This window comes from Mycoplasma marinum, assembly GCF_004335975.1.
Classification (GTDB): domain Bacteria; phylum Bacillota_I; class Bacilli_A; order Mycoplasmatales; family Metamycoplasmataceae; genus Mycoplasma_K; species Mycoplasma_K marinum.
Genome location: NZ_PSZO01000007.1, coordinates 1 through 42,463, shown reverse-complemented (window position 1 = coordinate 42,463; position 42,463 = coordinate 1). Strand labels below are relative to the sequence as shown.

The window sequence follows — 42,463 nt, the reverse complement described above, 5'->3', positions numbered from 1 at the left end:
TTTTCGTTATGCTCTTTTTTCATGTTAAGATAAAATTACAACATAGGAAGTAGTGAGATTTCATGAAAACTAAGTTTACACAAAATTTGCTACTCTACCGTCATAGACATAAATCCGAGTCTTGCACATTTATTTCATTATTAATTAATGTCATGAGTCATATTTTTTTGAATTTTTTATAAAAAAACAACCTTATTAGGTTGTATGATTAGCTAATTTCTAAAATAATTTCATAATTCCCTACAATATCTTCTTGGTTAGCAAGTGAATATTGTATTTTTACATTATCTTCATTAATAGTTAATGCAGACATATGTGAGTTTAGCAATAGTATTCCATGTGGTGTTTGATATTGAATTGCAACTGTTTTATTAAGTTCAAGATTAATTGAACTTGGACCAGCAAAGATATTTACAGCAGTTTCTGAAACTTCAATTTTATTCATTACATTCATATTTGGTTCTTTAAATTCATATGTAGTAAATTCTTGATAAGTATCAATTGTTACAGCAGCATCAAAAGAAATTTGTTGTGTTTCTCCTGCTTGAGAAATATTTGAAGTAAATTTAATTTTTTTAGACATTTGATAGTCTCTTTTCAATTAATTCTTTACCGAATAAATAAATAGCTTTTGCAAGTTCCGGACCATGTTCTTGGTAAGTTGTTTCAAGTCTAATAGGCATGAATAATGATTTACCTTTTGCACCTGTAATTTCTTTAGTTGTATTAATTGCAGCTTGAATGCCTTCTATTGAGAATTCATTTTTAGATAGTTCAGATTTAAATGTTGATATAACTTCTGAATTTTCAGCATCCCTAACATCTGTATTTTTATAAATTTTAAGTGCATTAACTAAATCTTGTGTAGTTGCCGCATTTTGTTTATAAGTTTCAGCAAATAGTTCTAATCATTCTTGTTCAAAACCGTTTGTGCTTGTCATTTGTTTCATTTTTTCTACCACAACAGAATTAATTTCTTGTTTGAAGTATTGTTTTGAAAATCAATCCATTTTTTTAACATCAAATTTTGAAGGTGATTTTGAAAGTCTTTCAGGCAAGAATTTTTCAACTAATTGATCATGTGAATTCATTTCAGAAGTATCTTTAGCTGTTCATCCAAGTAGTGCTAGAAAGTTAAAGATGGCTTTTGGATTATAACCTTCATTTTTATAATCTTCAATAAATTGTTTTGTTGATAAGTCACGTTTTGAAAGTTTCTTACCTTCCATATTTGTGATAATTGTTAGATGTCCAAATGTAGGTGCTTCTCAACCCATTAAATCATAAATTGCAAGTTGTTTTGGTGTATTAGTTGTATGCTCTTCACCTCTTAATACGTGAGAGATTTCCATATCATGATCATCAACAACAACCGCGAAGTTATAAGTTGGATAACCGTCTTGTTTTCTAATTACATAATCCCCTATGTCTTTAGTATTAACTGACACTTTACCTCTAACAATATCTTTTCATGAGTATCATTTATCTTTTGGTAAAGCAATTCTAACCGAGTATTCCCCAGCTTTATCTCTTCTTGAAGTTTCTTCATCGTTAAGATTTAGTCATTCTCTATCATATCTAAATGAGAAGTTACCATTTTTTTCTTGTTCTGCTCTTTGTAGATTAAGTTCTTCTGATGAATCATATGCTTTATAAGCATGTCCCTTTTCTAATAATTCATCAATTATTTTATTGTATCTGTCTAATTTTTCTGATTGTCTATATGGCCCATATTCTGATTTTGGATTTCTTGGTGAATCGTCAGGAACAATTCCTAGTCAAGCTAAGTTATCTAGTTGAGATTGTTCTCCGCCTTCAACATTTCTTTTAACATCTGTATCTTCTATTCTCAAAGCGAATTCTCCGTCGAAATGTTTTGCAAATAGGTAAGAAAATAATGCTGTTCTTGCTCCTCCGATATGTAGGAATCCAGTAGGTGATGGTGCGTATCTTGTTCTTATTTTTTTCATAGTTTCAATTTTATCACATAATAGGGTCTGCTAATATGTGAAACAAAAAACAACTTGATAAATAATATTTCATTTCTTAGTGCTATCTATTTCTAATCTTTATTACTTATTATAATTTACATAATTTTGTATAATTAATTTGACATCTTTATATAAGTATCTAATTGGTGATACGTTTCTACTAAAAGCCTTAACTTTTAACTATAAAGAAAGCCAAGATTTGTATCTTACTTTTTTTATTATTAACATGGCATTATGCTTTGTTTTTTATTTTTAGAGATGTTAAAAAATTTGTTTGAAAGGAAAAAAAATGAAAAATATTTCCAATACGGAAAATGGTGATAAAAACTTTATCACAAAATACTTTAAATTTAGCTCCAGGCAAGCTACATTTAAGAAAGAAATCATTGGAGGTTTAGTAACGTTTTTAGCAATGGCATACATTCTTGCAGTTCAACCTTCAATGATGTCAACAGTTAATATTGCTAAGCCGGGATCAATGCCTATTGGTGGAGTATTTTTGGCAACTGTTATTTCCGCTTTTGTGGCAACTATTACTATGGGAATTCTTGCTAATGTTCCAATTTCATTAGCACCAGGAATGGGAGCAAATGCTTTCTTTGTATTTACTGTTTGTTTAATATTAAAAATAGATCCATATGATGCAATGGCAGCAGTTCTTGTATCTGGTTGAATGTATTTTATTATAGCAATCACACCAGCAAGAAAATATATATCAAAGGCAATGCCTAAAAACTTAAAAATCGCAATTGGGGCAGCTATTGGGTTATTTTTAGCTTTTATTGGATTGCAAGATTCAGGGATTGTACAATCAGACGCAATTGCTGCTCCTTGATTGAAAAGTGGCGTAACTTCAGCAACAGCAGTAAAATTAGGTGATTTTAAGAATCCATTAATTATTGTTTCTATAGTTATTTTATTATTAATGTTCATACTTCATTTCTTGAAAATTAAAGGTGGAATTATTATTGCTATGGGTACTGGAGTTGTGATAATGTCTATACTTTGGGCAGCAGGTATAAAAGATTTTGCGCCAGCATTTAAAATGAATAAATATAGTGATGAATTTAAGGGGTTTTCTCAAATTGCGGGTAAAGGGTGAACACATCTTGGGACTATGTTTAAAAATCCTTTATCTTATATAGCTATATTTGTATTTCTGTATACTGACTTCTTTGATACAACGGGTACTCTTTTTGTAATTGGTGAATCTGCAAAAATCAATGAAAGAGAAGGAGAAAAATGAATGACAAAAGCTAATTGAGCTGATGCAATTGGAACAATAACTGGTGCCACAATCGGTGCTTCTACTGTTACTTCATACATAGAATCAACAGCAGGTGTTACTTCAGGAGCTAGAACTGGATTTGCTTCAGTAGTTACAGGTTCATTATTCTTATTGTCAATTGCACTTTGACCAATAATGAATCCACTAATGCCAATTGCAAATTCACATATTCATGCAGCAACTAATACTGTTAATCCAGCAACTATAATGCCTATAACAGCTCCTGCTTTAATCCTTGTTGGATCATTAATGATGATGCAACTTAAAGAGTTTAACTGAAAAGAAATGATTGATGTTCCTGCACTATTTATTACTTTGGTTATTACAATGCTGAGTTATTCAATTACAGCGGGTATTGCAGCAGGTGTTACTATTTTTGTAATTCTTAATTTCTTTGCAGGACTTAAACAATACATAAATGAAAAAAGAGGTAAACCTCAATTTATAGTTGGTGATGAAACCGAAATTGTTTCAAGCGGCATTAAGGAAAAAAATGAAATTGAACAGAACACCTTATATTGAGAAAGGTTAAATATCCCAATGTTGATAATGTTTGTAATGGCGTTGACATACTTTGGAACTACAGTCCTATATCTTTATAAATAAAATTTAAAGCGAATTACTTATTTTAAAATTTAAGTAAGTCACTTTTTAAATCTAAATATTAAAAAGATAAATGAAAAAGCTTTCATACAATTAAATAGAAAAACATGTGATTAAGACAACATTATCAAACTAACTTTGAATGAAGGGTTTAAATATAATTCCTTTAAACAAATATTTGAAGCTTAAAAATGAGTTGATGATAGAAGTTACTCAAAATAACATAAGGACTATAAAATTATTTACACAACCCCAAAAATAGAATATTTTTTAATTTAAGCTTATGATTTAAAGCTTATTTATATCGTAAGAATATTTATATGTTTTGTTTTTAATGTTATTTTTATTGGTAATAAGATTTTAAAAGATTTATTAATCTATAATTAAAATAATAATATAAATATTTAAGGAGATAAAATGAATAAAGTATTAGTTGTAGATTTTGGTTCGCAGTATTGTAAATTAATAGCAAGAAGAGTTAGAGATCTTGGTGTATATTCAGAAATTATTTCACCCTTTTCACCTAATATTATCGAGATTGCTAAAAAGTTTGATGTAATTATTCTTTCTGGGGGACCTTCATCGGTATTTGAAGAAAATTCTTTGAGTATTGATAAAGAGATTTTTGAGATTGGAAAACCTATTTTGGGTACTTGTTATGGAATGCAACTTATTCACCACTTACTTGGTGGTAAAGTTGAAACGTTAAAAGATGGTGAATATGGAAAGGTCTCTTTAACTAAAACTATGGACCATCCAATGTTAAAAAATATTGAACAAGTGTCTAACGTTTGAATGTCGCATTTTGATACTGTAACAGAAGTTGCTCCTGGGTTTAAAGTTATTGCAAAAACTGATTTATGTAATGCAATGACTATAAATGATGAAAAGAAAATTTATACATATCAATTCCACGCTGAAGTTACTCACACAGAATTTGGTAAAGAAATGATAGCTAATTTCTTATTTGAAATCGCTAAACTAAAACCTACATGAAAAGTTGAAAATTTAGTTAAAAATAAGATTGAAGAAATAAAGAAAATCGTGGGTGATAAAAAAGTTATTCTTGGTTTATCTGGAGGAGTAGATTCATCAGTAGTTGCTATGTTATTGCATAAAGCTATTGGTAAACAATTAACTTGTATTTTTGTGAATCATGGTTTGCTTAGAAAAAATGAAGTAGAAGAAGTTCAAAAATTATTTGGTTCAGCTTATGATATGAACTTAGTAACTATTGATGCCAAAGACAAATTTTATAGCGCTTTAAAGAATGTGTCTGATCCAGAAACTAAGCGTAAAATAATAGGTAAATTATTTGTTGATGTTTTTACCGAGGCAAAAGCAACTCATTCTGATGCTTATTTTTTAGCACAAGGAACAATATATCCTGATTTAATTGAATCTTCAGGTATTAATGGAACAGCTAAAGTTATTAAATCTCATCATAATGTTGGGGGATTGCCTGATGAATTGGAATTTAAAATTCTTGAACCTCTAAATGATTTATTCAAGGATGAGGTTAGGAAACTTGGTTTAAAACTTGGACTTCCTAAAAATCTAATAATGAGACATCCTTTCCCAGGCCCTGGTCTTGCAATTAGAATTATTGGTTCAGTTGATGCTGAAAAAGTAAGAATCTTACAAGAGGTAGATAATATATTTATTTCCAACTTAAGGGAAGCAGGATTGTATGATCAAGTTTCACAAGCATTTGCAGTTCTTACACCAATAAAAACAGTTGGTGTACAAGGTGATGAACGTACATATGCCTATACAGCAGCTCTTAGATCAGTGGATACTGTTGATTTTATGACTGCAACATTCTCACAATTACCTTATGAATTTATTGTAAAGGTTTCATCAGAAATTACAAACAAAGTTAAAGATGTTAATAGAGTAGTTTATGATATAACTTCAAAACCACCTTCAACAATAGAATGAGAATAAAATAAATACTACAAATACTTATTTACGAAAGTATTTTTTTATGCTAAAAAATACTATCAAAATTTAATAGTTAGATAACTATATAATTAAATAGAGAAAAGAGGATAATATGTCCAAAATATCTGCTGAAGATAAACTTAAATTAGCCAATAAGAAAATTAAAATTGAAAAAGAAAAAAATGAATATTCTAAAATTAAAAAAACTTTGCCTAAAATTCCTGTTTTTAAATCAATTATATTTTTCTTATCATTTTCATATGTTGCAATAATGACGGTTGTTACAATATATTTCACAACATTTGTATTTAGAGCATTAATTGATAAAAATTATAATAAGTTTATGATGTGGTTTTTAATTAATTTAGGTGTCACAACATCTTTTTTAATTATCAAATATGTATCTGAGTATTTCCTAGAGAAGGAATGTTCAATTTTAAAGACAAAGTTAAGAAGATATATTTTTAAATCATATTCTTGTGAAGAGGGACAAAGAAAAATAAGTGAAGCTCCTGGATCATTTAAATCCATAACAATTGATAGTGTTGACAAATATGTTGATAATACTATTAGACACAAGTACTCCTTAATGCAAAATTTATTAAGGATGTTTATTGGCGGATTTTTGATATTTTATATCTCATGAATTATCGGCCTTGCTGCATTAGGTCTTTGTATTTTTGTTATTTTTTCTATGGGGTTTATATCACCCTTCCTTTCTAAAGGTCAAAAAGAAATAGAGGGTAATATTAATAAATTGGAAGATGAAATATCAAGCAATTTGTCATTGCATTCAGTTTTCTATTTAAATAACTCGAGCAATGTAGTTGTAGGATTTTTAAAAAGAAAATTTGCATGGATTGAAAAGAAAATTGTTAGATTTATTTCAAAAGCAATGCTTTCTCAAACTCCTTCTATAATAATGGGTATTTTCGTAGAATTTGGTTTAATTGTAATTGCATGTATTCTTGTTATAAACGGAAAAATTTCAAAGGAATCATTGGTAGCAATTGGAATGGTAACAACTTTATTTACAGGATCTGTATTTCAATTAACTGAAAATATGCAAGATGTTTTACAATATGCAAAATTATTCCATTTCTTTGTTCCAACAATTGAACAGCCTATTGTTCTCAAATATATTAAAGACATTAATCAAATTAGCATCAAAAATTACAACATAGCCTTTGAGGGTAAAAAATTATTTGAAGATAATATTAATTTGCAACTATTTAAGGGAAAAAAATATGTGATAGTTGGTGATTCTGGTTCTGGTAAAAGTACTTTAATAAATTCAATTTTGGGTAAACAAAATACATATGAGGGAACAATTGAAATAAGTAACAATAATTCAAAAGAACTTTCATCCAAAACTATAATAAACAATATAGGAATATTAAATTCAGAACCATATGTTTTTAATGCAACTTTATTTGAAAATATTGCATTATTTGATAAAAGTGCCAACATTGAAGATATCAAAAACATTTTAAAAGCAATTAAATTTAACGACTTAGAATTGGATAAGAAAATTGATATTACTTCTATTTCAGAAGGGCAAAAACAAAAAATTAATTTTGCAAGAATAGTATTGAAAAACCCTGGTTGGATTATTTCTGATGAAGGTTTTTCAAATATTGATAGAGTTTCAAGAGGGTATATAATGGATTATCTATCAAAAGTTTATGATGGGGGTTTGATAAATATTACTCACCACTTAAGTAAAAAAGAAGAGGTGATTTATGATTCAAAAATCTCACTATAAAAAAAGGGTTACGATTAAGTTGCTAAAGGAAATGCCAACAATCTCATTTTTTGCTATTTTGGCAAACATATTTTCTGCTGTTGCAATGGGTATAACTCCATATTTTGTTTCCAAAACTGTAAATTATGCGATTAATAATAATGCAACTTTAACAGAAAAATGAATAGGGTATACATTTATACTTATGGCTATTATGGTAGTCCTTGTAGTCTTTGAAGCTGTTATTAAAAATATATATAGTATAAGAGTAGAAAGAATTTTACGGAATAATTATTCTGAAAATGTATTTCTAAATAATATCTCTGATTTTAAAAAAATTGGTAAGGGAGCACATTGAGATAATCTAACTGAAACTGCGAATTCAATTTCAGATAACTACTTTGCAAACTACTTATTATTTATAAAATCCATTTCAACTATAATTGCATCCTTTGTTGCGATTGCATTGTTAAACTTCTATATAGCATTAATATTAGCTTTTATTTGTATTTTGTCAAAAATAATTCTTGTTGTTTTTGATAAAAAATTAAGAGTTAAAACGAAAGCTAAAGCAGATATGAGAAAAAAATATAATGAAGATTTAAATGATTTAACATTAGGTATTGAAACACTATTTTGGAATGACAATATAGAAGCTTTGGGTGAAAAAATAGGTGAAGCAAATTCAAATGTTCAAAAAACTAGTATTTCCTTTTTTAAAACAGAACAAATATTTAAATATGTTAATGCTTTGATTGCTGCAATTGTTGAGACAACATTGTTGGTTTCAATTTCAATATTTGTATTTAAAATTAACTACTCAGTTGTAACATTATTTTTAGGTATTTTTATGTCGCTTGAAATTTTTCAAGGTGAACTAAATAATTTGGTTGCATCTTTTGTTGCGGCAAGACAAACAAAACCTCTTAGAGATAACCCAGATTATTGTAAAAATAAACATGCTAAAAAAGAAGTGTTATCACCTTGGTTTGAAAAAGAAATTAAAGTACAAAAACTTGATTTTTCTTATAATGATAAGGAAATATTTAAGGATTTATCTTTCAATATTAATAAGGGTGAAAAGATAGCTATTACAGGTAAAAGTGGTTCTGGTAAAAGTACATTACTAAACTTAATATTAAATCAAATTAAACCCAATGGTGGTTCAATATTAATTGATGGGAATAAAATTGAGACAATTGAGGAACAAAAGTATTTAAGTAATATATCTTATGCAAATAATCACAACTTGATAATCAATGAAACGTTTGATGAAAATATGTCTCTGTTTGGTAACGCTACTTATAAACTTAAGGATCTTAAAGAAAAATTTAACCTTAATTTTATAAAAAATAAAAGTGATAGATTAGATAAAAATGCACTTTCTACAGGGCAACAACAAAGAGTGAATTTAGCTCGAGTTTGAATTAATAAAAAATCTATATTAATTCTTGATGAATGTTTTGGTAATTTGGATAAAAAGAATGCTGATTCAATTCTTAAAAATATACTAGAAGACAAAGACGTAACGATTATTATGATTTCTCACCATTTAACTGTTACCCAGACAAAGATGTTTAATAAAGTTATTGAATTATAAGCAATTAATATATCATGAATAAGTTGACTAATGTGTTGATTTATTTTTTTTATTTAATTATTTATCATTATATTTAGAACATATTTTTAATAAAAATATTTATTTTAAAAAACTAAAAGTTATAATTGAATTATGAAATTAATAGTAGGACTTGGTAATCCAGGTCAAGAATATAAAAATACAAGGCACAATGTTGGTTTTGATGCGGTTGAAGAACTCGCAAGATTACTTGATGTTGAACTTAATAAAGAAAAATTTAATGCTCATTTTGCAAAAGTGGATGATGTTATTATAGCTAAACCTCAAACATTTATGAATCTATCGGGAGACGCAGTTCAATCTATCATGCGTTTTTATAAAATAGAACCAGAAGATTTATTAGTTATTTATGATGATATGGATCATGGAGTTGGCAAGGTTGCAATTAAAACAACTGGTTCAGCAGGGGGACAAAATGGTGTTAAAAGCATTATTGCTAATGCAGGAACTCAAAATTTTGCAAGGATTAAAATAGGTATTGGTAGAGGTAATGATACAGTGAAACATGTATTGGGTAATTTTTCAAAAGAAGATAGAAAATCTATCGATAAGGTTATAGCGCATGCAGCAAAAGCTGCCAAGTTATTTATGAGTAAAGATATTAACACAGTGATGAATAAATATAATATTAAAGGTAAGCAGGTTTAATTATGAAATTATTAGCAATTTCCGGAGGACCAGACTCAATGGTTCTATTACACAAAAATAGAAATAAAAAAGTTGTTGTTGCACATGTCAATTACAATGCAAGACCAGATTCAAATAATGATGAGAATATTGTAAGAGAATTCTGTAAAGAAAATAATATTGAAATCAAAGTTTTATCATTAAAGGGAAAACCAAAAACTAATTTTCAAGCTTGAGCAAGAGAAGTTAGATATGACTTTTTTAAAGAAGTATATGATGAATTTGAGTGCAACGAATTACTAGTGGCTCATCATAAAGATGATTTTCTTGAAACTGCACTTATGCAAAAAGAAAGTGGAAGAGAACCGAAATATTTCGGTATTAAAAAGGTTAATTACCTAAAAGGAATGAAAATTACAAGACCATTTATTGATAAATATTGAAAAAAAGACCTTTTGGAATTATGCAAAATTTGAAATATACCTTATGCTATAGATTCTTCAAATTCTGAACCAGTTTATACAAGGAATAAGTTACGTATTGAATTAAGTAAATTATCATTAAAAGCCAAAAAACAAAGGCTTTCTTGATTTAAGATGTCTAATAAAATTTTAGTTAAAAAGAATAGAAAAGTACAATTTAATTGCTTTTTATGGGCTAAAAATAGTTTTTCAGTAAAATCATTTCGTATTTTACATTTTAAAGAAGAAGTAATATTTGAATTTTTACATGAGTTTGGAACTGATATTAAAGTCACAAAAGATAAAATAAATTCAATAATAGACTTTATAACTTCTAAAAATGGTAAGGCTGAATATAAAATTTCTAGTGATGAATATATTAAAAAAGAGAATGGAATTATATCAATTATTAGTAAAAAATAGCACTCTATATGGTTGAGTGCTATTTTAAATAACTTATATGTGATACAATTAAAAAGATATTAAATAGACTGTTATACATTTACTATATTTATAAATAATAAAAATGTATAATTTAAATATCTATTCCTTAATTTAAAAAGGATTACAAGGAGGGCATAAATGGCCACACAAAATAAAAAGAAAAAGTTTAATTGAACAGGATTTATAGTCATTTTATTAGTTACAGCAGCACTAATAATAGGACTTTATTTCCTATTCTTTAAAAAAGATAAGATAGTTTCAGCATCTAGTTTTGAAACAAAACTTAAAAAAGCTGAAAGTGATACGAAGGATGATCATTATATTAAGGACATTACTTTTGATTCAGCGTATTCAAAAATATATGTAACCGAACACTTAAATGGTGGAAGAGAAGAGAAATATATCGTTCCGGGTGCAACACCTGGGCAAATTGATGATTTTAGACAATCATTCTCTGCAGCAACTGGTGCAAACATACCTAATTCTATAATGAAAGGCCACAAAGGAGCATTTATTGATTCTTCTGGTAAAAATCATAGTGATTCAGGTATTAGTGGTACCGTATATAAAGCTCCTAGTAAATGAGTAAATATAATGATTTCACTATTACCAATGGTATTATTCATCTTTGTGATGATTTGATTGGCTAAAAAATCTGGTGGAGCTGGTGGTGGATCACCATTCTCAGTCGGAAATAATAAAGCTCAAAAAATGGTATCAGATAAAAAATTCTCAGATGTCGCTGGTAATGAAGAAGTTAAAGAAGAGGTTATTGAAGTTGTTGATTTCCTTAAAAATCCTGCTAAATATAAAGCTGCAGGTGCAAAAATTCCTAAAGGTATTTTATTGGGTGGGCCTCCAGGTACAGGTAAGACTTTAATTGCTAAAGCTACTGCCGGAGAAGCTGGTGTTCCATTCTACTTCATTTCTGCATCTAATTTTGTTGAAATGTTTGTTGGTGTTGGTGCTAAGCGTGTTCGTGAAATGTTCCGTGAAGCTCGTAAGAATGCCCCATGTATTATATTTATTGATGAGCTAGATGCTGTTGGTAGATCTCGTGGTGCTGGTATGGGTGGTGGAAATGATGAGCGTGAACAAACACTTAACCAACTTCTTGTTGAAATGGATGGTATGTCAGAAAATAATGGTATTTTAGTTCTTGCAGCTACTAACCGTCCTGATGTTCTAGATCCTGCTTTACAAAGACCTGGACGTTTTGATAGAACTATTACTGTTGGACTTCCAGATATTAAAGAGCGTGAGGCAATTCTTGATGTTCATGCCAAAGGTAAGCGTATAGATCCTGGTGTTGACTTTGGTAATATTGCTAAACGTACTCCTGGTTATTCAGGTGCTCAATTAGAATCGGTTATTAATGAAGCATCACTTTTAGCTGTTCGTGAAAATTCAGGTGTAATAACAGCTGATCAAATTGATGAAGCAATTGATAGAGTTATGGCTGGTCCTGCTAAGAAATCAAGAGTTATTGAAAAAGAAGAATTAACAATGGTTTCTCTACATGAAGCTGGACATGCCGTTATTGGTATTAAGGTTCCAGGTGGTCAAAAAGTTCAAAAAATAACAATAATCCCTCGTGGTCAAGCTGGTGGTTATAACTTAATGACTCCAGAAAAAGAGTCATACTATAATAAAAAATCAGACCTACATGCACAAATCATGTCATTCATGGGTGGGCGTGCAGCTGAAAAAATTATGTATGGTGCAGATCAAGTTTCAAATGGTGCTGCAAATGATATTGAGAAGGCTACAAGAATCGCAAGAATGATGGTTACTCAATGAGGTATGTCAGATCTTGGACCAATTCAATATGAGGCAAATCAAGGTTCGCCATTCTTAGGTAGAGATTACAATAAAAATAAAGACTTTTCAGATGCTGTCGGTCATGAAATTGACCAAGAGGTTAGAAAAATTATTATGGCTGCTCAAATTGAGGCAGAAAAAGTAATTAATAAAAACTTACCACTTCTAAAAGCCATTTCTAAAGCGCTTCTTGAAAAAGAAACAATAGTTGCAGAGGAAATTGAATATATTGTTGAGCATGGTGAATTACCTGCTCCTAAGGATAAAGTTGCTCCTGCAGCTACAAAACATTCTTTAAAAGATCTTATTGCTAAAGTTAAACCTTCAAAAGAAGGGGCAACTCAAGTAGTTAAAGAAAAAGAAGAAGTAGTTAAAGAAGAAAAAACTACTACAACTAAAGAGGATAAATAATTAAATTATATTCACTAAATAATGGTGGATATTTTTTTATGCCAATAAACATTATTGGATACGTTTATAAGGAAATGCATATTTAATGAATTTAAAAGATTAGTAGAGTAGCAAGTTTTATATAAACTTAGTTTCAATAAATTATTACTACTCCCTAAATTGGTACAAAAAATTCTACACTCCTTTTGTGAAATGTAGAATTTTTTTGCACCAATTTAACTTGATGCTGCTTTATTATTACTTGCTTTGTATTGTATATTTTCTTTATTGAGACTTAGATTTATTTCTTCTCTTATTAATAATAATTAGACAAAGTTGCGTTCCTCAAATGATTGCACCAATGAATGATAATATTGTTGGTAACAATTGAGTTGATATTGTAAATGATGAATTGATTGTGTGGTGGAATGTACCTCAATATATAGTTCAACTAATATTAACTGTTGTACCAAGAATAAAAAGTAAAATTGATAATCCAGTTGTATCTTTTGATTTTAGTGTTTTTATAATTTGAGGTAAGAATGCAAATGTAGTTAATGAACCACCAAGTGCTGAAAATATTAACATCCCAGTATTATTTCTTGTGATTCCTTTTCCTTGCATAATAGCAAAGAAAATAATTGCTAAAGCTCAAACTAAAGATATTAATATTGTTATTGATAGGCGGTACTTATTATTGCTATATTTCAATAAGAAAATAATGACTAACGAGAATGTTGTAAGTGCAAAAATATTTGCAATACCCACCGGTAATCCTGGGTTTCCAATTAAACCTGCATAGAACACCCATAAAGTAAGTCCCAATCAGAATGCAAACATTGATAAAAAGTTTACTCCTGATATTTTTTTAGTTTTGACTGTGTAATAGAGTTGGGGTAACCCTAACAGTATTGTTAAAATGGCAGCAATCCAACCAAGGGTTGTAACGAATTCGAACATTTTTTCTCCTTTTAATGTGATTTATAATGTATCCTAATTAATTTTAGATTAAAAAAAGACAAAATAAAAATATATTATTTTATCTTTCTGTATATTACTACATCAAAATCTCCGTGTACAACTACTCCTTCTTTTGAATAATTGACCGGTTTAAGGTTGAGGTAGACGTTACCCGTATAATTTCCTCATACATATGAGATTATTCATTCATCTGCTTGTTCTGCATATTTTTCATATACACTTTTACCACCAGCAATAAAAAGAATTTCTTCAGAATTTCTATATTTATCAAATAATTTATTTAATTCTTCATCATTATGGATTGTTTGATCTGCTTTTTCAACATCATTGCTTGAAAGTACATAATGTTTTCTTCCTGGGAGTTTATTGGGCAATCCTTGAAAAGTTTTTCTTCCAAATAATAATGAGTGTCCCATTGTTGTTTCTTTAAAATGCTTAAATTCTTTTGGTAAGTGTCATGGCATTTTATCATCTTTACCAATTAACCTCTCGCCTGTCATTGCTACTATTAGTTTAATCATAATATTCTCCTTTATGTATATTTTCTAAATTATAAATAAAAAAAGATGCATAATACATCTTAATCTTATTTGAGAATTAGTATTCTCCTTCTTTTGCTTTTTCACCTGAAATAAGTTTAACACCTGAAGATGTACCTATACGTGAAGCACCAATTGAAATCATTTCATCTAAATCTGCAGGAGTTTTAACACCACCAGCTGCTTTAATTAAAATTTTATCTCCAACTACTTTTTTCATTAGTTTAACATCTGCTGGAGTTGCTCCATGATATGAAAATCCTGTTGATGTTTTAACAAAATCTGCACCTGATGCAACAACAATTTCTGTTGCTTTTATTTTTTCTTCTTCTGTAAGAAGAGCAGTTTCAATAATAACCTTAAGAACATGTGAACCACAAGTTTTTTTAATGTCTTTTATTTCATTTAAAACGTAATCAAATTGCCCATCCTTTAATCTACCAATATTAATAACCATATCAATTTCATTGGCACCATGATCAATAGCTAATTTAGTTTCGAATACTTTCGCTTGTGTTGCCATAGCTCCAAGTGGGAACCCGACTACTGATGTAATCCCTACTTCAGACCCTTCAAGTTTCTTTTTTGCATATTTAACTCATGATGAGTTAACACATATAGTTTTAAAACCATATTCTTTTGCTTCTTCAATAATTTTATCGATATGTTTGCTTGTACCTTCGGCTTTAAGGTAAGTATGATCGATGTATTTTGCTTTATCCATTTTATCTCCTATGATAATTTACCCAAAATTATTGGGTTTTTAATTATATCATTATTTATTTTATATGATTTTTCAACTTGTGCAAGAATTTCTTTATTAATTTCAATATTTGATGAAATTGTAAATAATGTATCTCCTACGTTAATTTTTTCATTTGTTTTTTTATTTATATAAATACCTGCTGTATTATCAATAATATCTTCTTTTGTTGCTCTACCTGCTCCAATCTTCATTGCTGCAAGTCCAAGATCAATAGCTGAAGTAATCTCCATAAAACCACTCTCTTTTGCTTTTATCTCTAATGTAATTTCTGATTTTAAGAAATCTTTTGACTTTAATGAATTTATATCTCCACCTTGGGCTTCAATCATTTCGTAAAGTTTATTTAAAGCAGAACCATTTTCAATTACTTCTTTAACTAATTTTTTGGCTTCATCTTCATTTTTATTTGAAGCTTGTTGGATTATAGTAGCAGCAGATGAGAAGATTAGTTCTTCAAAATCTTTTGGACCATTACCCTTAAGTGTTTCAACAGCTTCTATTACTTCATTTCTATTACCAATTGCTCTACCAAGTGGTCTATCCATACTTGTAATTTCTACTTTTACATTTTTGTTTAAAAGTTTACCAATTGAAATCATTGTTTTACCCAATTTTTCAGCATCTTCATACGTCTTCATGAATGCACCGTTACCAACTTTAACATCCAATAAAATTGAATCAGCACCAGTTGCTAATTTTTTAGACATAATTGAAGCTGCAATTAAAGGAATTGATTCCACTGTTGCTGTTACATCTCTTAAGGCGTATAGTTTTTTATCTGCTGGAACAATGTTCCCTGATTGAGAAATAATTGCCAATCCATGTTTTTGTACAATTTTAATAAAATTTTCAATTGTTTGTTCAACTTGAAATCCTGGAATAGATTCTAGTTTATCAATTGTTCCACCCGTATGACCAAGACCTCTACCTGACATTTTTGCAACAGGAATTCCTAGTGCAGCAATAATAGGGCAAAGTGCGATTGAGGTTTTATCACCTATTCCTCCAGTTGAATGTTTATCAGCCTTAACTCCATTAATCGAAGTAAGATCGATAATATCTCCTGAGTTCATCATTATTAGTGTAAGATCAGCAACCTCTTGATCTGTCATTCCATTTAACACTACGGCCATTGCAAATGAAGCCATTTGATAGTCCTTAACTTCATCATTAACATAACCATTTATTAAGAAAGCTATTTCATCCCTTGTTAGTTCTTTATTAAGTCTCTTTTTATCTATTATGTCTACTGCTCTCATTATAAGATACCCAAAGCAACTTTCATCATGTCAGCAAACGCTGTTTGACGTTCTTCAGCTGATGTTTCTTCTTTAGTTATAAGGTTATCAGATATTGTTAATAAACATGCTGCTTTTTTACCTGTTTTTTCCGCATTTATAAATAATGCAGCTGATTCCATTTCAACACAATCTGCTCCAGTTATTGAGATTGTATCTTCTAATGAACGTGAACCATAAAATACATCTGAAGAGTGAATTCTTGCTTCATGTAATTTAATATCCAAGTTTTTAGCTGATGCTTTAATTTTGTTATTAAGTTCTTGTGCTGGTTCAAGAATATGTTTTGATTCTTCAAGAACAATTCTTGAAAATGCATCTGAATCTGTATATGCTGATGTCGCAAGAACAACATCATATAACTTAAGGTCAGCTTTATATGAACCTGCTGAACCTATTCTAATAATATTATCTACTCCATAAAATTCAAATAGTTCGTATGAATAGATACCGATTGATGGTTGTCCCATTCCAGAACCACAAATTGAAACTTCTTTACCTTCAAATTTACCTGTGAACATAAGCATGTTTCTAATTGTATTTACTTGTTTTACATCTGTTAAAAAATTATCCGCAATGTACTTTGCTCTTAGTGGATCTCCGGGCATTAGTACTGTTTTGGCTATTTCGCCTTTTTTTGCATTGATATGTGGTGTCATTTTTACCTCCTAGTAGTGTTTATAACAATTACATTTTATCACATTGCAAGTTATATTTAATTACTTATGTTAGAGAAATATAACATCGCGAGATGTTTTGAACGGTAAGGTTAGGGAAACATAACACATATGTATTTTTGAATAAAATATAATTTTAATGTATGACAATAATAAATTTAAAGGGGAATACAAAAAATGACAAAAAGTAAAAAAATTACGTTGGGTGTTGTTGCTTCATTAGCAACTATAGCAGCACCAATAGCATTGGCAGTATCATGTGGAAGTAGTGAAAGTGAAGGGGGACCATTCTTTGTTTCTGATGGTGGTTCTATTACAGATAAATCATTTAATCAACAAGGTGCAGAAGCTGTTGCACAAATACTTGGCAAAAGTAAATTATCAGCATCAGATTTTAATGAGCCTAAAAAATCAGATGCAGCAACAATTGAAGAAGGTTATTCAGCAGCATTGAATTCGGGTAAAAAGATAATTATTGGGACAGGGTTTCACCATGAAGCATCTATTACTAAATGAGTTGGTTCTCAAGGGGATCAACTTAAATTTATAATAGCTGATGTTGATGGAAAAAATCCTAAATTTAAAAAGAATGTTGCAGGAATTTTATATGAAACAAAACAATCAGGATTTCTAGCAGGATATCTTTCAGCTAAATATCTAGTAGAAATTGAAAAAGATACAACACCAACTGTTGGTACATTTGGTGGCGCACCAATTCCAAGTGTTACTGATTTTATGATTGGTTATATAGAAGGTGTTAAACAGTTTAACATTGACAATAAAGCAAATGTTAAATTTGCTTCTCTTGGGAGCGAACAAAAAAATTATACAAACTCAGGATTTGCTTCAGGTGGTGGAACAGCAAAAGCAACTAAGTTAATAAAATCAGGAGCAGACATTATTCTTCCTGTGGCTGGTCCACAAACAGCTGACGTTCTTAGTGTTATAAAAAATGAAGCAGGTAAGTTTGTTATTGGTGTAGATACAGATCAAAAAAGTAAATACCCAAGTCAAAGCGATAAGTTTTTAACTTCAATTACTAAAAATATTAAAGATTCTCTTGTTGCTGTTTACAATAAAGTTTCAGGTAAAAAATCTAATTCTTGAGCAAAAGGTTATGGAGAAACTACAATGGGTAATCTTTCTAATGGATTAACTGGAATTGCAGAACCAGGAATTGCAAAAGCGAAAGATATCTACAACGTAATTAAAAAAGATCAAACTTTAAGAGAAGAAGCAAGCAAAAATACAAAAGATGTAACTTGAGACAAAGCATATGAATATTTAAGTCAAAATATTAGATAAAGGAACAGTTTTATATAAGCAAAATAAGCAATAAGTATTAAATAAATTGCTTTTTTTGCCTTTTTAATTAGGGTATAAATACATTTTTTTGTATAATAATTCAAAGTAATATTCAATTAGACATAAAAGTCAATTGGATTTATTTTCTTAATATAAAGGGGAAAAAATGACAAGGAACAAAAAAGTTGCACTAGGCGTAGTAACAACCTTATTGGTTGCAGCTCCAATCGCGGCAGTTACTTCATGTGGGAATAATTACACAGAAGGTGATGTATTTTTTGTTTCTGATGGTGGTTCTATATATGATAAGTCTTTCAATCAACAAGGAGCAGCTTCGGTTGCTGCTATTCTTAATAAAAAACGTTTAGATACCGGTGATTATTATGTTCCTAAGGGTCATGATTCCGGTTCTTTATATACTGGTTATGAAGTTGCTGCAAACGTTAGCAAGAAAATAGTTGTTGGAACTGGGTTCTTACATCAACCTCCTGTTGAAAATTGAGTTAAGATGCATGGTTCATTTTTGAAATTTATTTTAGCTGATGTTCAAGTTGATAAAAATAATGATGCTTTTAAAGGTAATGTAGCTGGTATAAGTTACAAAACAAAACAATCAGGATTTTTAGCAGGTTATCTTTCAGCACAATATCTTGTGGAAATTAAAAAAGACACAACACCAACTTTGGGTACATTTGGTGGAGGTAATTTTCCGGCTGTAACTGATTTTATGGTTGGTTTTGTTCTGGGTGGAAAATATTATAATGACAAACATCCTGATTTAAAAAATAAAGTTAAATTTGCTACATTTGCAAAAGAAATTGACTATACAAACTCAGGTTTCCAACTTAATAAAGGACAATCAAAAGCAACAAGGCTTGTAGAGGAAGGTGCAGATGTTATTCTTCCGGTTGCAGGTCCACAAACAGCAGATGTTATAGATGTTATTAAAAATAAAACTGGTAAATTTGTTATTGGTGTTGATACCGATCAAAAATTAAAGTTCCCAGGATATGAAAATCTATTTATAACTTCAATTACTAAAAACATTAAAGAATCTGTTATTGCTGTTTACAACAAAGTAACGGGTAAAAAGGCAAAATCATGAACCAAGGGATATGGAGACACTACTTGGGGTACTATCGAAAATAAATTAACGGGTATTGCAAAGCCAGGAATGGTTAATGCAGAAGTAATTTATAATAAAATAATAAACGATGTTAGTTTATTGAAAAGTATTCCAAATAGGGTTAAAGATCAAAATTGGGATGATGCATTAAAAATTATAAAGAGTTTAAAAAGGTAATAGATATTTTATAAAGGGGATAATTATGTACGCAATAGAAATGAAAAATATAACAATGGCATTTGGTAATTTTAAAGCTAATGACAACTTGACATTAAGAGTTAAAAAAGGTGAAGTTCATGCCTTAATTGGTGAAAATGGTGCTGGTAAATCAACTTTGATGTCAGTTTTATTTGGAATGTACAAACAAACTTCTGGAAGTATTTATATTAACGGTTCCCCAGTTAATATTAATTCCCCTCTTATTGCTAATGAATATGGAATTGGAATGATTCACCAACACTTTAAATTGGTTGGTGATTTTACTGTTTTAGAAAATATTGTTTTAAATAGTGAAGAAACTGTTGGAAAAGTATTCGTAACCTATAAAGAATCTAAGAAAAAAGTTGAAGCAATAATTAAGAAATATAAATTAGAAATTGAACTTAATAAAAAAGTTTCTAATTGTACAGTTGCAGAACAACAAAGAATAGAAATAATAAAAATGCTTTATAGAGATTCAGAAATATTAATTTTTGATGAACCGACTGCCGTATTATCACCTCTTCAAATAAAAGAATTTTTAAAAGCTGTTAAAGATTTACAAGCTAAAGGAAAAACTATCATTATAATTTCCCATAAACTAGATGAACTTAAAAAAGTTGCTCAAAGAGGAACGGTAATCAGAAGAGGAAAATTAATTAAAGAAATTGATATAGCGAAAACCACACCTTCTAAATTAGCGGAGTTGATGGTTGGTTCAAAGGTAGCTTCCATAGCAAATTCACAAGAAGTAAAAATTGGGAAACCGATTATTGAAATAAAAAATCTATTTATGACTAAACATCGTAAGAAACAAGTCGTTGGGTTAGAAAATTTTAATTTAGTTTTACATGAGGGAGAAATAGTCGCCATTGCTGGTGTTGAAGGAAACGGACAAACCGAATTAATAGGGGCGATAACAGGTCTTCAAAAAGTTAAAAGTGGTTCAATTAAAGTGCTTGCGAATATTAAAGATAAAAAAACTCAAAAAATTAGACAAGAAATGATTGACATAACTAAAAAGTCAGTTAGAAATAAATACAATTACGGAATGTCTTATATTCCAGAAGATAGACATAAGCACGGAATTATATTAGATATGGATTTAATTGAAAATACTGTTTTACAAGATTTTTGCAAACGACCTTATTCAAAATTTGGGATTTTAAATAGAAAAAATATTTCTAAAGAAGCAAAACAAGTCATCAAAAATTATGATGTGCGTTCTTCTAATGGTCCTGAATCATTAGCAAGATCTCTTTCTGGTGGTAACCAACAAAAATTAATTGTTGGTAGAGAGCTTTCTAAAGAAGCTAAATTTATAGTGGTTGCTCAACCAACTCGTGGATTAGATGTTGGTGCTATTAATAATATTCATAAAAATATATTGAGAGCTAAAATGGAGGGTAAAGCAATTCTGTTGGTTTCTTATGAATTGGATGAAGTTATTTCATTAGCTGATAGAGTTATTGTTGTTAATGCTGGTAAAAATGCTGGAGAATTATCATCAAAAGAAGTTACCAAGCATAAATTAGGAACTCTAATGGCTGGTAAGAAAATAGAAAGGAATAAATAATGAATTTAAAAATTAACGATAAAATTAATTCATTTGGAAAGACTATCCTTTCAAATATAAATGGTGAAAAATCAAAAGGTATATTCCATAAGTTCAAAGCATCTATAATAGCAATATTAATTGGATTTTTAATTGGTGCTATTCCTATATTAGCTGTTGGTGGAAATGTATTCTCTACTTATACAGAATTATTTTTAGCTCCTTTAAAATCTTTCCAAATCAATATGACAGTTACACTTATATCAATTGTTATCTTATTAGGTGTTGGTATTGGTATTTCATTTAAGTCTGGATTATTTAATATTGGTGCCCCAGGACAATTCTTAGTCGCAGGTGCATTTACAACTATGATGGGTATTCAATTGAATATGAGTAAGGGTATTTCAATTCCCTTAATGATTTTAGTTGCAGCACTCGCTGGTGCAATCGTAGCTGCAATTGCAGGTATACTAAAAGCATTCTTTAATGTTCATGAAGTTGTTTCTACTATTTTATTGAATTGAACATTCTTTTACTTCATTAAATGAATCTTTAAAATGAAAAAATTTAAATCACCTACAATGGAGTCATCAAAAAATGTTCATGAGTCCATGCAATTTGATTTAACTTTTAACTCTATGGAGCCGTGAATTATTTTTGCAATCACAATTTTAATAGTGGTAATAATTTGATTTATATTCAGGTTTACAACATTTGGTTTCAAAATGAAAGCAAATGGTATGAGTAAATCCGCAACAAAATATGCAGGTATAAATGTTAAGGTAACTACAATTCTATCAATGGCACTATCAGGTGCTGTAATAGGTGTTGCAGGATTTATTTATTACTCAACATATCAAGGTATGATGCCTGAATTAACAGATCTTCCACCACTTGCATTTGAATCAATCACAGTTGCTTTATTAGCTTTCTCAAGTCCATTAGGTTGTATTTTTGCTGGTACATTCTACGGTCTTGTATATAAAGGTATTCCATTAGCTGCGGTTGTTGGTAATGTGCCAGGAGAAACAATTAATCTTGTTCTTGGTTTAATAATATTTTTCGCAGCACTTGCTCCATTATTTATGAAGTTTAAACCTTATCTATGAATACAAATTAAAATTTATGAATACAAGAGCGAAGAATTAAGTAATAAGAAAATAAAAATGACTAATGCAGTCAAAGAACTTAAAAAAGAAAATAATATTAAGAAGAAACTTATTAAGGAAAAAAATAACGCTCAATCTATCAGATATAAAGAATTGCTTCTTAAATATAAAGGGGATAATAAAAAACTTCAAGAAATTGTTTTTGAAGAGAAACTGGTCAAATATATTAAACGACAGATTCAAAAAGAATGAACAAATGAAATAAATATTATTTCAGTTAAATTTAAGAAAAAAGAAATTGATCTTCTTGAAAAAGATATCTTACTTAAAACAATTAATTTAAAATACAAAAATTTATTTAGTGAACATAAATTAGATGAAGAAAAACATGAAAAAGAAACCTTTAAGTTTGCAATTAGAACTCTAAAAAACAATTATAAATTAGATCTCCAAGACTCTTGAGAAGCTCATAGGGTTAAAATAAAGACTTCTAAACAGGGAGGTAAATAATGATATATGCATCGTTTACAATTATCACTATGATTATTATTTTAGCTTTGGCAGCAGTTGGTGGTTCAATTTCTGAAAGATCTGGAATTATAAATCTTTCAATTGAAGGTTTTATGACAATAGGAGCAATTATTTATGCTCTAATGGCATCAAACCCATCTATAATTTCCAATCGTGCTAATCAGTTCTGAATAATTCCTATTGCAGGGCTTGCTACAGCTGGATTTGCAACGTTATATGCTTTTGTAACAGTTAAGTTAAAAGCTAACCAAACAATAGCCGGTATAGCTTTAAATATATTAGCACTTGCGATTGCAGTATACATCATCCACTCTAACTTAAACCCTGGTGGAGTTCAAGATAAAATACAAATCCAATCTGCTCTTTGAACTTTAGGAGATGGATCACGTACAAATTCCCTTTCATTATTTAATATATCGATAATAATTGGTATACCAGTTATTGTTATGGTTATTATTTTATTGAATAAAACTAAATTTGGGATTAAATTAAAAACATGTGGTGAACAACCAGATGCAGCTACTTCTCTTGGAATGAAAGTAGAGAGAATTCAATTTATTTCTGTAATGATTGCTGGAGGAATATCAGGAATGGCTGGTGCATTATTTATTCAAATGCAAGGATCATACTTTTATGGTTCAACACAAGGAGTTGGATTCTTAGCTGTTGCATTGGTAATATTTGGACAATGAAGACCTTCAATTATATTGCTAGGAGCAATTATATTTGGTGGTTTATATGGAATGGTAAGTGCAAGAGAATTAATACCTGGACTTGATAATATGGATAATCCTGAATTATTAAATACATTACCTTATCTTGCTTCATTGTTTGTTCTGATATTTACACAACGTAACTCAAAAGCACCAAAAGCTCTTGGAATACCTTATGAAAATACTGGTCGATAAACACAATTAATAAATATTTTATTAGTACAATACGTCATGTAATTGTACTTTTTTTACTCATTATTATAGGAGTTTAAATATTTTTTTAAAATAGTTTGCTAATTTATGTATTTTTTTGCTAAAATAAAAGGGCAACATATCGCGGAATAGAGCAGCTGGTAGCTCGTCGGGCTCATAACCCGGAGGCCGTAGGTTCGAGTCCTACTTCCGCAACCAATGGTCCAGTGGTAAAGTGGTTTAATACGCCTCCCTGTCACGGAGGAGATCGCGGGTTCGATCCCCGTCTGGACCGCCATATGGCTTTGTAGCTCAGTCGGTAGAGCAACGGATTGAAGCTCCGTGTGTCGCTGGTTCGATTCCTGCCGAAGCCACCATATCAAGTTTACTTGATCAAAAATATGTCCTAACGGACGCTTTTTTTATCTCTTTTACATTACATTAAAAAAAGCAGACGGAATATCTACCTCTGCAAGTTTATTATTTCATCTGCTTGTTTTTTAAGATTTTCATCAATAAAGTGATTTAATGAAACTTTATATGAATTAAAATCTAAATTAACAAAAACATTATTTTTAATACGTATCTTCTTACGTAAACGTTGTAAGATTGTTTCACCAATGATTGGCATAAAAATAACTCAAAAATGTTTTCTTTTTGTTAGGCAAAGAGTAATTGCAACACTATCAATAAAATTATTTCTTTCAAGATTTAAATCCTTTGTAAGCATTAATGGACAATCAAAAATAAATTTAATTGCAAGTTCTTTGTTTTTCAAATCATAAAGAGGCTTCAAATAATATTTATATCTTGTGTTTCATTCAAGTATTGTTTTTACACCTTCAAAAACACTTATAGTTGTTAAAACTAAACCAGCTATAAATCATGAATCAAATACTTTTGATACTGAATCATGTTTAAAGTAAAGTGCTTGTATTAATGGTAAGGCAACATCTAAGAGAATTGTTATTCATCTAGTTCTTAAAATAGATTTAAGATAAATTCATTTAAGATTAGGTATTGTTTTAAATAGTTCATTCATATCAAACAAATTTTATCATATTTAATATTAATCTTTGAGGTACAAGTGCTAGTTAATAGTGGGTATTAACAGTACTTAATAATATATTAATGATAAAAATCAATCTATAAATATCTTATTTTTATATAAGGGTAATATTTTTTTTGCTCTTTATTAAATATTAGTTGTATTTTTTACTTGTTTATTCACTCTTTTTTAATATAATTTATACACTATGGAAAAATCAATGTACGAATCACTATTATCAATTAAAGAAAAAGCTTTAGAACTTGAAGCGCAATTAAACACACCTGAAGTAGCGGGAGATATAAAAGCATACACTAAGGTAACAAGAGAATTCAAATCAATAGAAGATGTATTTAAGGCATTTTCTAAATATTTAGTTCTTGAACAAACAATAAAAGACTCAAAAGAATTATTGGGGATTGAATCAGATCCTGAGATGATTGAATTTGCAAAAATGGAAATTAAAGATGCTGAAGTGCAATTGCCAGATTTAGAAGAAGAGTTAAAAATACTTCTTTTACCAAAGGATCCCAATGATGATAAAAATGTTATTGTTGAAATTCGTGGGGCTGCTGGTGGAGATGAAGCAAATATTTTTGCTGGAGATTTATTTAGAATGTATTCAAAATGAGCTGATGCAAATTCTATGAAGTGAAAAGTATTAGATTCAAATGCTGCTGATGCTGGAGGGTTCTCACAAGTTACTTTTCAAGTAAGTGGTGAAAAAGCCTATTCAAAGCTTAAATATGAATCTGGTGTTCATCGTGTTCAACGTATTCCTACAACAGAAACTCAAGGTAGAGTACATACTTCAACAGTTACAGTTATGGTTATGCCAGAAGCTGATGCCTCTGTTCCAATTGAAATTAGAGCCATTGACATTAAAGTTGATACTTATCGTTCTTCTGGAGCTGGTGGTCAATCAGTTAATACTACTGACTCTGCTGTTCGTATTACTCACTTAGAAACAGGGATTGTTGTTACTTGTCAAGATGGTCGTTCTCAAATCGAGAATAAAGAACTAGCCTTACAAGTTCTTAAAACAAAACTATTTGATAAACAAGTTAAAGAAATGCAAGAAAAAGAGGGTCAATTTAGAAAACTTGCAGGTTCAGGCGCAAGGTCAGAAAAAATAAGAACTTATAACTATCCTCAAAATCGTGTAACTGATCATCGTGTAGGTTTCAACTCTTCTTCACTAAATAAAATTATTGAAGGTGATTTAAATCAAGTTATTGATGCTCTTCTAGCGGAAGAACAAGCTGAAAAAATTAAAGAGGCAGGGATTTAGTCCCACTTTTTTTAAACTATTCAAAAGGAGGAAAATATGTATAAAATATTTGCGTTTGATATTGATGGAACTTTATTGCCATTTGAACAAAAAAACTTAGATCAAGAAATTGTTTTGATGTTTAAGAGATTAAAAGAACAAGGTAAAACAAATGTTCTTATTACTGGTAGAGATTTTGTAACGATTGGAGATATGATTAACACTCCACACGTGGATTATTTTATTGGTGCAAATGGCGCATTTATTTTTGATTTAAAAACTAAAGAATTAGTTTTTGAAAAATATATTGAACATGGAGATTTAGTTAAACTTCAAGAATTTTGCAAAGAGCATGATTTTAACTATAGTATCACAACAGAAAAAGCTATATATTTTAAAGATAAGACTAAGTGTAAAGATAATTGATTTTGAGATGATTTTTATGAAATTATTAAACCTGTAAATCATGAAGATATGCTCAATGAAAGAATTCATCAAGTTAATATAGATGTTTTGGCAGATATAGAAAAAGCAACATTAGTCAATTATATTGATGACTTGCCAAATATTGATGTTAATACAGTTTGAGAACGAGGATTATTTATTGGTCCAGAGGATATTAATAAAGCTTTTGGACTTAAGGAATTAGGTAAAATAACAGATATTTCAATTGAGCATATGATGGCATTTGGAGATTCTGATAACGACATACCTATGTTGAAAGAAGTTGGTTGCGGAATAGCTATGGGAGATGCAAAAGGTGATATCAAAGCAATAGCAAATGATACATGTGGATCTGTGAAAGACTTTGGAACAATTAAAAAATTGGAAGAGTTACAAATAATATAAAATCACTTAAACATTGAAGTGATTTTTAATATGCATTTTTAGTTTAATAAATAATTATTAGGCAGAGAATTTGGATTTTCCATAAAAAGATTAAGGTGTTAAGTTAAACCCCCTTAAACAACCCTTTAAAAGTCTTTAAAGACATTAGATGAGTTGGATCAAACAATATTTTAAAAGAATGCTCTTTCAAAGGTTTGATTCTCAAAAAATGCATTTATATATAAAAACAACTAGTGTCCAGAAAAAAAGAAATATAACTCTAATTTATATTCCATAAACTTATCTTTTCCTTTGCAATTTTAATTTCTAATTATTGCAAAAACAAAATAAAAAAACTCCTGCAATAACAAGAGTTTTGAAACTTACTTTATCTTTTACTTTATTTTATTCTTCTTGTATTGAACCCTCTGTTTTGGCTTCAAGTTTGGCATTTTCTTTTTCTTGAACTAATCTCATTCATTCATGAGTTATTTCTCAACATTTTCTAGCTTTTGAAACGGCTGCTGGTTCAATAATTCTTTTGAAAGATTCCCCTTTAGGGTTTTCAACATTTCTTATTAATCATTTTCTAAATTGTTTATTAGCTTTAATTTTACTCAATTCTTTAGCTGATAATATATCTATATTTTTATGTATTCCAGAAGAAGTTATATTCCTAATTGCTCCGTGGTATTTTCTTAATAAATCATCTTGTCTTTCTGATCAAGCATTGTATTTTTTAATTTGCTTTGGAGAAAGTGAGTTGCTCAATTTATTTTCTATTAAGAATTTAATCAATCATTGATCGTTAATTTGTAAGATAGATTCTTTATCTAAAGCATTCATAAGCATTATTTTAAAGTCTTTTGGTAATTTTTGTAGAACTCTTAAAATATTTTCAACATCAATAACAAATTTAAATTTCTTTAGATTTTTCGATTCTTTAATTCTATTAGCAATATCCATGTTTTCTAACATCTCTGGTTTTTTGCTAACAATATTATTTATAAGTGTAACATTGTCTTGTCCATATTTATCAATCAGTTCAATTATTAAACTATCTGATAAAAATCTTACAAGTTTATTCTTTTTAGAAACTGAATAAAGAATCATTTCCTTGTAACCAGCTTCAATTATTTGTTCTTCTGTCATAGTTTTTTTATAGAATAGAGGAATTCCATTTCACACAAATAAGTGATATGAAATAAAATTATATCCCTCAACTGATATGGATATAATTCCATTTTCAGCATTATTCTTTCATCCATTGTAAAGAGAATTGGATGCAAAAATTTCTTTTAAGTTTTCAACTGTAACAAGTTCACATCTAAGAGCTTCATTTATAACGTCATTTTCATTGAATTCCCTCAATGCAAATGCAACGCCTTTCATTTGTCTTTCAATCTGTCTATAAGCAGATTTGGGAACATTAAGTTCTGAATTATCAATTATGATTTTTCCATTATATTCAAATGACATCTCAATATTTAAATGGTCTATCTTGGCTATCGAATGTGTTTCAGAAACATTTTTTAATCTTTTAACACCATTAGAATTTGTTAGATATTCAGAAACAAAATTATTTAAATTTTTTGGCATTTCAATTAGTTTATCACCAATATTTACAACTTTTAAATCCTCGTAAACGTCAATTGTAATTGATTCACCTTCAAGTTCAATCATTGCTTCTTCTTCGTAAACTCTTCTGATTAAGTCTTTATTTTTATAAGACTGAAGAGTAGTATTTTTAGTGAAGTCTTTAAACATCATTTTGAATCTTCTTTCAACAAAAGATTCCAAGTCTCCCATAAGACCTACATCGTTTAGTAATTTTTTTAACTGAGTTGCAGGATTTTTCATAACCAATGCAATTACTTCTCGTGCTAGTGGGTCAAGTGTTGTACCAATTTCATATGTATATTTAAAAGTCTTTTGTTCTTTTTTAGTTTTATATAAATGTTTAATCATTATTCACCACCCTTAATGAAAGAATCGTTTTCTTTTGCGTATTCAATCATGTCTGATAAATAAGCTCTTGGTTCACAATCTGGTACTTCATATACAATTTGCGATAATTTTTTATCACTACCAATTACAATAAGTAAATCTCTTGCTCTTGAAATTGCTACATTAAGACGTCTAAAGTCACTAATAAATCCTTGACTTCCTGAATTATCTCCAACAACTGTTGAAAGTATTACAATGTCAGCTTGGTCACCTTGAAATGCATCAACGGTGTTAACTTTAAATGATGAAAATAATTCTCTCATCTTATGTGAATTAATATTTTTTTGTATTTGTTCAGTCTGTGCTCCATAAGTAGTTATAATTGCAACTGAATATTTTTTTGGATCATCCAATGTATCCAATAACTTTTCAAGTGAATCATTAATTATGTCTATTTCTGTTTCGTTATATCTTGAATATGAATTCGACATTTGGAATTCTTTTGAACCAGAAGAAGAAATAAAGGTAAATGGTTTGAATGCTCTTTCCCCTTTATATTTTAAAACTGATTTTGTTTTTCTACCAATTTCTAATTGATTATTATAAAACATAGCATATTGTTTTGCAATAGGTTCAACTGAACGATAATTTATGTTTAGCATAACTGCTCTTTTACGTCTTTTCATATCTAAAAACTTATTTTCAAATATTGAAAGGGAAATATATTTATCTATAATTGCTTCATTTTCTTTTTTAAATTCAGAACCTAATGTTCCTCAATTAATATCTGACATTGGATCTAATTGTTTTTGATCACCAATAAAGATAACTTTTTTTGCCATTGTTGTAAAACGAATTATTTCTGGAACATTTGACTTAGAAATTTCGTCAATGATAAGGACGTCAAGATGTTTCAATCAATCTTTTCACCTTTTATTTTCTATTGCAGAAGAAGTTGTTGTACTACCCACAACTTTGAAGTCCCTTGGTGAGTGTATTTCCTTAATATAGGGCATTTCCATACCTTTTAGATCTCAACCTGTTATTCTTTCGATTTTTTCACTTATTTGATCACCAATTAATTCTTCAGAATATAAACTTTTATTTCTATATTCAATTTTTAAAGGTAAGAATGGGAAGTTATCATTTTTATGCAGTTTTTCTAAAACATTTTCAACCGCAACATTTGTTTGAGAAGCAATCAAAACTTTCTTTTTATTCTTTGTATAGAATTCAACTAATTTTTCAATAAGGTGAGTTTTACCTGTACCTGGAGGGCCTTGAACGAATGCTACGGGTATATTATCTGAACAAATTTTAAATGCTTTTCTTTGAGATTCATTTAAATTTGTATTTTGAGCAAATTGTTTGGCACTGTAATCTGGAATTCATTTTTGTAAAGGTTTAATATCATCTCATTTACCTTTATTAAATAAATATTGGAATACTTCATTGTTGCTAACTGTATCATTTTCTATATCAGTAACAACTTTAAGTATTGTTTTGTTTTTAATTGCATTTGCAACATTAACGATATGCAAATTACCTTTATTTAATCCACTATGCTTTCCATCTATCATTATTTTAAAAGAAGGTCTTCTTGTAATTGAATGAGCTATTGCAAAATCCAAAGGTGTAACTCCATTATAATCACCAGTAGATATAAATTTTGCTCTATCACTTGTTGGAAGTTGTCCTTTTGATTTAATTACATCTTTAAGAGTAACTCCAATGTTTTTAACTCCTGTAACTTCAATAACCATGATGGTTACTTCATGAGAAAGGTATTCTTTATCAACATATTTAATATCTCTTGATTCAACGTATCTTCTCCTACCAAGATGTTTTATGAAACTTAATTTATTTTGGTCCTTTAGCTTAGAAATTGAATTATCCACAAGAAATGCAGGAACAAATCTAATCTTATTGGCTGGAATATCCATTGAGGTAATTTCTTCTTCCCTTGAAAGTATTTCTGAATAAACAGCAAGTGCCTTTACAATATTGTGATCAGATAAATCTGGATTAATCATTTCAGAATGTTTTAGCAATTGATACATGTTATGTGCATAAAGATCTTGATTAGTTTGCTCTTTATTAATTTCAATTTCAATTCCTTCAAATGTTTCACTTTCATTTATATGTCCAATAAACGAAAGTAAAGTTCCAGTTTGTGTTTCTGCGTCATAAAATAAATTACCAATTAAAGTTAGGAATTTCTTATTTATTTTAAGTGTTATTACCACATTATTCATTCCGATTATTTTATTATCTTCTTCAGAAGTTCTTGGAGTTAGACCTATGTTAGACGAGAGCATTCCATTCCCTGTAGGATTGGAATTGAATTTATCAATCATTTCTTTCATTTCTGGTTTAATTTTTTCAGTGAATTTTTTATTTAAAATAATTTTGTTTATGTAAATTTTCATTTATTCTGCTTTCTTATATTAATAGTTTTAACAGTGACTATTATGCTTTTTTTCATAAGATTTTTGAAGGTATATATACTTATATATAAAATTCACATCTTGTAACTTACCTTAACTTTACCACATAGTACTGTCAAATGTTTTAAATGAATATAAAGAAAGGTATTTTTCAATTATTTAAAATGACTTATTAAGCATAAAAAAAGATAAAAAAATCAATACCAAATATTGTAGGTATTGACTAAGTTTTTATTTTGTTCAAGTTTTTATTTGCTCTTGATCTGCTAATACTTCATGTGTAGAAGATATTTTATGGTATTCAGGAGAATTTAGGGAACTATATTTGTCTAAATATGTTGCCTTGAAATTATTTTCTTCAAAACCATTTGAAATTTTAGCTATGTCAGGCATTGAACTTATTAAGTTTTTAGTATATGGATGAATTGGATTTTCGAATATTTCTTCAGTTTTACCAAATTCAACAATTTTTCCTAAATGGATTATTAAAATCTTATCTGATATATATTTAACCATTGATAAATCATGAGCGATAAATATCATGGACATATTATCTCTTTTTTGTAATTTTTTAAGCATATTAACTATTTGTGCTTGAATTGATAGGTCAAGTGCAGCAATTGGCTCATCAGCAATTATAATTTTTGGTTCTGCAATAATAGCTCTAGCTATACCAACTCTTTGCCTCATACCACCCGAAAATTCGTGTGGATATCTAAATGCATGTGCCTTTGTCAATCCAGAATCTTCAAGTGCCTTAAATACTCTATTTTTTACTAATAATTTTTTAATTTTTCTTTTTGAACTTAAAGTATTAAATATGAACTTTTGTATAATATCTAAGTCTTTTTGGTTACGTTTTATTTCTTGATCGATTGAGTTAATGTTTGAATTATATTTTTTGATTTCTTTTTCAAATCATTTTTTTAAATTAGAATCTGATTTTAGTGAAGAAAAACTTTCAAAATTATCTATATTTAGAGCAAGTATTTCTTTGAATTTATCTTGAAGTAGTATTTCAGATTTTTTATTATTTTCTAATAAAAATTTGTTCTGATCTTCAAGAATTTTCTTTCTTTCAGCTTCTTCTTTTGCAACTCTTATTACACGCTCTTTTTTATATTTTTCTAAATCTTCACGATCAATCCTTGCAGCCTCTTCATATTTTTGCTTTAATAATTCAACTTCTTTTGGAGAAATTAAGTTTTTCTCAACCTTTGATTCTTCTTCTAATTCTGCTTTTTTTGCAATGATTTTGTCTTTTAAAATCTGTAATGTTTCAATTTTTAGGATTGATGCATCTTCTAAGAATTTCTTATAAATATATTTATCTAATTCTGCATTTTTAATAGATGCTTTTTCAATAAAATCATCAGATATTTTTGTAATTTTAACACTTAGTTGGTTAATATTTTTAATTTCAGTTTTTATAGATTTATCATTGACATTCTTGTATTCGTTAAACTTATCTTTCAATTCCAATTTAAATGCTTCATAAAGTTCATGAACCATCTCTGGGAATGCATCATTAATAAGATTTTTTTCTTCTTGGATTTTTTTAATTATCTTATTAATTTTTCTTGAGATTAAGTAATCTAAAAATATAAAGTTGAACTCGCCAAAAGTTTCAGTTTTTTTAGCACTAATTAATTTTATTTTTGCATTATTTTTTCATTCTGAAATAGCATTTTCAAAACTTTTTGAAGATTGTTTGTTGAGGTTTTTAGTGAATGTTTCTAAAGCTTCCTCTTCTTGCTCTAACTTTTTAAGTTCTTTATTTAATTGTATGCATTTCTTCGAATGTTTTGAACGCTCCAAAGCATCTTCATAAGCATTCATTGATTCTAGTAAGTTTTTTTCTAAACTAAGTTCTAAGTCACCTTCTTGAACTCTTTTACGATAATTTTCTCACATCCCAAATATTTCATTCGGAATAGAAAGCATCCTATTAACAATTTGATGATTAGCTTTTTCTTTTCAACCAAAGAAAGTGCTAAGTAGCAATTTTGAATTCTCAATTTTTGTTTTTTTGTTAAATTGAATCTCATTAATACTTTTGAAGATATCATCATATGCCTCATTTGCAATCTTATTTGCAAACTTTCTAAACCTAAATATTCTATTACTATAATAATCTTCTAATTGATATCCAAAGAAGTGATAAATCTTGTCACTATCTTTATATAAATCAGTTATATATTTTTGGTCTAACTTCAAGGTTTTTATTGGTTCTGAGACAATGTTCATAATATTCTTTTGCTCATTCAATGATGAATAAGGATCTTGAAAAATCATCTGAACATTACTTCTTAGTGTATAAATTTCATCTTTTGTAAGTTTTTTAGATGCAACATCTACCCCATCAATTAAAATCCTTCCTGATGTTGGTTTATGCAATCTAATTATTGTTCTTCCGATTGTGGTTTTACCAGAACCGGATTCACCAATTAGACCAATCGTTTCTCCCTTTTTAAGGCTAAAACCAGCGCCATCAACAGCAAGCAGTAAAGACCCCTTCTGAGGAAACACTTTATTTAATTTTTTAACTTCTAATATATTTTTATTGTTTTCCATTTTTGAAATCCTCCCTTACTTGTCTTGCGATAACTTCAACTTGTTGTGGTCTTTTAACTTTTTTAGCTTCAGGATGCAACAATCAAGTTGCGGCATAATGATTTGAATTGTTGCCCACTTTTATTAAAGGTGGTTCCTCTTTAAAATCGATTTCTAAAGCATATTTGTTACGAACTGAAAATGGATCTCCAGGTGGTAATGAAGCAAAGTTTGGTGGTGTACCATCTAATGTATAAAGTTCTGTAGAGCCATCATTTGATTCAGGCATTGAAGATAATAATGCTCATGTATATGGATGCCTTGAATCAGTGAATAATTCATATTTAGGCGCAGTCTCAATTATTCTACCTGCATAAAACACATTAACATGATCGCATAAAGTTGATATTACTGAAATATCATGAGAAACTAAGATTATTGCAATGTTATATTCTTTTGAAATAACTTTGAATAAGCTTAAAACTGAAGCTTGAATTGTTGGATCAAGAGCAGTTGTAGGTTCATCAGCGATAATTACATCAGGTTTTGAAATAACTGACATTGCAATAACAACCCTTTGTCTCATACCACCTGAAAATTCATGTGGATATAATGTAATTCTTTCTTTTGCATTGGAAATACCAAACTTTTCAAGTAAATCTATAATAATAGTTTTCTTTTCACGTTCAGTTTTTTTCCTATATTCTTCTTTTGTGTCTAGAACTTCCATAATTTGTTTACCAATTTTCATAGTTGGATTTAATGAAGTCATAGGGTTTTGAGGTATGTATGAAATTTTCTTTCCCCTAATCTTTCTTCACTCAGAATTTCTTCTAATCAATTGGTCTGTTCCTTCTTTTACCATTTCAATATTGTCTATTTTTAGTGATTTTGCCTTCGAAAATGAATTTACATTCATACCGAATAATGACTTGGCTGTAACTGATTTACCTGAACCAGATTCACCAATAAAACCTAATATCTCTCCTCTATATACATCAAAGGAAATATTTCTTATAATTTCTACTATTTGTTTTCTACTATTTGTATTTCTAAAAGCAACAGTTAAATTTTTAACTGATATTACAGGTTCTTCATTTCTTTCTTTTTTAAGACCTTTAATACTTTTAATATCAAAAAATTCTTTCTTATTTTCTCTTGGTTCATCCTTTAATAACAATAGCATTTCTTTTTTGCTTATTTTTTCAGTTAATTGAATGTCTAATAATTCCAAGACAAAACGTATTTTTTTGAGAGTTGTTCTTTCATTGAACTTTTGTCTAGATTTAATAATTAAAATATTTTTTAGTTCAGCCTTTTTAAGAGAAGAATCAATTTTTCAATTATTTTCCTTAGCAAAATTTATATAATCTTTTTTAAGCATTAAGAACTCACTTTCGCATCAAATGAATCACGCAGACCATTTGAAATAATTTGTAGAGATAGTGTAAATAGTAATACAACAGAAGCTGCAGATATTAAGAAATATGGATTACTTGTCATGGCATCTATTTTACGAGATTCTTCCAACAAGTTACCAAGAGTGTTGTGGGCATCGCCACCAATTTTAAGTCCCAAGAATACCAAGAATGCTTCAATGAAGATTACAGCTGGAATTCTGTGAACAAATGAAACTATAACTCTACCAAAAACATTTGGTAATATGTGTTTAAAAATAATTTTATTTTGTGTTGCACCAATAGACTGTGATGCTTTAATAAACTCAGAATCTTTAACTTTAATTGTAAACATTCTTGCAACATATACTGGGGCAGTTCAACCAATGATTATTAATGCCAAAAGAATTGAACCAAACCCCCTGCCAAGTATCATTATTAAAATTGTTATTAATAATGTCGCAGGTATAGTTGTGAAAACTTCTACTATACGCATAAAGTATGTATCTAATCATTTACCTGCATTGTAACCAAGGTATAAACCGATTGTTGTACCAATAATAGATTCGATAGTTGTAACAAGAACAGCTAATCCTATTGAGAATCTAGAAGATGCAACTAATCTTGAAAATACTGAAATACCAATTGAGTCTGTTCCTAATGGTGTACTAACGTAATTTGGATTTTTATATTCAATATTTCACACTGGTTTTAGTGGGTCTGCATTATCAAATACTGAGGAAATAATTATTCCATTATCACCTTGTAACGTTCCTATCTTGGCGCCTCCTGTAGGTGGGATATATTTAATACTCCCGTCAACAGAATTCTTTATAAAAGATAGTGTACCTGTAACTTTTCTTGTGTGTGTAGTGAAATCAGGTCCAAGGAATTTAATGTGTGAAAGTGATGACTTGGAAACTGCTCCAGAATTTGGGTGTCTAGTGAGCAATCCTCCGAATATTAAGAAAAGAATAATTAAGGAAAGCACGGATAATGCAACTATATTTCATTTATTTTTAAAGAATCTTTTAATAACATCTTTTCAAACTTTACTTTGTTTTCCATAAATCATATTTTTTTGTGATTTCTTTTCATACTCTTCAGCACTTATTGAATTAAATCATTTTTTATTTAATATTGGCAAATTATATTCGCCATCAAGTGTTTCAATTTTATTCATTTTTTACACCTCCTTTTTCTTTGCGTATTTCTAACGCATATTTTCTTCTTTTATAATTCTTTTTCAATCTTTCTAAAATTGAAAATTGACTTTTTTCTGCAAGTTTTATTCTAGGATCAAGTATCGTATATAGAACATCCATCATGATATTTAATAGTAACGATAGTGATGCAAAGAAAAGTATCGAGAACATGATTATGTTATATTCATAATTAATAACCGCTGTACCAAATATATGTGCTGTACCCGGTACATTAAAGAATAACTCGATTATTAATGAACCCATTATTATAAAAATAAATCTTGGAAGGATTATTGTAACAGCTGGTATTGAAATGTTTCTCATAACATGTCTGAAGAAAATATCTGTTTCTTTTATACCTTTTGATCTTGCTGTTGAAACATAATCACTTTTTAAAACTTCTACAACTTCATTACGTATATAGTATGTAATTGTTGCAAATGAGAAAAGAGTAATAATTAAAATTGGTAATAATAAAGTTTTCATCATTTTTCATGTTCCACCTGCTAATTCAGGTGATAAGAATTGTGTAGGTCAACCTGTTTTATTAGCTGTAAGAACTAATATAGCTGCTAAAACGAATGAAGGTATAGCAACGAATAAAGTAGCGAAAATATTTAAAGCAATATCTGGTCATCTACCTCTTTTATAACCTGCAACAATACCGAATGTTACACCTAGTATTGTTCCGAATAGGAAACCAGTACCCGCAACTAAGAAAGTGTATTTAAGTGGTTTTGCAAATTGATGTGGAATTGTATTCAATGGTTTCTTATAATAAAAACCAAAATCGTTATGGAAAATTCCTGAAATATAATTACCAAATGCTTTAAAAATATTTCATTCCGGATGGTAATTGTATTTTTGATAAACTAGTTCTCTTATATCTTTTTGAGAAGTGTGCTTTGCATTAGATTGTAGTTTCGAAATCTCGTTTGTAATTGCAGTTGGTTCACGATTAATTAACCTTAATAGAAAGAAGGTAATTGTCAATGCAATTATTAATGTGATAAGAGCTAGTATTAGTCTTTTAAGTATATATTTTGTCATTTTTTTACCTTTCTTAATCTACGTATGAATCCACAATATTGATTATTTCTCCACAATCAGAAGATTGTGCAATATGTAATCATGGTGCCATATAGATTTCTTTTGTTTGTATTGTTGCATTAGGTTGTGTACCTAATGAAGCATTTGTTTTATCTCCAAAAGCTAACTTATCAGTAATTGCATAACTTGCCATCAAGTTTGTATATTTTCTAACAATATTTTCATCACTTGATTTTTGGAAGAAGAATTTTTGAGCAGCATTATCGATTTCATTTAATGCTAAACCGATATTTTTATTATCAAAATCTTCACCAGTTCTAAATGTCATTCAATCCTTTAAATTTGTTTGTTTTAAGAGTTTTTTATCTAATGCGTGAGTGTAATTTTCTTTATCACTTTTCATAAAGTCGACAAAGTCTTTAATGGAAATAGTTTTTGTTAAGTTTCATTTATTTTGATCTGAATTATCAAATACCCTAACGTTATAATTAGGACCGGAAATATATGCTTCTTTTAAAGCGTTATAAAGTACCGATGCTCCATATGTTGCTGATAACAATTGTTGAGTTAATGAAATACTTGAATCATAATCAGCACCCGCACCAATATAAACAAGTGGGGCCGTTTTGGTCTTATTATTAGCATTAAGGCTTTTATCGCTTGTTGGTATAAATTCTTTGAATGAAATACCTGTCCCCTTTGTTAAATTATTCAAATAATTAAGTGTTTTATTATAAGCATTTCTTGTATTCGGCGTATCAACCTTATCTGTTGCTTTAAAATCAATTAAAGGAAAAACAAAATCTCCTTTTATACCTAATTCTTTTTTAGAATCTTTAATAAATTTAGCTCACCCTTCTTTAACTGCTTTATATTTATCCTCTGTTGGTTTTAAAAATTCATTTGAGGATTTAGTATTGTTTTTAATGTATCAATTCATTTGATCTACATCTTTCGAAATACCGTGAGATAATCCTGTTCTTGGATGTTTTTTTCATTCTTCTGTAATCGGAACACCAGTATTGAATTTTAGCCCTTGTTTATAACCTTGGGCAACTTTAACAAGTTCAGAACCCTCTAACCATTGTTTGGAAATTCCGAATAAATTTATTGAAGCATTCAATAGTGATCTAAATATTCTTCCTCTACCTGAGAAATATTCAATATCTGCATTTGGATCACTTGCGATTTGTTTTCTTGTTGTATTAAATAATAATCTTGATGTATTATTATCTAATTGAGCATTTGAATTTTTTGTGGAAGCAAAGTATCATGGATTAAAAATCATTCTTCTTGTCATTCCCTTTTCAGTTATTCTCCTCTTAGTTCCAAATTTTTTAGATTTTATTACTCTCATTAAATTAGCGTTTTCCAACACTTTATTATTAAGTACTGATTCAGAGTTATCCCTTAGGAAACTTTGCTGTCTTATTTGTGCATAAACATCGGCATCTGAACCATCATTAAATAAGTATTCTATTTTATTCAATGTTTTATTATTTTTATTTCATTTTTCTTTATAAGAATGTTTATTTTTTTTCAAAACAATACCACTACTTAAAGGATCAGTATTGTAAGATTCTAAATAAAATCTACCAACTGTAAGTTCTTGAGAAAGATCAACCTCTTCTCCGTGTCTAATTGTTTTACCAAATTCTAAAAGTTGTAAAAATTTACCTGGTTTATCAAAACTTTTTTGACCTCCATTTAATTCTAAAATTTTTTGAGAAGACATTGGATTATATTGATTTGTTAGTGATAAGTTATTTACCAATATAGATGCATCTTGTGCCATTGTATATTTAATTGTAAATTTATCAGGATCATAATTTGCACCAGTATTAGCATTAATGGTTCCTTTTAAATCTATACCATATAGATTATTCAAATAAACGTTTCCATTATTAAACCCTAATTGATTTAAAGCACCATTTTCATAATATTCATCTGAATTCAATATTCTTTGCATATAATCTTTTTCTATTGGGGGCATTGGATTTTTACCCATTATAGTTCCAAGTTGTCGAACTTCTTTATTATTATAAATACCCCTCATAAATCCATAAAATATGTCGATTGCTTTGTATTCATATTTTGTAACTTCACCGTGATTGTTTACATAATGTATACCAGGTTTAACTCTCAATGTTAGTGACCGAGTTTTTTTCTTACTAAGGCTATCGGTTAGTTTTTTATATGAATCATATTTTCCTGAATCAGTTTGTACTGAGGAAACTCCACCAAATTCATAGTGTGATTTTTCTTTCTTAACTTCTTTTAAAGAACCATCTGGATTTTCAATAACTACCGATGATTTATCTATTACTTGATCAAACGGCATTGTTGTTAAAGGTTTATAAAATTGTAAATCTCTACTGGATGAAACTAAACTTGAAGATTGGACATTTTCATCTCAAATTCTTCTATTTTCTGAAAATGTTTGAGTTTTATCAAGGAAACGAACTAATGTCCTTCTTCCTTGATAAAAAACAGATGATGTTGATGTATTATTAGCAATAGAAATTGCAAGTGGAACTGTTACTGCAGTTGCTATTACAACACCTATTGAAATCTTTATTTTTCTATTCATATTTACCTCCTTACGTCGAGAAATTAATAATTTAATTTAATACTAGTGCTTTATATTTAACAATAAAAATCAAGGAAACAAACCTTGATTTTCACGACATTTAAACGAATAGTATTATCTGAATTAAATTTAATCAAGTATTAAACTTTAACTTCTTCTTTTATGTAAAATGTGTTAGTTTATTTTTCAACATAATAATTATACAAATCTTTTTTACGGTATTTTTCAACAAAAATGCTAATTTTTTATATCATTTTAGACTAATAAGACATTTTTTTACAGAACCTCAAATTATCTATATTCTATTTTTTTGAGTAATAAGACATAAAAGTTAAACAAGGTTAATTTTTTTAATGAAAAAAGAAAATGAGGTTTTTAGTTTCAAAACTAATTAAATTTACTAGGTAATTTGAGTTTTACTTAAAATTATTTTGAAAACACAATGAAAATTACCGCAATGAGATGCAATATTTGAAATATATAATATGAGCACTATTTTATATTTTAGGTTTTAAATAATGCATATTTTATTTGCATATTTTTCAGTTGATTTATATTCATTTATATATTTAACTCTTTATATTTTCAAGTGAAGCAATTTTTAATAACAAAGTAATCGGATTAAATTAATGATATCCCAACAAGTTATTCATTTTATAAATAAGGATAAGCGAATATTTTAACGTATTCATACTTGAAAAAATAACAAGAATTAATTAGTGAAAAAGTTATTTTTGAACAACAATACAAAGAAATAAATTCTTTTTAACTTAAAATCCATATCATTTGAATGCAATTTTAAGGAGTGTTTCTTATAAAAAAAGTATCATTTATTATGCTTTTGTATCTATATAATTTGTTTATTATCTAAAACAATAAATAAATGGAGAAATATGAAAAAAGATAGATTTATAACAATTATTAAGAGTTCAAATGATTCAGAAAATATGGGTGATGATATTATATTTGATTTAAGTAAGGAGTATGTTTTTGATAAGTTTAGAACAGACTTTTTATTCTATACATCACAAAAAATGCCTAGTGATAGAACTTCATTAAAACATCAGGCACAATCGATATGCAACTCTTGTTAGGTACTAAGGCAATAATGACAAAATATAAACCTGCCTTTCTTAGATTTTCCGGTGTGAGATTAGGTTTTTGAAAATCAAGAAAAATCAAGGATAAATTAGTTTTAATGGGTGTTGGTTCTGATGGGGGTGAAAAGTTTTCTTTTTTACAAAAAAACTTTATAAAAAACTGCTCTCAAAGACTAAATACCATTCGGTTAGAGATGAACATACAAAGAAATTATTAGAAGGTATTGGTTTTGAAAATGTTTTAAACACTTCATGTCCAACAACATGAAAATTAAAATCATTTAAAGTCAGTATCCCTAATGATGATTCAAGTTTAATCCTTTCTTTTTCATTGTCTAATGATGATTTGAATTTTGTGCAAAAGATTATTAATCAAGCTTCTGAGAAATATAAAAATGTTTACATTTGAATTCAAACACGAGCAGAAAAGGAAACATTTGTAAAAAGAGTTAAATTCAAAGAAAATGTAAGCATCATCGATCAAAACTTGCATTCATTTTTTGAGGTTGCATCTAAAAACAATACCTTCTACATTGGCTCTAGACTTCACGCTTCTATATTTAATCTATACAATAACAATCCATCTGTAACAATTAAGATAGATCAAAGAGCTGGTGGTATTAATAAGGCATTCAATATCCCAATTATTGATTACTCTATTGACCTTGATTTAAATGATATTGAAGAGAGAATTCAAGATACTATAAATATATCAGATGCTAAAATAAAGGAAAGCAAAGAAATTTTCATCAATAACTAAATAAGTTATTTTAAAAAGAGACACTTTATTGGTTGTCTCTCTTTTTTAAAATTTATTGCATTGAAGTTTGCAACAAACACACAATAATTTTTGATATTATTTTACAGAAGTGCTCAATAATCCTGAAAAAATAAAGTATTTATTAATAGCAATGTGCCACAAAATTAAAAAATAAATGTTGCAAGAAAATATATCTTAAATCAATAACTATATACAAGGCAATTTAAAAAGCATATGATTTTATAAATGCATCAAATAAGTTGTTTCCATATTTATTGATCTGTTAATTGATATTCAATTTGTTGTAATCTGGATGTAATATTTTA

Annotated in this window: 32 protein-coding genes, 3 tRNA genes and 1 riboswitch; of the genes, 20 read left to right on the top strand and 15 right to left on the bottom strand. The window is 28.6% G+C overall.

The annotated features are described in order from the left end of the window. Window positions 1-208: 208 nt before the first annotated feature. Together C4B24_RS02070 and gltX are read right to left on the bottom strand one after the other, a co-directional pair. The gene (locus C4B24_RS02070) at window positions 209-583 is read right to left on the bottom strand and encodes a DUF1934 family protein (RefSeq protein WP_131598872.1); all 375 of its coding nucleotides are present in this window, start codon (window positions 581-583) and stop codon (window positions 209-211) included. Then, on the bottom strand, window positions 576-1,970 hold the full coding sequence (gene gltX / locus C4B24_RS02065; RefSeq protein ID WP_131598870.1) for a glutamate--tRNA ligase: 1,395 nt from the start codon (window positions 1,968-1,970) through the stop codon (window positions 576-578). Before gltX ends, C4B24_RS02070 begins: the two co-directional genes overlap by 8 nt. 128 nt (window positions 1,971-2,098) lie before the next feature. Then, window positions 2,099-2,194, top strand: a riboswitch (purine riboswitch). An 86-nt stretch (window positions 2,195-2,280) separates the two neighbouring features. On the opposite strand from gltX, the gene C4B24_RS02060 reads away from it, so the two are divergent. The 7 genes from C4B24_RS02060 to ftsH all read left to right on the top strand — a co-directional run bounded on the left by C4B24_RS02060 (window position 2,281) and on the right by ftsH (window position 12,973). Beyond that, window positions 2,281-3,885, top strand: a complete 1,605-nt coding sequence (locus tag C4B24_RS02060; RefSeq protein WP_131598868.1) for an NCS2 family permease — start codon at window positions 2,281-2,283, stop codon at window positions 3,883-3,885. A 414-nt stretch (window positions 3,886-4,299) separates the two neighbouring features. Beyond that, on the top strand, window positions 4,300-5,829 hold the full coding sequence (gene guaA, locus C4B24_RS02055) for a glutamine-hydrolyzing GMP synthase (RefSeq protein ID WP_131598866.1): 1,530 nt from the start codon (window positions 4,300-4,302) through the stop codon (window positions 5,827-5,829). A 109-nt stretch (window positions 5,830-5,938) separates the two neighbouring features. After that, window positions 5,939-7,591 (top strand): ATP-binding cassette domain-containing protein, encoded by a 1,653-nt coding sequence (locus C4B24_RS02050; RefSeq protein ID WP_131598864.1) that lies wholly within the window; start codon window positions 5,939-5,941, stop codon window positions 7,589-7,591. Then, complete coding sequence (locus C4B24_RS02045) at window positions 7,569-9,170, top strand: ATP-binding cassette domain-containing protein (protein ID WP_131598862.1); 1,602 nt, start codon at window positions 7,569-7,571, stop codon at window positions 9,168-9,170. The genes C4B24_RS02050 and C4B24_RS02045 overlap by 23 nt, the downstream gene beginning before the upstream one ends. Before the next feature lie 132 nt (window positions 9,171-9,302). After that, window positions 9,303-9,857 (top strand): aminoacyl-tRNA hydrolase, encoded by a 555-nt coding sequence (gene pth, locus C4B24_RS02040; RefSeq protein WP_131598860.1) that lies wholly within the window; start codon window positions 9,303-9,305, stop codon window positions 9,855-9,857. Window positions 9,858-9,859: 2 nt separating this feature from the next. Then, window positions 9,860-10,720, top strand: coding sequence for a tRNA lysidine(34) synthetase TilS (tilS, locus tag C4B24_RS02035; RefSeq protein ID WP_131598858.1), 861 nt, complete (start codon window positions 9,860-9,862; stop codon window positions 10,718-10,720). A 159-nt stretch (window positions 10,721-10,879) separates the two neighbouring features. Then, entirely contained in the window at window positions 10,880-12,973 is a 2,094-nt protein-coding gene (gene ftsH, locus C4B24_RS02030; RefSeq protein WP_131598856.1) for an ATP-dependent zinc metalloprotease FtsH, read from the top strand. Between the two features lie 264 nt (window positions 12,974-13,237). Here the strand turns inward: ftsH and C4B24_RS02025 are convergent, their stop codons facing one another. The 5 genes from C4B24_RS02025 to deoD all read right to left on the bottom strand — a co-directional run bounded on the left by C4B24_RS02025 (window position 13,238) and on the right by deoD (window position 17,195). Next, window positions 13,238-13,912 (bottom strand): PQ-loop domain-containing transporter, encoded by a 675-nt coding sequence (locus tag C4B24_RS02025; RefSeq protein ID WP_131598854.1) that lies wholly within the window; start codon window positions 13,910-13,912, stop codon window positions 13,238-13,240. A gap of 74 nt (window positions 13,913-13,986) precedes the next feature. Further along, window positions 13,987-14,454 (bottom strand): dihydrofolate reductase, encoded by a 468-nt coding sequence (locus C4B24_RS02020; RefSeq protein WP_131598852.1) that lies wholly within the window; start codon window positions 14,452-14,454, stop codon window positions 13,987-13,989. A gap of 76 nt (window positions 14,455-14,530) precedes the next feature. After that, the gene (gene deoC, locus C4B24_RS02015) at window positions 14,531-15,196 is read right to left on the bottom strand and encodes a deoxyribose-phosphate aldolase (protein ID WP_131598850.1); all 666 of its coding nucleotides are present in this window, start codon (window positions 15,194-15,196) and stop codon (window positions 14,531-14,533) included. Between the two features lie 8 nt (window positions 15,197-15,204). Continuing rightward, window positions 15,205-16,497 carry a thymidine phosphorylase gene (locus C4B24_RS02010; protein WP_131598848.1) on the bottom strand — a complete coding sequence of 431 codons (1,293 nt, stop codon included), beginning with the start codon at window positions 16,495-16,497 and terminating at the stop codon, window positions 15,205-15,207. Further along, on the bottom strand, window positions 16,497-17,195 hold the full coding sequence (gene deoD / locus C4B24_RS02005) for a purine-nucleoside phosphorylase (protein ID WP_131598845.1): 699 nt from the start codon (window positions 17,193-17,195) through the stop codon (window positions 16,497-16,499). The genes C4B24_RS02010 and deoD overlap by 1 nt, the downstream gene beginning before the upstream one ends. A gap of 195 nt (window positions 17,196-17,390) precedes the next feature. Here deoD and C4B24_RS02000 point away from each other — a divergent pair, with 195 nt between their 5' ends. The 8 genes from C4B24_RS02000 to C4B24_RS01965 all read left to right on the top strand — a co-directional run bounded on the left by C4B24_RS02000 (window position 17,391) and on the right by C4B24_RS01965 (window position 24,319). Next, entirely contained in the window at window positions 17,391-18,518 is a 1,128-nt protein-coding gene (locus tag C4B24_RS02000) for a BMP family ABC transporter substrate-binding protein (RefSeq protein ID WP_131598843.1), read from the top strand. A gap of 166 nt (window positions 18,519-18,684) precedes the next feature. After that, the gene (locus C4B24_RS01995) at window positions 18,685-19,821 is read left to right on the top strand and encodes a BMP family ABC transporter substrate-binding protein (RefSeq protein WP_131598841.1); all 1,137 of its coding nucleotides are present in this window, start codon (window positions 18,685-18,687) and stop codon (window positions 19,819-19,821) included. A gap of 25 nt (window positions 19,822-19,846) precedes the next feature. Beyond that, a complete protein-coding gene (locus C4B24_RS01990; RefSeq protein ID WP_131598839.1) occupies window positions 19,847-21,418 on the top strand; it encodes an ABC transporter ATP-binding protein in 1,572 nt (523 codons plus the stop codon). Then, a complete protein-coding gene (locus C4B24_RS01985; protein WP_131598837.1) occupies window positions 21,418-23,016 on the top strand; it encodes an ABC transporter permease in 1,599 nt (532 codons plus the stop codon). Before C4B24_RS01990 ends, C4B24_RS01985 begins: the two co-directional genes overlap by 1 nt. Then, window positions 23,016-23,945: an ABC transporter permease gene (locus C4B24_RS01980; protein ID WP_131598836.1), complete on the top strand. Its 930-nt coding sequence runs from the start codon at window positions 23,016-23,018 to the stop codon at window positions 23,943-23,945. The genes C4B24_RS01985 and C4B24_RS01980 overlap by 1 nt, the downstream gene beginning before the upstream one ends. 140 nt (window positions 23,946-24,085) lie before the next feature. After that, a tRNA-Met gene (locus C4B24_RS01975) sits at window positions 24,086-24,161 on the top strand. Between the two features lie 2 nt (window positions 24,162-24,163). Further along, window positions 24,164-24,240, top strand: a tRNA-Asp gene (locus C4B24_RS01970). Window positions 24,241-24,243: 3 nt separating this feature from the next. Then, window positions 24,244-24,319 (top strand) — tRNA-Phe (locus tag C4B24_RS01965). An 86-nt stretch (window positions 24,320-24,405) separates the two neighbouring features. On the opposite strand, the gene C4B24_RS01960 is transcribed toward C4B24_RS01965, so the two are convergent. After that, window positions 24,406-24,984: a hypothetical protein gene (locus C4B24_RS01960; RefSeq protein WP_131598834.1), complete on the bottom strand. Its 579-nt coding sequence runs from the start codon at window positions 24,982-24,984 to the stop codon at window positions 24,406-24,408. Between the two features lie 214 nt (window positions 24,985-25,198). On the opposite strand from C4B24_RS01960, the gene prfA reads away from it, so the two are divergent. Together prfA and C4B24_RS01950 are read left to right on the top strand one after the other, a co-directional pair. Beyond that, window positions 25,199-26,281 carry a peptide chain release factor 1 gene (gene prfA / locus C4B24_RS01955; protein WP_131598832.1) on the top strand — a complete coding sequence of 361 codons (1,083 nt, stop codon included), beginning with the start codon at window positions 25,199-25,201 and terminating at the stop codon, window positions 26,279-26,281. Window positions 26,282-26,317: 36 nt separating this feature from the next. After that, window positions 26,318-27,109, top strand: a complete 792-nt coding sequence (locus tag C4B24_RS01950; RefSeq protein ID WP_131598830.1) for a YcsE-related riboflavin metabolism phosphatase — start codon at window positions 26,318-26,320, stop codon at window positions 27,107-27,109. A gap of 384 nt (window positions 27,110-27,493) precedes the next feature. Here C4B24_RS01950 and C4B24_RS01945 read toward each other — a convergent pair whose 3' ends face one another. The 7 genes from C4B24_RS01945 to C4B24_RS01915 form a co-directional block, all read right to left on the bottom strand. Further along, window positions 27,494-29,056 carry a hypothetical protein gene (locus C4B24_RS01945; RefSeq protein WP_131598828.1) on the bottom strand — a complete coding sequence of 521 codons (1,563 nt, stop codon included), beginning with the start codon at window positions 29,054-29,056 and terminating at the stop codon, window positions 27,494-27,496. Further along, window positions 29,056-31,464 (bottom strand): DEAD/DEAH box helicase, encoded by a 2,409-nt coding sequence (locus tag C4B24_RS01940; protein ID WP_131598826.1) that lies wholly within the window; start codon window positions 31,462-31,464, stop codon window positions 29,056-29,058. The genes C4B24_RS01945 and C4B24_RS01940 overlap by 1 nt, the downstream gene beginning before the upstream one ends. Window positions 31,465-31,713: 249 nt before the next feature. Further along, window positions 31,714-34,056, bottom strand: coding sequence for an ATP-binding cassette domain-containing protein (locus tag C4B24_RS05240; RefSeq protein ID WP_131598824.1), 2,343 nt, complete (start codon window positions 34,054-34,056; stop codon window positions 31,714-31,716). Continuing rightward, window positions 34,043-35,419, bottom strand: a complete 1,377-nt coding sequence (locus C4B24_RS01930; RefSeq protein WP_246005073.1) for an ABC transporter ATP-binding protein — start codon at window positions 35,417-35,419, stop codon at window positions 34,043-34,045. The genes C4B24_RS05240 and C4B24_RS01930 overlap by 14 nt, the downstream gene beginning before the upstream one ends. Then, window positions 35,419-36,615 (bottom strand): ABC transporter permease, encoded by a 1,197-nt coding sequence (locus C4B24_RS01925; protein WP_131598822.1) that lies wholly within the window; start codon window positions 36,613-36,615, stop codon window positions 35,419-35,421. Before C4B24_RS01925 ends, C4B24_RS01930 begins: the two co-directional genes overlap by 1 nt. Then, the gene (locus C4B24_RS01920) at window positions 36,608-37,687 is read right to left on the bottom strand and encodes an ABC transporter permease (RefSeq protein ID WP_131598820.1); all 1,080 of its coding nucleotides are present in this window, start codon (window positions 37,685-37,687) and stop codon (window positions 36,608-36,610) included. The genes C4B24_RS01925 and C4B24_RS01920 overlap by 8 nt, the downstream gene beginning before the upstream one ends. A gap of 13 nt (window positions 37,688-37,700) precedes the next feature. Next, a complete protein-coding gene (locus C4B24_RS01915; protein WP_131598818.1) occupies window positions 37,701-40,277 on the bottom strand; it encodes a hypothetical protein in 2,577 nt (858 codons plus the stop codon). Window positions 40,278-41,170: 893 nt separating this feature from the next. On the opposite strand from C4B24_RS01915, the gene C4B24_RS01910 reads away from it, so the two are divergent. The 3 genes from C4B24_RS01910 to C4B24_RS01905 are packed head-to-tail and all read left to right on the top strand — an operon-like array spanning window position 41,171 to window position 42,137. Next, on the top strand, window positions 41,171-41,371 hold the full coding sequence (locus tag C4B24_RS01910; RefSeq protein ID WP_131598816.1) for a hypothetical protein: 201 nt from the start codon (window positions 41,171-41,173) through the stop codon (window positions 41,369-41,371). 14 nt (window positions 41,372-41,385) lie between these two features. Then, on the top strand, window positions 41,386-41,595 hold the full coding sequence (locus C4B24_RS05205) for a hypothetical protein (protein WP_246005072.1): 210 nt from the start codon (window positions 41,386-41,388) through the stop codon (window positions 41,593-41,595). Beyond that, window positions 41,538-42,137 carry a polysaccharide pyruvyl transferase family protein gene (locus C4B24_RS01905; RefSeq protein ID WP_246005074.1) on the top strand — a complete coding sequence of 200 codons (600 nt, stop codon included), beginning with the start codon at window positions 41,538-41,540 and terminating at the stop codon, window positions 42,135-42,137. Before C4B24_RS05205 ends, C4B24_RS01905 begins: the two co-directional genes overlap by 58 nt. The last annotated feature ends 326 nt before the right edge of the window (window positions 42,138-42,463 follow it).